This window comes from Vibrio mytili, assembly GCF_000830505.1.
In the GTDB taxonomy this organism is placed as follows: Bacteria; Pseudomonadota; Gammaproteobacteria; order Enterobacterales; family Vibrionaceae; genus Vibrio; species Vibrio mytili.
The window spans coordinates 1-57671 of sequence record NZ_JXOK01000010.1 but is presented as its reverse complement, the minus strand read 5'-3'; the positions used below and the strand labels follow the sequence as shown (position 1 = coordinate 57671).

Sequence of the window (57671 nt, the reverse complement as noted above, 5' to 3'; positions counted from 1 at the left end):
TCTCTGCGCCTTGTGCTTGCAAAGTTGCGACATCTCGATAGATTGTTCTAACGCTCACATCTAGCCTATTAGCTAGCTCCTCAGCTGAAACTGGATATCTATAGCGTCGAAGTAGTTGGAGTAAATCTAGTAGGCGTTGGCTTCGGGACATAACAAAATCCATAAAATAACGAATACATATAATGCACTAAGAATCAATCCGCCGGTCTGTTCAATAATACTTTGTGTGAGCGACCCATTGATTTGAGTCATTCACTTACTTGAATCTCGAAACATACAATGGGGTATTTTCGAATTACAAACCACCAGTTAAATCCAAATAGTTGCCCGTTGAAAATGTCGATTTATCAGAAGCTAACCAATAAATTGCATCGGCGACCTCTTCAGGTGAGCTCCGCGCTGAAGTGGAATTTTGTTTTTTAGCCTCTCAATCCGGTCAGGTTCTCCACCGTCAGCATGCATATCTGTGTAAATTGGTTTCAGAAAGGAATCATCATGGGGCATTGTTTAGCTATAAATATAACTCATAAAAGAAAGGCTCCCAACGAACTACGTGAGGAGCCCTTACGCGTTATGCTATTGCCACTGTTAAACGTGGTACTGGCTTGTCATTGATTGGAAGATGAATCAACGCAGCAATAAACGCCAGGACAGCCGCTGACCACCAAATTGGATCATAAGACCCATAATAATCATAGATACGACCACCAATCCAGGCCCCCAAAAAGCTGCCGACTTGGTGAGTGAAAAACACCAAACCATATAGCGTCGACAGGTAACGAGCTCCAAAGATTTGACGGACTAAACCAGATGTCAGTGGCACCGTTCCTAACCAGCAAAAACCGATGGCAGCACCGAAGATAAGAGCAGTTTGCTCGGTAATAGGCAGTGCGAGAAAAGCGCCGATCACCACCGAGCGCATCACATACAACGCAAACATCATGTAACACTTGCTAAAGCGATCTGCCATTACACCCCAGAAATATGAGCCAAGGATGTTAAATATACCAACGTAAGCCAACGCCAGTGCCGCGGTTGATGCCGGTAGGTTTTTGTCCGCCAAATAACTAGGAAGATGAGTTGCGATAAACATCACATGAAAACCACATACAAAAAAACCAGCATGAATCAACCAGTACCCTTTGTGTGCAAACGCTTCTTTTAAAGCCTCTTTTAACGTTTGCTTGCCTTCATGAACATGATTGTTAGCTGTGCTTGAATTCCGCTTTGCCGTATTCATGAATAATGCAAACAACACCATAAAACTGCACAGTAGCGCAAAGATTTGCATTGAACTTTGCCAACCAGAAGCACTCAACAATGCTTGTGCACCCGGAATCATAGCAAACATGCCGAATGACCCCGCGGCCGTAGTCAAACCGAAAGCTTTAGCTGCATGTTGCGCTGGTACCACTTTCGCCACGGCACCCAGTACGATAACGTAGCTAGTAGCACTTAAGCCAAGACCAACCAGCACACCTAACGAAAGGTACACCATAGTCGACTCAGCGGTGATAGAAGTTAAGTACAGACCTAGGGCGTAAGAGATAGCCCCTAAAATAATGATACGTTTCGCCCCCCAACGGTCGGCAGCCATACCGACAAATGGCTGGAACGCTCCAAACAGTAAGTTTTGCAATGCGATAGCAAAGCTGAAGAACTCTCGTCCGGTTTGAAAGTAGTCGGATATTGGTGTCATGAAGATACCAAAGGATTGTCTGATCCCTAGACTGGTAATCAAAATACCAATACCTAGCCAAACAAGAAGTGGAAATCGAAAAATAATCATAAATCGCTCTTATTAATAAGTGTGGTGCTGAGAATGGCATTCCTTGCCACTCATGGATTCGAGACCACCACAGGTAGTAGACTTCACTGTCACTATTGCCAATAACCTTGAAGAGTTATAGGCAAAGATTAATAACAGTCACAAAATGTTATCCTCAGGTAACAAATTCATCCAGACTGTAAAGCGGATTATGTAGTGACACAAATGATTAAAAGTGAATTTATTTATGCAAGTTATGCATAAATATCTAAGCGTCGAGAAAGTAGCATCCGTAGGATAGATAGGATATAGAATTATGCTTCATTCCAACTTTTTGCGTGGTGAATTTACCCACCTCATATTCAGTTGTTATTCACTTTTTTCATCTAGCGTTCAAAACGATGCATTATTTAAACACCATCTTCGCCTAACAACTCCTACGCTTTTACCAAGTAATACAATAACCACCGCTCCAAGGAGAACCGGAGTAACCAAAAATCCCCAACTTTGCCCTGATAGCATGATTAGCAATGGATTTGCGCCTGCGGGTGGATGAGTCGTTTTAGTGACGAGCATCAGGCTAACGGCGATTCCTGTTGCTATGGCTAAATATATAGGCGTCACACCAATAAACTGAACAAAGAATACGCCAACGAAAGCCGTTAACAAGTGCCCCAGTATTACGTTTTTCGGCTGAGCTAGTGGACTATCCGGTACACCAAACACGAGCACTGTCGTGGCTCCAAACGGTGCCATCAATAGCGCTAAATCATAAAAAGTATGATCTAAGTAAGACAGTGTCCCAATAGCAATGCTTGCTCCAATCCCAGCAATAAGCGACAAAATAATATTGTTCATATTTACTCTTCTCTCCATAAAAGTAGACCACTCTGTCTACTTTGCAATGGTAGACAGAGTGGTCTACTTGTGTCAACATAATTTTATAGGAGAACGCATATGAGTAAAAAACGTCAGATTTTAATCGATACAGCGTTAGCGCTTTTTTATCAAAACGGAATTAATTCCATCGGTATTAATGAAATTCTGAAATCTTCGGGAGTAGCAAAAAGAACGTTGTATACGGACTTTGATAGTAAAGAGGCCTTGATCTTGGCGGCGTTACATCAACGTCATACGCATTTTATCGACTGGTTAGAAAGTAAGTTATTGGGCTCTGAGTCTGACAGCGACTTAATTAAAAATTTATTCAATGGGTTAGAGAGCTGGTTTAACAGTAAAGAAACGATGCTGGGCGATTTTAGAGGGTGTTTTTTCATCAACACATCTGCAGAGTTTAGTGATACCGATAGCGAAATTTCTCGTTTTTGTAACCAACATAAACAACACGTACGTCGAGTTATTCAAAAACACCTTTGTAGTAAAGACCCTTTATTATTGGAGTCGATATGTGTGCTAAAGGAAGGCGCTATTACAACGGCCTATATGACTGGGGACAGCCATACTGTAGTAACGCATTGTCTTGAAATACTAAAAGTGCTTCAGGAAGGTATGCGGCAGCGTAAAGGCAAATGAAGCGCCGATAATGCTTATACTCAAGTGACATCAAGATGTAAGATTCAGAGCTTCATCAACGAGTTCAGTTCGCGCTAAATAACGGTAGGAATGGTGATTCCCTTGCAACATTATTTAGTACAGAAATGGGCTCGATGAAGAGCTCCCAAAGGGCGAGCTCCTTACTTCGCAGTTCAATTAGGCGCTCTTATGCTGTGCTACTGCTTTCTACGTACGTAGAATGACTATGTATTCAAATCAGTGCCTTGCCTAAGAGCGAATAAAATCTCGCTGAACACGCATTTTGAAGTTACTGAATATCTCTACCTAAACGACTGGTTGTTTTTAAATGATGCTTAGACCGGCGATGCAACTAACGGCGAAAATTACGATTGCGTGAAGAACGTTCTTTATGCGCAGAGGCGGCTTTGGCTTGTGACTTCAAGATGGAGTCAACCGTCAGTTCCAGTGGCTCTTTTGGTTTTAAACCATGAGGAAACGTACGAGCACGAGGTGGTAAGTCATACTCTTCGCTAGAGGCGCGTGGCATACGCTTAAAACGATATAAGTAAAAGTTCTCCAGTTTTTCTCTCGCCCAATCGGTTTTCTTCAAATACTTCACACTACTCGCAATTGATGGATTGGTATGAAAGCAGTTAAAACGCATTGCGGTATCTAAAATGTCCCATCCATAAAAATCAACCAGCTCTTGCAGCATAGTTTCTAGCCCAAGCCCGTGTAATGGATTATTTTTTTGTAATTCTATTCTTTCTTCATCAGTCATCATAACGAGTTCCTAATAAGCTAACTAACCGAGTGCTTGGGTTGTAGGGATTCTGATCTTAACCCAGTATTACTTTATACCGAAAATCAACAGGGTGCGGATTCTAACAGAAGTAAGTTTGTTTCCCTAATTTGAAATAGTGTAGCTGAAATCGGAACTATAATTTCGCCATTTGTCTTCCTTACACTATTGCTCTCAACGCTCTCAACGCTCTCAACGCTGTTTAGCATGACTAAAACCATAGTAGAACAAAGTCTTATACGTAGCGCGGGGTTGTAAAATTGATTCCGGTTCGTTACGGTCACTTTACTGTAGTCAGAAATAAGGTGACCCACGAATGGATACTGTAGACAATGAGTTAGACGTCGATATAGGAAAAAAGCACATCGTTGTGCAACGTCGCTATGAAGCGTTAGGCGCATTCAATGATTTATTGATCGCTATTTGGTTTTTGATCGGCAGTTTTTTCTTTTTAAATGATTCGTTAATAGAGAGTGGGACTTGGTTATTTATTGTTGGGAGTGCGCAACTCATTATTAAACCACTACTCAAGCTCTCCAGTCTCATCCATGTTGGAAGACTTATCGCGCATCCAGACAAATAAGGGGGCGCACTATTTTGAGTTCTGAGGTAAAGATGATCCCAGTCGACACGTCCTTTGTTTCGGGCGTCGCAATATCTGAAATCTATGGTGAAAAAAAGATTCTGCTAATGAAGCGCGTGAAAGGTGGTTATTGGTGCCATGTAGCAGGCTCAATAGAGCAAGGTGAAACAGGGGTCGAAGCGATTGTTCGAGAGTTTTACGAAGAAACTCAAATTCAGGTCACCAACCTATACAATGCGCAATTTATCGATCAGTTCTTCGAGCCTCACGTGAATGTCATAGAGCTTATTCCTGTTTTTGTCGTGATGTGCCCTCCAAACCAAAAAGTGGTTCTGAACGAGGAGCATACCGACTATAAGTGGTGCTCTCTTGAAGAAGCTCTAGAACTTGCGCCTTTTCCCAATCAACATGCAGTATTTAAGCATGTGTGGTCATACTTTGTTGAAAGAGCAATACATCCCCTCTATCGAGTTAGTATTGACCAGCTTAATTCGTCTGCCTTTGGCGCAGAGTAACATCTCTTAGATAACAAACCACACCATCCCACACAAAATGGGAATACTCAATGACGAAGGAGAAATGGTGGAAGTTTGGTAATAACCGCTATTTCTGTGTATGCCCTATTCGGTTTATATTTCAAACATTAGTTTTGCAAACTTCAGATGGCCAAACGCCTTAACCTGCGACTACCCATTATGAGAAGACAAATTGACAACTGACTGCAATTATATGAAAGTAGCTGTATGAAATTTAATCCGATGCCACTTAACCAACGAATTATCATCATTCCTTAGGAATGGTGGGATGTGTTGTGCTTTGGATAAATCAACCCCACCCTAGAAGGTGGGTTTTCTTTTTCTGCCTTTTGGGAATTAGACTCTTGGAGGGATTTAAATGAAAAAGGTAGCAGTTTTTGGAAAACCGGGTAGCGGAAAATCGACAGTAAGCAAAGCACTAGCGTCAACTATGGGTTTACCGCTTCATCAACTAGATTCCATCGTTTACAAACCCAACGGTGAACTTGTAGATCGAGAAGAGTTTGATTTTGCCCACAACGAAATCATTCGATCAGATGCTTGGATCATCGATGGTTTTGGTCCCATAAGTTCCTTTTATGAACGTCTGGCGGCCGCAGATACGCTCGTTTACATAGACCTACCATACTCGGTAAGTTATTGGTTTGTAACTAAGCGCTTTCTTAAAGGGCTCTTTATAAAGCCAGAGGGTTGGCCTGATGGAAGCTCAGTATTCAAAGGGACACTTAATAGTTATAAGACCCTTAAGTTGTGCCCTAGGTTCTGGAACGATGACTTCACATCTCAACTTATCGAATACTCTAGTAGTAAAAATGTCTACATAATCAAAACCGTGTCTGAATTGAATGATTTTACTCTCACGCAGTGAATAATGCGTATTCAAAGCATTCTAAAGGCACTTAGAAAACATAACGTTTTTGATATGTGTCAGGTTAAATAACGACGATTGAAAGGTTTGTTGTAAGTGACGTGCGAAAAATCGGTCATTTGAATGAGATAAGGGTAGAGAGTACGACACCATTCTTTACGGTAAATAGAACGACTCTCCCCCGTCCTTCAATAATATATGTCGATGTTTTGGTCATTGGGGTAAGCGTTGAGCTCCCCAATGAACGACATTTTCAATATCTGGTAACAAAATACCTTTTTGCTCCATAGAAAAGATGAGCTTCGAAAAACGATCGCGTTGAATGCTATCGACCGACTCTAACCACTTATCAATGCTATTTTTTACACTATCAACATCATGACCAGTACACTCAATCCCAATTTGGTCAAGATCAGTGATTAAATCATCCATATCGACTAGATCTACATGCATCATAACTCTATTCTCCTACCTAAATAAGGGGGGATTCCCTCCCCCCAACAAAACAATATGGCTGTGATCCTAGATTCCGTCACAGCGCATATTCGCTCATAACGTATTGTGCTCAAGAAGCATTGCATTTAAAAAACATTGTTTTCAAGAAAATTGTGTTCGCAACTTACTCATTTTGAAAACGTTGCAATTACGCTTTTCTGTAAAGGTGGCTTTCTGATTTAAGCCCCTTATATAAGCTCCAGCACATTAATACCAATACAAGAGTAAACGGTAAACCGGTCGTAATCGCACCCGCTTGCAATGCCGTTAATGCCTCTGAGCCACCGCCAAGTAACAGTGCGATGGCAATCAGACCTTCAACCACAGCCCAAAATACGCGCTGACCCACTGGCACATCTTCTTTACCACCCGCTGTGATACTATCGATTACTAGAGAACCAGAGTCCGATGATGTAACAAAGAAGACCAGCACAAGCAAGATACCAACAACCGACAACAGTGTTGAGAACGGCAAGTTATCAAACATTTGGAACATCGCTAGGGATACATCACTGATACCGTTTGCAAGCTCACCTACACCACTTGTCGTTTGTTCCAGTGCCGTACCACCCATAACACTTAACCACACCATAGTGACGAGTGTTGGGATGAGCAAAACAGCAGTCACAAATTCACGAACGGTACGCCCTTTTGACACTCTGGCGATAAACATACCAACAAATGGTGACCAAGATACCCACCAAGCCCAGTAGAACACTGTCCAGCCATGGAACCAATCAGAATCTTCTCGACCGATCCAATTTGATAACGGAATAAAGTTACCGACATAGCCCGAAGCAATATCGCCAAAGGTATTGGCGATCGATAACGTTGGACCAACAACCACAAGCAATGCAACTAAGCCAGCTGCAATCAGCATATTAATGTTACTCAGTATTTTCACACCACCATCAAGGCCACGTGCAACTGATACCACGGCGATACCAGTTACAGCAACGACAAACGCAATTTGGGTAGAAATACCGCTAGAGACACCAAATAAATGGCTAAGACCAGCTGCGGCTTGTTGAGCACCAAACCCTAAAGAGGTGGCAAGACCAAAAATGGTGGCGAGAACCGCAAGAATATCGATGAAATTACCAATCGTACCCCAACAGCGTTCACCCAAAAGAGGGAAAAAGGCGGAGCGAATGGTCAATGGTAATCCCTTGTTATGGGCAAAGAAGGCCAACGCTAGTCCAACAACGGCATAGATGGCCCAAGGATGGAGACCCCAGTGATAGATCGTCGCACTTAGCGCCATTTTTCTCGCTTCTTCGGTGCTTGCTTCCACATTAAGAGGCGTGCCATACCAGTCGGTATAATAAGCAACAGGTTCCGCAACACTCCAGAACATGAGCCCGATGCCCATACCTGCTGCAAACAGCATACTAAACCATGAAAGTCGAGAAAACTCTGGTGCAGCACCTACACCACCTAAACGTATTTTACCCAGTGGTGAGACCAGTAAAAACAAACAGAAAACGACAAAGATGTTACAGCCAACGATGAAGAACCAGTCAAAGTTGGTGATAGACCAAGTTCTTGCCGCCATCAACGCATCTTTTGACCCTGCAGGAAACAAAAGAGTCAAAATGATGAATAATAAAATTAACGTAGCACTGATACCAAACACAGGGTTGTGTATGTCCATCCCCCACAGTTTGACATTGTCTTGCCCTGCACAATAATCTGTTTCATATTTTACATCATTGACGGGTTTATATTTTCGTCGACTACTGACTATGCTTTTCATACGATCCCTCTTTAAAAATTAGTACCAATTCCAGGCATTCAACTATCAGGAATACGCAGAAAAAACGGCTTCTGGCGAGAAGAAATGTTCCATAACTGATCGATTTAGTTAGAAACATCCACACCCTGCTTGATGCTATTTTTTACCAGCAAAAACGATGAAGTCATGGCTGGAATTGGTAGAACATATACCCACACAACTTGAATATGCAGCGTGTTACTACGACTGCACACCTGGTCTGTTTTGGTTAACCAACTGCCTCAAGTAAACCAGGCATGCTGAGCCAATTTGGGTATAATCCGTTTCAGTAAATCCTTTCTCTGAACCGTTTTGTCATCAGTTACTTTGTCTAGACATCAACCATTACCTTAAAATGTGAGTGTCAAAGGCTACCTTGGTAACTAATGTGGTCATAAACCTATTACCTCAATTACTTCTGTATTACTCCTTCCTCTAGAAGCAAATCAAAGACCAACTGCGCCATTTCACTTACTGGCTGATCCTTAAGCACTTTGCCGCCTGTCGATTCAGCTTTCGCGGTCGCAGCTTTAAAGCGATCGGCTGCACTTTTTGCTTTGACTACTTTTAATCGTTTTGCTTTAGGTTTAGCAATGCTGACTTCCCAAGTCATTCGGTCTTGGTCAAGTTGCTTGCCATCAACCTCTTCAGTAACAAAATCACAGCGACGTGCTCGACCGAATGCACTCTGTCTTGGCTCTTGCGCAGCAAGGTCCACACTGGCAATAAACGGAAGAGATACATTCAGGGCTCTACGCTGCCCTCTTGGTAACGCTTGTAAAACTCGCGCGGTTCCATTTTCCACTGAAAGAATCTCTGCGATGCCCATCACTACGGGACACCCCAACTCTTGAGCGAGAAAGAAAGGCAATGTGCCCGAGGATTCACCGTTTTCACTGCGCATCCCCGTCAGCACGATATCTGGCATCTCATTACGAAAGTAAGATGACAAGGTATGAATCGCATCATCTTGTTCGTCCTGGGACAACACTCGGATTTGCGAAAGCCCCATGCCGCTGTAGTAGGCCAGTGCAGGTTCCTGTGGATTACCAGCATGCAACACTTCCAGTTCACAGCTTTCTAAGTTCATTGCCAACTCAACCGCACGAGCGTCAGTCGCCGAGCGACGAGCACGTCCCGTATCTGGGTGAGCACCGATGGAAACTAAAGTACTGACACGTAGCGTGTCACTTTGATTATGCTGCATCCTTCAGCTCCTTTGATTGGTGGTGTTGAATCAAAGAAATCAATTCCTTTAACAACTCATTACTGTCCGCAATAACACTCAAATCAGCACGTTTGACCATGTCACAACCTGCGTCCGTATTGACGGCAATGACTTTGTCACACCCGCCAATACCCTGTAAGTGCTGAATCGCACCTGAGATACCAACTGCGATATAGACTCGAGCCGTCACCCAGCTGCCGGTTGCACCAACCTGTCGGTGTCGAGGCATAAAGCCATCATCAACTGCGACACGGCTTGCACCCTCCGTCGCCCCCAAGATATTGGCTGCCGCATGGAACTGATCCCAGTCATGAATACCGTTACCAGCCGACAAAATAAACTCGGCTTCAGTCAGCGGTATTGCCTGAGGGTCGACGGCAACTGGGCCCAGGTCTTGAATGCGAGAGTCTGTGTTCACATCCCCCGCAAATTCTACGCTCAAGGCTTCATGCTTCGTCTCATCTATCGGCAGTGCACATTCTTCCGCGAGCAACAGCACTCGTGGTGTTGCACGTTTGATATCTTGGCGACCACCTGAAGCGCGGCACACAGCCTGCTCGCTATTAACTTGCCAAGCTTGAGTTGCCGGACGCTCTTTAATCGCTGCTGAGAGTCTGACGCCAATCTCGAAACCGCCTTGTATGCTATCTGGGAATAGCCAATGCTTCGGTTTGTAGTTAGCTTCGATACTGGCAAGAACCTCGACACGCTGCTCAGGACTGTAATGATCAAACACTTCGTCTGGAACAGCGAGTAAACGGTCGACACCCGCAAGACCAAACTGCTCTTCTTTATGCGTTCCAAAGACAACGGCCATGACCGCGCCTTCCTGATCCGACTGTTTAACCAATTGATGCGCTTGTCCTAAGACATCTTTATCATGACTGCTTAAACGGCCACCCGGCATATCCGGTACCACAACGATGTAAAAGTCTGGTGACTCCACTTTGTGCAGTGGCAGTTCAACGCTCGCTTGACTGTTCTGACGTGCGCCCATCATTGATGTCGCTGCGTTACTATTTAATCGGTCAATGCGTTTAATACCATTTGGTCCGATGAACCCGACTCGATGCGGATAACGCCTAGTTAACCCGCTCGGGCCAATTTCTTCAATCGGCTGTACCATCAAGCTTTCATGCTGAGGGTGCAGGCGATTACGTCTAATCCATTCGACACGAGGGTCACGGCGTAAAATAAAATCTCCCATGCTTTTCTCCTACACACCGACGGTTTCAGACTCAGGTGTCCATACGTCCACCTTCTCGTCGCTAACCTCAACCAACATATCAGCGACAAGCTCTGCAATGTCTTTCACTTCTGGTCTTGGTTCTACAACACCTTCCAGCATCGCAGTACATTGCTGACAACCTACCGCCACTAAATCGGCACCTGTTTCTCGAATGTCATCCATACGCATGTCTGCAATACGACGTTCGCCTGGGATATCGGTAATCGGTGCAGCACCACCACCACCACAACAGCGTGAACGGAAACCAGAGCGCTCCATTTCAGCGATCTCAATGCCAAGGTGTTTAAGAACAGAACGAGGCGATTCATATTCACCGTTGTAGCGTCCTAGGTAACATGGATCGTGGTATGTGACTTTGCCAACTGCCAATTCTTTTAGCGCGATCAACCCTTTTTCTACCAATTGATTGATAAAGGTTGTGTGGTGCCAAACTTGGTAGTTAGGTTTTTCATTCTCAGGGTAGAAGTCCGGGTACTCGTTCTTCAAACAGTGGAATGCGTGAGGGTCGGTGGTCACGATGCAATCAAAGTCGTACTTCATCAACGTTTGGATATTACGCTTCGCTAAACGTTGGTACGTTACGTCGTCACCTAATCGGCGGGCAACATCACCACAATCCAGCTCTTCGTCTCCCAAAATAGCCACGTCGACTTTGGCCGCTTTCAGAATTTTCACCATCGACTTAAGAATGCGTTGGCTACGCATATCAAAAGCACCATCAGAAACCCAGAACAATACGTCGGCACGTTTGACTTCAGACATCAGTTTGAGATCCTGGTCAGCAGCCCAGTTAGAACGCTTGTTCGGGTTATGGCCATTCGGGTTGTCAGTGAAGATGATATTCTCTAAAACTTCCGCGCCTTTATTTGGTGTTTCACCCTTTTCAAGCGTCAAGAAGCGGCGCATATCGACAATCGCATCCACATGCTCGATCATCATCGGACACTCTTCAACACAAGCTCGACAAGTTGTACAAGACCAGAGTGTTTCTGAGTTCAACACTCCACCCACAATAGGTTTGTGCGGGTCGCCTTTTGCACATCCGGTTTCTTTACCCGGGTAAGGGCTACCCGCGTATTTTTTGTCCGTTGTACCCGCAAGACCTACCACCATATCCTGGATAAGTTTTTTCGGGTTCAACGGCTGACCTGCTGCGAACGCAGGACAAACGGCTTCACAGCGACCACACTGAACACAGGCGTCAAAACCTAACAGCTGATTCCATTTAAAGTCACTTGGGTTTTCTACACCCAGTTTTTGTGCATTAAGGTCAATGGGTTTTAACCCTGTGGAACGGCCACCGCCAAAACGTTCTGGACGACGGTGAAATGCTAGATGTAATGCGCCCGCAAACGCGTGCTTCATTGGTCCGCCCCAGCCCATACCGAGGAACATCTCACCGACACCCCAAACAATGGCGGCAAGCAGAACAACAGCAGCGACCACGTTAAACACGTCACCAACGAGTTGCGTTGCAGGCAATGTCACAAGAAAGAAACTGACCGAGAACATGATTAAGCTTTTCGGCAGTCTCATCCAAGGGCCTTTTGACAGGCGCGATGGCGGATTAAGACGACGCTTTACGACAAATAAAGTACCGCAAAACATTAAGCCCAGTGAACCCAGCAAGACCCAAGACAAAATCTGTGGTTGTAGGTTAAACACGTGAACCGCGAAAATAAGGACAACAGACAATACGAAACCACCCGCTGTCGCCACGTGCGTGTTAGACATAACTTTGTCGCGAGCAACCACGTGGTGCAAGTCCACGAGGTAACGACGCGGCATCGCAGCTAACCCTGAAAAGAGGGCAACACTTTCGGCTTGCCCTCTCCGCCACATCATAATGCGGCGGAGCATCCCTATAACAGCCAGAGCTCCGGCTGTTATAAGTAGGATAGGAAGTAATGACTCTAGGAACATACGCCCCCCTTAAAGATCTTTACATAGACGTAGTGCGTCGTAGAGTGCAGCATGAGTATTACGTTGTGAAACACAGTCACCCAAGCGCCATAGGATCATGCCGTCATTGTCTTGAGACAAGACGGGTTGCGCCTGTGATGCAAACAACGTTTCAACGTCGATTTGACCTTTGTTGACTGACTCTGCTTTCAGCTCATAGTAAAGCGCTTCGTTTGGACGAATACCGTTCTCTACGACCACTTGGTCTACAACGCGCTCTTCTTTCGCACCCGTATATTCGTTCTCTAGTAGAGCGATCAGGTTGTCACCTTCACGGTACACTTTTAGCAATGCCAAATCAGATGTCATGATGACGTCTTTCTCATACAAACTACGGTAGTAAGTCGGGAAAGTTGTACCGCCGATACCAACACCCGGTTTGATGTCATCTGTAACAAGTTCAACTTGAGAACCTTTTGACGTTAAGTAGTCGGCTGCTGACATGCCCGAGAATTCACAGATGGTGTCGTAAACCAGAACATTCTTACCTGGTTCAACCGTACCATTCAGGATATCCCAAGAAGAGACGACTAATCCCTCTTCTGCACCCCAGTCTGGGTTCTGTTCAATGAATGGAGTACCACCAGTCGCAAGGATACAAACTTCTGGTTTCAGCTCACGGATCATATCTGCGTTAGCAGCAGTATCCAGAATAACCTCGACACCTAAACGATCGAGTTCCATCGCTAGCCAGCGAGTAATACCCGCCATCTGGTCACGTTGAGGAGCTTTTGCTGCGATGGTGATTTGTCCACCGAGTTCGCTTCCTTTCTCAATCAATGTGACTTTGTGACCACGTTCAGCTGCAACACGAGCGGCCTCCATACCACCAGGGCCACCACCAACCACAACAACGTTACGGATAGGTCCTGCTGTTTTTTCGATCAGGTGAGGCATACCCATGTGCTCACGGGATGTCGCCGCATTTTGGATACACAATACATCTAGACCCATGTACTGACGGTCGATACAGTAGTTCGCGCCAACACATTGGCGAATTTGGTCGGTTTGGCCCAGTTTGATTTTGGTGATCAAATGCGGATCCGCAATGTGTGCGCGAGTCATACCAACAAAATCAACGTAACCTGCTTCAAGGATTCGCTTAGCTTGGTTTGGATCTTTGATGTTTTGCGCGTGGATAACCGGTACCGAAACCACTTCTTTAATACCAGCAGCCAAGTGAAGGAATGGCTCGGGCGGGTAGCTCATATTAGGGATAACGTTCGCGAGTGTATTGTGCGTATCACAGCCAGAACCAACAACGCCGAAGTAATCGACCATCTTAGTTGCATCGTAGTACGCCGCGATTTCTTTCATATCATCATGGTTCAAGCCATCAGGATGGAACTCGTCACCAGTAATACGCATACCTACAACAAAGTCAGGTCCTACCGCCTCACGAACGGCTTTCAAAACTTCCATACCAAAGCGCATGCGGTTTTCAAAACTTCCGCCCCACTTGTCCGTACGCTTGTTAACACGAGGAGACCAGAATTGGTCAATCATATGCTGGTGAACCGCTGATAGTTCAACGCCATCCAAGCCGCCTTCTTTCGCACGAACAGCTGCTTTTGCGAAGTCATCAATAATGCGCAAGATTTCTTCTTCTTCAATGGTCTTACATGTTGCGCGGTGAACAGGTTCACGTATACCAGACGGGGACATTAGGTTTGGCCAGTGTTCACCATCCCAACGAGAACGACGTCCCATGTGAGTAATTTGGATCATGATTTTGCCGCCATGCTTATGCACAGCATCGGCTAGATTTTGAAAATGAGGAATGATGCGATCTGTTGAAAGGTTAACTGAACTCCACCAACTTTGCGGGCTATCAATCGATACCACGCTAGAGCCACCACAGATACATAGACCGCAGCCACCTTTCGCCTTTTCTTCATAATACTTCACGTAGCGATCGGTCGTCATACCACCATCGGTGGCGTAAACTTCAGCGTGCGCGGTACTGACCACTCGGTTACGAATGGTCGTTTTGTTGATTTTTAATGGTTGGAATAGAATATCGAACTGAGACATGATTTACCCCTGTACCAGCCTTACTTGTGAATAAATAAGGCTGCCTTCCTTGACTGACTTACGAATTGATTGACGTTGGTGCTTAATCGATTGGTGTGACTTCAAACACGCCGTAATCGCACCCTTCCTCAGCACCGCTTTGCGTTTGCACTGCTTTGGTTTTAACTGACAGTCCAAGACTTTCAGCAATTTGGTCGATTGCGCCAGCGAACCAGCCAGTAAACATGTAATCGACTTTGCGGTTCACTTTTCCGTACTGGTAAACAAAACAAGAGTTTTCCAGACGTACTCGAGCTTCACCTTTTTCAATATCTAGGTGCTCAGTGACAAAGAAACCCCAGCCGCGCTGAGATAAGCGCTTCATGTAATGTTCAAAGACAGCATCACCACTAAGACCGTGTTCTTCTGCTTCCTTTTCACACCAGTAGTAAGCTGATTTGTAGCCCGCTTTGTACAGAATGTCTGCGTAACGTTCAGCACCGATCTCTTCTTCAATTCCCATGTGGTTATTAACGAAGAAGTGACGCGGAACATACAACATTGGTAAGGCATCCGTTGTCCATACCCCTGTTTCGTCATCAACCAAGATTGGCATTTCAGGTGCGTGTGTACTCATATCGTATTCTTCCTTTTATACAATTAACTTTTTATATCGTTATATTTATATTGAAGCGTTCTTTATATTGAACAGCTGTTATTCGCCCCAGACTTCACCGAGTACGCGAAGCCAGTTTTCACCCATAATTTTTCGAACTTGAGTCTCACTAAAGCCATGTCTTAATAACGCTTCTGTCAAGTTAGGGAAATCGCCTAGTTTACGGATACCTTCAGGGTTAATGATTTCACCAAAGTTAGTCAGGCGGCGTGCGTAACCTTTATCATGCGTTAACCACTCAAAGAACGGCTGGCCATGACCCTGAGTGAAATCAGTACCGATACCAATTTGATCTTCTCCAACGAGATCGAAGATGTAGGCAATCGCTTCTACGTAATCGTCAATGGTTGAATGGATGCCGTTTTTCAGGAATGGTGCAAACATGGTTACGCCAACAAAGCCGCCATGGTCTGCAATAAATTTAATGTCTTCATCTGATTTGTTGCGAGGGTGATCTTTCAAGCCACTTGGTAAGCAGTGTGAGTAACAAACTGGTTTTTCAGAAGCTAGGATGACTTCTTTAGACGTTTTTGCGCCAACATGGGATAAGTCACACATGATGCCGACTTTATTCATTTCGGCAACGATTTCATGACCAAAGCCAGACAAACCGCCATCGCGCTCGTAACAGCCAGTACCAACCAAGTTCTGTGTGTTGTAACACATTTGAACAACACCAACGCCAAGGTCTTTGAACACTTGAACATAGCCAAGTTGATCTTCAAATGCATGGGCGTTTTGGAAACCCATCATGATGCCAGTTTTACCCTGCTGTTTCGCTTTACGGATATCATCTGTAGTGCGAACCTTCATCACCAGGTCGTTGTTTTGTTCTAAAAGGTTGTTCATCTCAACGATGTTATTCACCGTATTCTGAAAGCCTTCCCAAACCGAAACCGTACAGTTTGCAGCAGTAATGCCACCTTTGCGCATATCTTCAAACAGTTCACGATCCCACTTAGCGATAACCAAGCCGTCAATCACGATTGAATCATCATGCAAGTCCGTTGCGTTCATTTTGATACCTATTCTTCCCTTTCCTCGTTAGCCTCCAGAATAAGTATTAAGGTCGATCAAAAGTGTTCTAAAAACGGCATTCCAAATCCCTTTTACGTAACTATTCGCGACAAAATAAACAAACGATAAGCGATAAAATAAACATACAAAAACGCACCCTACTGAGGGTGGCGTCGTCTTTGCTCACGCGGACTTATATTGAAACCGAGCCATAGGTCGCTCATGCTGAGCCTCAAATAACACCTTCGCAGATCGAAGCGGTGTATCAAATTGCATCAAATCAACCACACTGTCTAATTCCATCGATGGTGGAGTCACATTTACATTCGTCACGGTAGCGGAATGCGTACCCAATCGTTCCGCCTTTGGAGAAATACCGATGTGTACACGGTAACATTTACTAAAGTGAGGTGAAGAGACAAAGCCACATGCTGTCGCTATTTCAATGATAGACATCGATGTTTGTCTCAACAATTGTCTCGCACGATTCAGTCTCAACTTGAGGTAGTATTTCGATGGTGAACAATGTAAGTATTTTTGGAACAGGCGTTCTAATTGGCGACGCGATAGTCCAACGTATAGCGCCAATTCATCCAACTCTATGGTTTCTTCAATATTCGCTTCCATCAAAATAATCGCCTCAACCAATTTAGGCTGAGCAGTACCAATGGTGTGTTTGAGTGGAATGCGTTGAGTATCATTTTCACCGCGAATATTGTCGCAAATGAACATTTCAGAAATACTTGAACTCAGCTCACGGCCGTAATCTTTTTGGATCATCGTAATCATCATGTCCATCGGAACAGATCCACCGCTGCAAGTCATGCGATCACGGTCGATGACAAACAAGTGGTTGAGACAGTTTACTCGAGGATGGCGTTCTTGAAGCGTCGCCAAACACTCCCAGTGCACACAGCACTGGTAACCATTTAGCAACCCAGCTTCAGCCAGTACATAAGCGCCCGTACACACACCACCTAAGCGAATGTGTTTACGTGCTAAAGACTGCAACCAGGAAATTTGTCTGCGCGTGTAACTGCGAGTAATGTTTACCCCACCGACCACAATAAGTGTGTCGAGTTGTGGCGCATCCGCCATTGAGCAATCTGGTTTAACGGTAATTCCGTCGCTTGCCGTTACATCTTCTCCGTCTTCTGAAATGATGTACCAATCGTACAGCTCTTTTCCGGTAAGTTGATTTGCCATACGCATCGGATCAACAGCCGATGAGAGCGCAAGCATTGTAAAATTATCGAGCAGCAAAAAGCCAATTCGGCTTACTTCCTTGTTCGACGAACCGCCGAACTTATTCATTGAAACTGACATAGCGAACTCCAGAGTAATAAGGAGATTTATTTTTATCGGAAGCACTAGCTGTTTTTATGTTTTTGGCTAGCACACCGCGTTGAGCATTTGTATAAGAGCAATAACCATGCCTCAAGGTATTTATAGCTATTTTGTTTCAAATTTGTTGAATTATTCTCAATAATGATACTTTTATCACACTGAATTAATTAGTAATTATCGACCTTATGTTAAATTTTCATCTTTATAATCAGGAGTTTCATTGTTTAAACTCATTGAAATAAAAACTAAAAATGCACCAAAACAAGGCAGCACGTGACCCAACGATGAGCTTTACACTATGTAACAATTGCACGATTTATTGTGGCACAAATCACTAAAAATTCGTGACTAGAAGATCTTTAGTAGTTATTTCATCATCTGGTATTTTTCACTACCCAATATTTGCTCAAGCTCAGCGTCTAACTCATAGGCGATATATCGAAATATTGGACGAAGTTTGCACCATATGGATCCAATATCGATGTCTAGCTCACCATTCTGGCCACAACGAACGCTTTAAGCCCGCTTACAATGCAACGACAATCTGACACCTTCCGCTCTGATACATTGGAAAAGAAGCTTTAAACTTAGCTTGGTGGCCTTTGCAGATAACTGGCACGATTCTGGCTATAATTAATCTGCTTTTAATGGTTTTCGGTTGTTACATATGCTCATATATCGTGTATGGGTATACACTCTATTGACAAGGGCTTACTCGGATAAGTCAAAAACCATGGGTATCAAACATATTCAATGGAGTGACTTATGAACAACGACTCGATCGGTGATGTAACGCATCCCGACAAACAGACCTTGCCAAACACCTCAACAGGTGATGCAGTTATACGTGCAAGCCTGCTGCACTTTTTTGACGATCCTGCGAAGCTTTCCGATCCATCCGACGCATACCAATACTTTGCTGATGGTTTGCTCGTTGTCAAAGATGGATTAGTCAAATCAATCAGTGAGTACAACGAGACTGACGCACATCAATATTCAGACATCATCGACTATCGAGGTAAACTTATTGTGCCGGGTTTTATAGATACTCATATCCATTATCCTCAAACTCAAATGATCGCGTCATATGGGGAGCAACTACTGGAATGGCTAGAAACCTACACTTTTCCGACTGAAAAACAGTTTGAAGACGAAACTCACGCTCAGTTTATCTCCCAATTCTTTATCAATGAGTTATTGAAGAACGGAACCACCAGCGCGATGGTCTTTGGCACCGTCCATCCACAATCCGTAGGCGCGTTGTTTAAAGAGGCATTAAAGAAAAATATGCGTCTCATAGCCGGTAAAGTGTTGATGGATCGTAATGCGCCCGATGATTTATGTGACACGCCAGAATCAGGGTATTGCGAGAGTAAAGCATTGATAGAAAAATGGCATAATCAAGCAAGATTACAATACGCCATTACGCCTCGATTCGCACCCACATCCTCACCAGAGCAATTAGCCGCAGCAGGTAAACTCAAAGCGGAATACCCTGATGTGTATGTGCACACACATTTGTCTGAAAATAAAAATGAAATCGAGTACGTTGCGGCGCTTTATCCTGAACGCAAAGATTACTTTGACGTGTATGAGCATTATGGATTAACGGGTGAGCGCTCTGTCTTCGCACATGGCGTTCATCTCAGCGATCGCGAATGGCATGCCGTCGAACGCACAAATTCCGCCCTTTCATTCTGCCCTACCTCCAACCTATTTCTTGGTAGTGGGTTATTCAACCTTAATGAAGCAGAGAAGCGAGATATACGCGTCGGTCTGGGAACGGATGTCGGAGCTGGCACCAGCTTTTCTCAACTGCAGACTCTCAATGAAGCCTATAAAGTGATGCAGTTGCAAGGTAAAAAGCTCTCGGTCTTTAAAGGGTTGTATCTCGCAACACTGGGTGGCGCGAGCGCACTCAGCATTGATGATAAAGTCGGTAACTTTGAAGCAGGGAAAGAAGCCGATTTTGTCGTTTTAGATTGGGCTGTATCGGATTTGCAAGTATTGCGTCAACAGTATTCACAAAACTTAGAAGACCAGCTTTTCGCACTTATGATGCTGGGTGATGAGCGAAATGTGCACGCAACCTACGTAGCAGGTAAGCTCGCCTACTCTTCATAAACATCATCTCGATGGATTGCAGAGAGCAAAAAAAAACGGTCACTGCGCAAAACAGTGACCATTTAATGGTTAACCTTTCATTCGAACTCTACACCGCTAACTCTCTTGCCGTTTTGATGTAAATCTCGCGTAAGTTTAGTGCTATTGGGCCAGGAGCCCCTTCTCCAATAGGCTTATCATCAATTCTGACCACTGGCCAGACAAACGTAGTGGCAGAGCTAATAAATGCCTCTTTCGCTTGATAAGCTTCATTAATGGTGAAGTAACGCTCTTCGATAGACAAATTCAACTCTTCGGCTAGTTTCATCAAGGATGCACGCGTAATGCCGTGCAAAATATCGTTGCTCAGAGGACGGGTCACTAACACATCATCTTGAGTCACAATATAAGCATTACTAGAGCCACCTTCCGTCACGTAGCCATCTTCAATTAGCCAAACATCCTCGGCACCCGCAGCGTGTGCAGCATGTTTCGCCATGCACGCAGGCAGCAAACTGGTGGTCTTAATATCACGTCTGCCCCAGCGAATGTCTTCAAACGAAATGACTTTGATGCCCGTTTGAGTTTTAGGACTGTTGATCAGATTGCGAGACTGAGTAAATAGAACCAAGGTAGGCTCAATCGCTTCACTGTATGAAAAATCTCGGTCACCTTCGTCACCGCGCGTTAACTGAAGATAAATACCGCCTTCTACTAAGCCATTTCTCGCAATCAGTTCTCGCTGAATATGAATAAGCTCTTCAGAAGTGACTGGCATCTTTATTCCAAGTTCCTTAGAAGAACGCTCTAAACGAGCGAGGTGACCTTCAAGGTCGATTTGTTTGCCATCTAATACCGCAGTGACTTCATACACTGCATCGGCGAAAAGAAACCCTCTATCGAATACTGAAACTTTCGCTTCACTTTCAACAATATAGTCTCCATTGAGATATACGATACGTTCCATTGTCGTTCCCCTATCCCCACAATTCACTGCGGAAAGGCAGCATAGAATTGTTGTCAAATTCAAAGCCGTGCTCAATGTCTTCACTCAGCAATAGCGGGCCATCTAAATCCACAACCTCGGCCCCTTGAGCCACAACAAATGCGGGAGCCATGCTCAATGACGATGCCACCATACAGCCGACCATAACACGTAACCCCGCCGCTTCGGCCTTCGCTTTAAGCGCCAAAGCTTCTGTCAAACCACCGGTTTTATCGAGCTTGATGTTAATCATGTCGTATCGACCAATAACATGTTTAAGGCTTGCTTGATCATGGCACGATTCATCGGCACAAATGGTAATTGGCCGTTCTAATCCATCAAGTACATGGTGTTCATCTGCATGGAAAGGCTGTTCAATCATAGAGACGTTTAGCGTCAAAAGCTCTGGAATTAACCGCTGATAAGTCTCGACCGTCCACGCCTCATTGGCATCCAGAATAATCTCTGAATTGGGAGCGCCACGACGCACTGCCTGTACTCGCGCCAAATCTTCCGGACCACCTAACTTCAACTTAAGCAGTGGTCGATGCGAGTGTTTTATGGCGGCTTTTTCCATGCTTTCTGGCGTGTCTAGGGAAAGCGTATACGCCGTCGTTAAGGTTTGGGGGTCCAAACCGGTTTTGTTCCAGATGGATTCACCACTTAGTTTGCAATCTAGGTCCCATAGAGCACAATCCACCGCATTCCGTGCCGCACCAGAAGGGAGTAAAGACTGTAAAGCCTCCCGGCTTATACCCACTTCGATTGCTGTCACTACACCTTGAATCTGTTCTAAAACACTATTTATTGATTCACCATATCGACCATAGGGAACGCACTCACCTCGTCCTTTAACGCCATGATGCTCAATTTCCACGATAATCGTCTCAGCGTGAGTTTTACTGCCTCGGGAAATCGTAAAACTTCCGCGAATAGGCCAACTTTTGGTATAGAGATTAACCTTCATTATATCTCCGTTAATTTATCGACAATACGCGCCACACCTTGACGGAAAGGATCGACCACAGGTAAACCGAGCTCTGACTCGACTTTATCCATGTATTCCATCGCTTCATTTTCGCCTAAGCCAGATGTATTTATAGATACCCCAACAAACTGAACGCTCGGGTTGGTGAGCTTAGCTGTTGCAATATTGGCGTCGATACATGTTTTAAGATCGGGCAATGGATAGCTTGGTAAGCCGCGCATATGAGTACGGGTTGGCTCGTGACATAAAACTAGCGCATCGGCTTGGGCGCCATGAATCAAACCCGTGGTAACACCCGCAAACGAGGCGTGAAAAAGAGAACCTTGGCCTTCAACTACATCCCAATGCTGCGGATCGTTTTCTGGTGTAATGGTTTCGATTGCCCCAGCAATAAAGTCAGCTACAACACAGTCCGCGCTAACCCCCGTCCCAGTAATTAAAATTCCGGTCTGGCCCGTTGCACGAAAATCGACGTCCATCCCGCGCGCTTTCATTTCTTTTTCTATCGCAAGAGACGTATACATTTTACCCACAGAACAGTCCGTTCCAACGGTCAGTAATCGTTTACCAGAACGTTTGACACCGTTAGCGACAGGATAAACCTGTGTTGGATATCGCACATCAAAAAGTCGACGACCGTGTTGGTTCGCGCACTCTACCAGTTCAGGGATGTCATTCAGCTTATTATGTAACCCAGCGGCGATATCCATTCCTAATTCTAGTGCTTCAATAAGCACGGAAACCCACTTCTCAGAAATAACACCACCTCGGTTAGCAACACCGATAACTAACGTTTTAGCACCTGCTTCGACCGCTTGTGCGACATTCAAATCATCAAGGCCCACATCGGCATTACAACCTTCAAGGCGCAATTGACCAACGCAGTATTCGGGACGCCATGCCTGTATACCTTGCGCAACTTTTGCTGCTAAAGCGTCTGCGGCATCCCCTAAAAATAATAAATATGGCTGTCTCAGTTCCATCTTGCTTTTACTCCTTAAATGTATATCCAGCTATTAATATTAGCGTCACATTAAATTACAGTGCAAAATTCGTGACAACTTGTTAGCACTTTATGGAAAGAATAATCAAAATTACTTTATATTTGCGAAATTTGAGCCCATCAGGCTTTAAAATCAACTAAAAAACTCGACAGATCAGCCATAAGACAAAAAAGTCAAATAGTCCAATAAATACAGGGATTACAATATTTATAACAAATCTAAAATAGGACATTCGATAGATTGTGTTACCGTATCGGTAATTACAAACCTTAACAAAAACACGCTCACGCCGACAGATTGGTCATTTGCTTCAAAAAAAACCATCTATATAGTGATTATCACCATTTACACTTCAACCAAATTTATTAGCCAGTTTTCGTCTCACTTTGATCAAAAAGTGATTTCAACGACCTTTATTGCACAACTTTAAATCAAAACACCCCATTTTAGTGCAAAATATTAACGAAAATCTAATGCCTGTGAAGAAAAACAGGTAACAACGCCCAAGTTCAAAAAAAACAAAGAAGATTAAAATTCTATAAAAAGAAAAATATTTAGAATATAAATTCGCAAAAATAAGAAAGTATTCCTGACCAAACCTACGAAATCCAAAACAAAAGATTAAACCATATTTGGAAGTAATTCATCGCAAAATATCCAGTGCCGTTATTAAATTCCATATGGTATATATATTGCTGAAGGGAATAAGCACACATATATCTGGAAAACTAAATATGGAAAATTTGCAACAGTTTACGAGTCAATCTCCGCTTTGTGAGCACTCTAGAAAGGATTCTATGATCACGGCAGAAGCAGTGATTAATTTAAATGCTCTAAGCAAGAATTACGATGTACTTAAAAGCAAGTCTAATGATAAATCCGTAATTGCTGTTATAAAGGGGGATGCTTACGGCCACAATGCCGTTAAAACAGCGCAGTCACTCCCTCAAGCGGATATGTTTGCGGTTGCTCGAATCGACGAAGCACTTGAACTGAAAAACGTAGGCATCCAACAACCCATTTTGCTGCTTGAAGGCTGCTTTTGTAAGTCGGACCTTGAACTAGCTGCTCGTGAAGGCTTCCATACTGTCATTCATTGTGAAGAACAACTTGACGATCTCAAGCACGCAGAGATTAGCAAAGGGATTGCCGTTTGGTTAAAGATCGATACCGGTATGCACCGAATCGGCATTCAGCCAGAAGAGCTTCAAAACTATGTGGCGAAGCTAGACGCAACAGGAAAAATATTAGGGCCAGTGGGTTTTATGAGCCACTTTAGTAATGCGGATGATCTTTCATCTAATTCAACCCCTAAACAGATAGATCTATTTCTTACCCAAACCGAGAAATACTCTGGTCCCAAAACGTTGGCAAATTCAGCAGGTCTTTTGTATTGGCCAGACTCGCACTTGGATTATGTAAGGACAGGCATCTCACTCTACGGCATCTGCCCTAACGAAAATGAGACAGGCCAACAACACGGTTTGCAGCCTGCCATGACGCTGAAATCAAAACTAATAGCGGTTCGTAAACATAAGGCAAACCAACCCGTCGGATATAGTGAAGCATGGACGTCACAGCGAGATACTTATATCGGTGTTATCGCGATGGGCTATGGTGACGGTTTCCCCAGAAGTGCCCCCGAGGGAACGCCTGTTTATATTAATGGGAGAACGGTTCCGATTGCTGGTCGGGTTTCTATGGATATGATTACCGTAGACTTAGGTCCGGAGGCTCAGGATAAAGTCGGTGATGCTGTCGAGTTTTGGGGTGAAAACTTGCCCATTGAGCGGGTTGCCAGGCACATAAACACCATCCCTTACGAGCTCATCATTAAACTCACTAAACGTGTCTTCAAAACCTATCTGCCTACAATTTGATGCGCTGAGATAGATAGTACATGCCCGAATAGCCACTCTAACGCCTGTCTTTCTTTATGCACTATGGGTGATTGGTGCCAAATCGCCCATAGTGAAATTCTGTTTCTTATCTTTATCTAACCAGCATAAAAAACCATAATAATCACAACAAAACGAGATAGACACCTATCTAGATATAATTAAATAGAGAAAGAAAGGTTTTACTATGAAAAAGTTAGCTTTATTGACTGCAAGCATCATTATGACTTCGTCTGCATTTGCTTCAAACATCACACTTACAGAGCAAAAAAATGTGGACTTAGGTACATTCCAGAGTAAAGAGCAAGCGTTAGATGCGGGCTTTAATCTATCAGAATCACTACAAAATATGTCGAGTTCAGAGCTAAGAGCCAAGCTGGGCCTATTTACCTATACGAATGTTCATGATGTCAATATTGACGATAGCAACGTTGTGATTGAAGAAGTTGCTTATGCTCGTGACGATATTCAATATCGAGCAATTCTGAATGTCGATTACCACTTTGATGCAATGAGATCTAACGACTAAGATATCTGCATTTTAAGGAATAAATCTGGGGGGAATGGATCGCCCCTATACCCACCGCTTAAAAAATACTCATCAACATTTTATGTCGTATAGCTTTCCCAAATAGCTGGACTGCCAATAGTTTGCTCTACAGTTTCAATAAACAACTTGACTAATGGTGGGGGATTGCGATGTGGATAGAGCGCATATAGACCACCGGAGTAAGCAATTTTGTAATCAGGCAATAACCTGATTAAGCCCATTTCATCAATACTTTTGGTGAGCATAAGTTGACCGACAATAGCATAGCCCAACCCAGATTGCGCTCCATGCATTAATAGTTCAACTTCGTTAACGTGATAACGTCCTTTCGCTGTAATCGTAACGGTCTCTTCATCCCTATCCTCATTATCATGAATCGGTGATAGCCGGACTTTGTTCATTTGATAAGAACTATTCGAATAAATCACCGCTGGTAATGCAGCGAGATCTTCAGGCGTTTCTGGATAACCGTAATTAGCAACAAACTCTTTTGATGCGAGTAGTAGTAACTGATGATTTGCAAGTTTTTTTGCGACTAAATTAGAATCCTTCGGACTGCCAATCCTAAATGCAACGTCATAGCGCTCACCAATCAAATCGACGTTTCGGCCTTCCAGAACTATTTCTACCGTAACTTGCGGGTATTTTTTAAGAAAATTAACAGCACAATCTTTAAGATACCTTCTTCCAAAAAGTGTTGTGCAGGAGATTTTAAGGTTACCTCGGGGCGTATCGCTGAAAGTATCAGCCAACTGACGAGTTTTGTCTAACGCATCTCTTACGTGCTGAGCTTGCTTGACGATCTCCTCTCCCGCAGGCGTCAGTGATAAGGAACGAGTTGAGCGATTCAATAATCTAACACCCAACGATTCTTCAAGCTTTCTAATCTGCTTAGAAAGTACAGAGCGGTCAATACCACGCTTATCCGCTGCTTGAGCAAAAGAGCCCTGTTGTGAAACTTCTAGCAACAACTCGAGTCTACTCGCAAGATCCATTGGTTACCTAAGTAAGTGCTTCTATTAGACGGGTAAATATACTCAAATGGCGAATTGAAGCAAGCATTTTGCGGCTATACCCAAATGACCAGTATTACGTGGCCATTTGGGTACTTTATTCCAATTAAGACTTGAACTCACCATGCGGATCAATAACAAATTTCTTCGCTGCACCACCATCAAAGTCGGCATAACCTTGCGGCGCTTGATCAAGCGAAATCATTTGAACATTAACCGCATCTGCAATTTTCACTTTATCAAACAAGATGGATTGCATCAGTCCGCGGTGGTACTTCATCACTGGACACTGGCCCGTGTGGAAGGAGTGCGATTTAGCCCAGCCAAGACCAAAGCGCATGCTCAGAGCACCGACTTTCGCTGCTTCATCTTCTGCACCTGGATCGTCGGTTACATAAAGGCCAGGGATACCGATAGAACCACCAGCACGTGTTACTTGCATCGCCGAGTTTAGTACGGTTGCTGGTGCCTCTTTCGTGTGTCCGCCACACCCACAGCCGTGCGCTTCAAAACCAACACAATCAACAAAACAATCGACTTCTCGCTCATTTAGAATCGCTTCAATCTTGTCTTCCATGCTGCCGTCTTCACGTAGGTCAATCGTTTCACAACCAAAACTACGTGCTTGCTCTAACCGATCTGGAATCATATCACCAACGATGACACACGCTGCGCCTAGAAGCTGTGCCGATACTGCTGCAGCCAAACCAACGGGACCAGCTCCCGCAATGTATACTGTTGAACCCGGGCCAACGCCTGCGGTAACACAACCGTGAAATCCAGTTGGGAAGATATCTGACAACAAAGTCAAATCTTGTATTTTCTCTCTCGCTTGATCTGGGTCTGGGAATTTAAGAAGGTTAAAGTCTGCGTATGGCACCATCACGTACTCAGACTGGCCACCGACCCACCCGCCCATGTCAACATAGCCGTATGCGGCACCTGGACGTGCTGGGTTTACATTCAAGCAAATTCCCGTCATACCAGATTTACAGTTACGACAACGACCACAAGCAATGTTAAATGGCACCGAAACAATATCGCCGACATCAACAAATTCAACGTCACGACCTTTTTCTAAGATAATGCCCGTAATTTCGTGGCCGAGTACGAGACCTTCTTCTGCCGTCGTACGCCCACGAACCATATGCTGATCACTACCACAGATGTTTGTGGTGAGTACTTTCAGAATAACACCGTGCTCACACTTACGGTTGCCCAACGCCAGTTCCGGATAAGGGATAGACTCGACAGCAACTTTGCCCGGGCCTTTGTAAACAACGGCGCGGTTCGATTTTTCGTAGGACATAACGTCTCCTTGTTGAGGCTTATTATAGTTTTGGTGGTTCCATGACCAATCAAATCAACAATGGTAGTTTAATGTGGTAAAAAGTCTCATCCTCAGCTAAATAAAGAATATCTTTTTTAACAACAACTTAAACCAAACCAACAGCGACTAACTGGTGTGTTTTTGTATGGCTTTCCTGTCGGAGAATAACGCTCAAGTAATGCACACATATGCAGCATTGCGCCACATACTTGTGCATTTGCGACAAAACGAAGATCAATAACGTGATGCTGAGACTAAGCTCACAAAGAGGAAAGAAAGGAAGCGGAATCTTATAACTAGGTCTAACTAGACGCACAAAAATAGTGCACAGGCATGCCAAAGAAGGCAGAGGAACTTTGATAATAAACCCATCCGTTCATAAAAAATCCCTCGATTTCAACGTCGAGGGATTGTTCAAAACATTGGAACTGGCTATTTGTCTTAGCGAGACACGGCTCTTGGCTATAAACCAGACGTCATGTGCAAACTATAAAATAATCCACGACCAATTAACTCCGAAGCGATAATCAGTACCAATGCGACGGTTAAGTTAATCGGATTGACAGCGGTTTTGTTGATCATTGGAAGCACCCAAATGAGCAGCCCCGCCAACAGCAACAACACTTGAACACTGAGATAACTTCCAAGGCCATCAACCAAATCAGAGGCTTTAACGATCGAGCTTTGAATATCACCAACAAGGTTCATTTTACCCACTGTCACCGCCAGACTGATTGCAACGGCGACAACTGCGAACATGATGATGTTACGATCTACCGCGAAACGGCTGTCATTTGCAGCAACAATAACCAACTGTGATAACAATAAGCCACACACAGCCATTGTCATAACAAAGCTTAACGGCGTGTAAATATTGAACCACGTAGGGACAGTATTAATCATGTAGACGTTAACCATCGCATACATAAAGATACACCCCAGAACCATCGCCACAACCATCAATGCTTTTTGGATAGCAGTTCCGCCCACTTTCAATACAGAAAGCAGCCACTGTAAGCCACCAACCGCAAAGAAAGCAGCCCCAAAGAACACTTCATTGGATAGCCACGCCGAACCCAGTTGATTAAACGAGTTAAATGCACGTAAAGGAGAACCCAGATGCGTGATAGAAAACAGAAAGCCAATACCCATGATTGCCCATAATGCAAACATCGGCACTTTATAGCTGTTAATTTTCTTGTCATCGAACCCGAGTGCCAAAGACCGCGCACTCACGAGCAGATATGCACCAACAGCCGTTTGCGCCAGTACAGTGAAGAAGATTAAGGAATACTCATGAAAAATCATCTTACACCTCCTGAGGGTTCGCCAAGTAACCACTGGTATCACCCGTTGGTTTGGCATTTTTGTTCAATTTAATCACGATATTTGGGAACGTAAGATGTGATGATGGCAACGGTGCAACGTCTGCTGTCGAACCATATTTCTCACGTAGAACGTGGATTTCACCAAATTCCAATGCACGTAACGGGCAAGATTCCACACACATCGGCTGTTTACCTTCAGCCACGCGTTGATAACAACCGTCGCATTTTGTCATGTGCCCTTTTTCCTTATCGAACTGAGGCGCACCATAAGGACACGCGTTAGCGCAGTGCTGACAACCGATACAAACGTCTTCCGCAACCACAACAAGACCGTCTTCTTTGCGTTTATGCATCGCACCCGACGGGCATACTTTGACACACGCAGGATCAGCGCAGTGATTACACGCTATGGATAAATAATAAGAGAACACATCATTTTGAATCCATGTGTCGCCATCTTGCACAAAACCACCGCCTGCGTATTCATACACACGGCGATAGTTTCGCTTCACATCCAAGTCCCGATAATCTTTACAAGCAAGCTGGCAAGTCTTACAACCTGTGCATTTACTTGAATCGATGTAAAAGCCATATTGTTTCATTCCAACCTACCTTATGCCTTATTTGCCAGTTTAATTTCCACCAAGTTGGTGTGTTGAGGGTTGCCTTTCGCTAGTGGGCTCGGACGCTGCGTGGTTAATACATTGATAGACCCTGCATGATCGATTTTCTGACCATCTGGGGAATACCATGCTCCCTCTCCTAATGCGACAACATGCGGTAATATACGTGGCGTGACTTTGGCAGGAATATGCACTTCCCCACGATCGTTGAAGATGCTCACCATATCGCCATTTTTAATGCCTCGGGCTTGCGCATCAATCGGGTTAATCCAGACTTCCTGACGTGCCGCAGCTTTAAGCAAAGCAACGTTGCCGTAGGTTGAGTGACAACGTGCTTTGAAGTGGAAGCCCGTCAGTTGTAATGGATACTTGTCGGTCAATGGGTCATTGTGTCCTTCAAACGAATCAACATAGACTGGTAATGGGTGAATCACTTCATCTTCTTTAAGTGTCCACTCTTGCGCCCGTCTAGCCAGTTCTTCTGAGTAGATTTCTATCTTGCCGCTTGGTGTTGTCAGCGGGTTAGCTTCTGGGTCTTTGCGGAAATCTTCGTAAGCAACATAATCACGTTGATACTGACGCTTATAGATCCCTAACTCTTTCATTTTTTCAAAGGTTGGTAGTGACGGATCGAGCTTGCGGGTCTCCGCATACAAGTGTTCTATCCACTCATGTTGCGTGCGGCCCTCAGTAAAGGCTTCACCCACGCCCATTCGTTTGGCGATTTGCGAACACATTTCATAAATGCTTTTCGCTTCGAACTGTGGCTCGATAGCTTGTTGTGCATAGATAAAGTAAGGCGCATTAGATGCTTTACCGTCCATTGCCCAATCTTCTTGCTCAGACGTCGTCAAATCAGGCAAGATGATGTCTGCGTATTTCGCTGATGAGGTCATGTGGTTGTCGATCACCACAATCATTTCACACGCTTTATCGTCTTGTAAGATTTCGTGCGTGCGGTTGATCTGCGCATGTTGGTTAATCAGACAGTTACCTGCGTAGTTCCAAATCATTTTGATTGGATTCGCCAAACGTTCGGCACCGCGAACACCATCAGTTTTATCCGTCATTTCGTGATGGCGATAGATCGCATCTGTCCACAAGAACATCGAAATCGAGGTTTTAACTGGGTTAGGCACGGTGGGAAAGCGCACGAACGGAATATTGATATCACTTTCACGCGCACCAGTCGAACCACCAGACACGCCGACGGAACCTGTGAGCAGTGACAACATTGCGATTGCACGTGACGCTAATTCACCGTTTGCCGTACGCTGCAATCCCCAGCCTTGGTGAATGGCACACGGTTTGTTCGCGCCCATTTCTCGGCCAAGCTTGATGATCGTGTCGACTGGAATACCAGTGATCTTTGATGCCCATGCAGGAGTTTTCTCTACGCCATCTTCGCCAAGTCCTAAGATGTAAGACTTATAGTCACTGTTTTTAGGTGCTGAAGCAGGCAGTGTTTTTTCATCGTACCCAACACAATATTTGTCTAAGAAAGCTTGGTCTACATAATCCTCTGTGATTAACACATGTGCCAAACCCGCGACCAACGCAGCGTCGGTAGATGGACGAATAGGAATCCATTGATCTTCACGTCCACCCGCGGTGTCGGTGTAACGAGGATCAATAATGATAGTGCGAACATTGGATTTATTTTTGCTTTCGACATAATGGTGAATCAAACCACCACCCGACATCCGCGTTTCCGCTGGGTTATTACCAAACTGGATATTCAGCTTCGCGTTTGCTAGATCGGAGAAGGAGTTATTCAGCGCCCAACCACCATACGTGTGGCTTAAGCCTTCGGCGATTTGTGCGGTTGAATAGTCTCCATAGTGATTTAAGTAGCCACCGCATAAATTCATCATACGGGCAATCAATGTGGACGCAGGCGGCCAAGACTTAGTCACTGTACCACCCAGCGTCCCTGTACCGTAGTTTAGGTAGATCGAATCATTACCATAGTCTTTAATAAGACGCTGCATCGTGGTTGCGATTTCATCGTACGCTTCATCCCAGCTAATGCGCTTGAACTTGCCTTCACCGCGTTTACCTACTCGCTTCATTGGGTATTTTAGTCGATCAGGATTATAGACTCGGCGACGCATTGAACGCCCACGCAGACAGGCTCTTACTTGTGGACTGTCACCAAAGACATCGTCACCAGTATTATCGGTTTCCACGTATTTGATTTCGCCATTTTGTACATGCATCCGCAGTGGGCAGCGAGATCCACAGTTTACGGTACATGCACTCCAAATCACTTTTTCTTCACTTTGAGTAGGTTCAGCAGCACTGACCGAATTGGACTTGAATGGTAAGCTAATGCCGCTGGCTAACGCTGCTACGCTCGCCACCGAGGAACTCGCTTTGATGAAACCACGACGAGTCAGGTTCAATAGCTCCGATTGTTGTTTGCTCTTTGTCATAATTGTATGCCTTAACATTGCTTGCACATAACACTTTAGGGTTAAAACTCCAATTTGAAAATCGCGACTCAATTCACTATTGATTCCAATCAAATCAACACCAAATTTAGTTGTAATTCGGCAATTTTTAGATGCATTTTGTGTCGTGTATGAAACAATCATTTTATTATTCGACAATGCTAATTTATTGAAATGATAATGATTATCCATACGTTAAAATTATTAGGCACACTGTTTTACGAAAAACGAAGCAAAACAGAATCGATTGAAATTGTGAGCGCATTGACCGAAGAAAACGTCCTTCGCCCGCTCACACTTGACGCTCTAGTTTCTTTAGCGCCTGAGCAACTTGAGCACGACTTTAGCGTGCTATTCGAAGGGATCGGAACCATGCCAGTCCCACCTTGGGGATCGGTCTACTTAGACAAAGAGCAGGTGCTATTTGGGGAATCTAATGTTCAATATCGACTCTTTCTTCAGGCACATGGTTTATGTTTAGACTCAGGTCAAAGAGAGCCAGAAGATCAGTTTGGGCTCATGCTATTAGCCTGTGCTTATTTGTTGGAACAGGGCAACAAAGACGCCGCTTTTGAATTGATTGGTGAGCATTTGATGCCTTGGGCCAATGCCTATCTTGAACAGTTACAGCAGCAGGCACCGAATACGTTTTATCAACATCTCGCAAACGACGCGTCAACTTGGCTACAAAACGTGGTTAAACAAAACGGCATTAACGTCACAGAGAAAAAACTCTATACCCAGCGATAAATGACAAGATGAATGAACAGATAGACAGCAGTCGACGCGGTTTTTTGGGTCGATTTAGACAACCAGTCAAAGATCTGCAACAGCAGGAAGTGACGCCTCGCTCAGTCGCACGTCCACCTCGTGCGGTCGACGAGGTGCTGTTTATTCGCCTTTGTGATGGCTGTGGAGAATGTGTCAAAGCTTGCTCGAATAGCGTGATTGAGCTGTCTGATCATCTAGCTCAACTCAATCTGGATTATAATGAGTGCAGTTTATGTGGCGAATGTATTGATGCTTGTCCCACCGATGCACTTAACGCATGCGTAGAATTGGATATTAATTTGCGTCCGCACTTTGCACAAGACTGTAACAATTACCTTCAAATGGAATGCCAGCAATGCGCGGCGTCCTGTCCTCAATCGGCCATTACGATTCAAACCGACGAACTTCCAGAAATTAACAATGAATTATGCAATGGTTGCGGGCAGTGCCGTCCCCAATGTTATGTCAGCGCTATCACTATGCAGTTGTATAACAAACAAAACTAATCTGACGACTTTCTTAACAATAACTCTATCGTCCAAGTAGCCAGTCAAGTATCGACGACACCATTAATCTTTTCAATAAGACTAGCGAATATTGCTCGCCCTACCGGAGTGAGTTCATCAGGAAAATCATAATCCGGGTTGTGTAACTGCGGGCTATTCTGACCCGAGCCGAGAACAAACATCGCGCCTTGCTTCGCCACAGCGGTAAACTGCCCAAAATCTTCTGACCAACGCATCGGCTCATCGAGTATCGTGCAAGGCGTGTTAGTATCCTGGCAGGCTTGTACAACCAGTTCACAGCCTAACTCTGAATTCACACTAGCTTGGAAAACATCCTGCCACTCAAGATCCCAACTCAAACCATGACGTTCTGCGCTTTCTTTCGCTAAAGCGGTTGCAGCTTCAACCAAGGTTTCCATTGCACCGTTACTTTCGCTTCGCAGTGTTGCCATCACCACCGCCTCTCCAGGTGCGGTACCAAACGCCACTTCACCCAATTTGGCATGAATGACGGTGACCCAGCACCGCTCATCGAGAGTGCCCGGCAACACATTCAATTCCTTAATAATATCGCACATTGCTATAGCAGGGCTGATGCCGTTTTCTGGATGTGCAGCGTGGGAGGTTTTGCCCATCAAACGAATGACCAGTCCACGAGAAGCGCAATTGAAAGGGCCTGCTTTAACGGCTACATGCCCCAAGGGCAAACTAGGGTAATTGTGCAGAGCAAAAGCGAAATCAGGCATAAGTTCAGAGAACTCGGGGGCATTCACCATATTAATTGCCCCTTCACCAGTCTCTTCAGCAGGCTGAAAAGCAAGTACAACCCGCCCTTTTTCTGGTCGCTGCGTACTCAGAAACTCCCCCAACGATGATACAATCGCCATATGTCCATCGTGCCCACATTTATGTGATACTCCTTGGTGGACAGAGCGATGAGCGAAAGTATTTGTTTCTTCGATGGGTAAAGCATCAAGCTCACATCGAATTAATGTGGTCGGGCCCGGACTCATGCCTTGATAAACGAATGCAATACCATGCCCACCGAGCCCAGTCATCACCCTATCTGGAGAGAATTGAGAAAATTGCTCAACGATACGTTGCGCGGTTGCACACTCTTGATTAGACAACTCAGGAAATTGATGCAGCGTTTGACGAAAATCATTCCAGCATATATTAGCCATAAACTAGGGCCCTCTGTACTCATTTCGGATCTGGAACTCGGGTGACATCACCGTTATCCAACTGAATGTATGTTCAAGGACTATCATACTACCTGTCTTTAGAAGTTGAAATCCAGTGTCGACTAGCGATGTTCTAGTTTCTACATATTACAGCGATTTGGGTATATACTACCCAGTATACAGCCGTAATGGTTAATCAACTTTACTCTATGCTTATCAATACCTTCTTTTTATACGCGCATTCCTTTGTTAAGCGATTGACGCTATGTGCTTTTATACTCGGCCCCGTATTCACGACGATAGCCGTAGCAGAAGAGTCAAGCCACAAAGAGCGAATCTGTGCGATTTATCCTCACTTAAAAGACTCATATTGGTTATCCGTTAACTATGGAATGGTGACGGAAGCAAAAAAGCACAATGTTAGCTTGAGAGTCTTAGAATCTGGTGGTTACCCAAACAAAGCTCGACAAGAAAAGCAGCTCGCAACCTGTGTTGAGTGGGGAGCAGATGCTATTATTCTCGGTACGGTCGATCCTGACGCTTATCAGCATAACTTGGATCATTGGGTAGGTGAGACGCCCGTTTTTGCGCTAGTAAACCAACTCAACCTAGACGAAAAGCAAGCGCATCTGCTCAAAGGAACGGTAGGCGTTGATTGGTATTGGATGGGGTTTGAAGCTGGTAAGTATTTGGCTAATAAACACCCAAAAGGTTCAGGAGAAACCAATGTCGCTTTACTCCTCGGCCCTCGAACTCGCGGTGGAACTAAGCCGGTTGCAGCCGGCCTTTATGCCGCACTAAAGGGCAGCGACGTTCATATCGTTGAGTCCTACTGGGCAGACAATGATAAAGAGTTACAACGTAATCTAGTCCAACGCGTCATTGATTCAGGCAATGCTCAATATATTGTAGGCAGCGCTGTTGCTATAGAAGCCGCTATCAGCGAGGTTCGTCATGCGAACAAGAGCAATCAGCTTGGACTGGTGTCCGTTTACCTGAGTCATGGTGTTTACCGTGGATTATTGCGAAAAAAAGTGCTTTTCGCTGCGACAGACAAGATGGTTCTACAAGGTCGCCTCGTAGTAACTCAGGCGATGCATTATTTGCGCAGCCAACCCTATGATAAAAAAGCGGTCCCCAAGATTTCTCCGCTAACACCAAATACTCTTCACACCGACACGATTGAAGAATCGTTATCTCCATCCGCATATCGACCAACTTTCAGCGTAAATCCTGTTGATTGATGAAGAAAAAAAGTGTTTGATAACTTCAGATAAAAACGAATAACTGGAAATAACTTGATGCAAAAAACAACTCGTACCATGCCTGCAAATAAACACATCGCGTTAGTCGCCCACGACAACTATAAACCGGAGCTACTTCGTTGGGTGAAAGAGAACAAAGAAAAGCTTCAGGGGCATTTTTTGTACGCGACAGGGACAACTGGTCACATGCTAAGCAAAGAGACAGGCTTGGCGATAAAAAGCATGATCAGTGGCCCAATGGGCGGCGACCAACAACTTGGCGCTCTGATCTCTGAAGGAAAAATTGACGTGCTTATCTTTTTCTGGGATCCACTCAATGCCGTTCCTCATGATCCAGACGTAAAAGCCCTACTTCGTATTGCGAGCGTATGGAATATTCCAGTCGCGACTAACCGCGCAACCGCCAAGTTCTTGTTTAACTCACCATTGATCCAACAAGAAGTCGATATTGAAGTGCCGGATTACGAAGCCTACTTAGCGGAAAGAACATAGAACAGTAAAGGTTTAGGATCCTAGGTTTTAGGGTCCTAAAAACTTTTTAGTCGACGGAATCCAAAACAACAAGCGTCAAACTTTTCAGTCAAACACTATCATTTCCCCCCCTAACGTCTTAGTTTTAGAAGCTCGGGGAGCTTCTATACTTCTTACTGATGACGGAGCTGAATTTCGTTCAGTTCAATGAAGATGCCCTCTTGCGCCATACTCTCTCGTATATTGACTTTATAAGGAAGATGGTCAACTCCGTATAAGCTCAATAGGTATTGTCCTTCAGGAACCATATCAAGCTCAAACTGACCAAAATCATCAGTATAGAAAGGGTAAGCTTCATTACTTGATGGGGAAGATAGCTCGCCGACGACATCAATTAATGGTTGTGACTTATCGTTGACTAACAGCCCTGTCACGAAGAAGCCAGACAATTTATCAAGAACAATCTCTGAACCTTGTCGTAGACCAGAAGATGCTGAATACCTCTGCGCTTTGAGCTCTTCATTGAAGTCTAGGTTCTCTGAATTGACTTTTATTAAACGTTGCGAATTGTTGTACACAGGAACAAGTATCGTGCTTGAAGAAGCTTCTTCCTTGGGAACGATTTTGACTCTGTTGTATTTGTCTCTTGTCAACGCATAGTTTTCAAATTCTTCTGATAAACTGACCAATGCAAAACCACTGTTGACAGGAGATGTGACGGTAACATTGCTTCCAGCCCAAGCGATGCCTGTTTCTACACCAACCTCCATTGTTCTGAGCGGGTCACCTGAGGTTTCCCTACTGGATGTCAATCTAACAGTCGAGTTAGCTCTAGGATGTCGATTTCGATACGACAGGGAAGCACTATCGTATTCTTTATCAACAAAGTTGACTGAAGCGCGCCAATAGTTGTCGATATCATAACGACTTGCCGAAAGTGAAGATTCTATTTCGTCTTCTTCTGTGTTGTAGCGTGTCGTATAGTCGACGCTATAGTCGCTGGAGCCAAGCGGCATCGAAAATGAAAGATAGGCGCTATACTGATTGGGTTCATCATCCGAGTCTTCCCAACGAAGGTTGAGACTTGCACGCAACGAACTGAATAAACGGTAACTGGAATTTATCGATGCATAAGTGCGCTGGTGTGCGTTTCCTCGCCAACGAATCCCCGAGCTAAATGATAAATACCCAAAATCCGATGGCGTGTAAATGGCTGTTGAAAACCCGAGGTTTTGGTCCGTCGTGGCTCCTCCATTTGACCAATAATATTGGTTATAACTATGAGAAAGGTTTATGTCTTTCAAAAATCCAAATAAAACGTCGGGATAGTAAAGGGAAGTCAGAGCTTTATACGAGTCGGAGTTCATATTTTGGGTTGTACTGAGATCCAAAGTGACAAAACTGTTACCTAGTGCCACGTTTTGTAGCAAACCAAACTGTTGCTCTTCTTCTAACCACTCTCCCCAAAGAGATGCGGTCCAATATTGATTTAGTCCATACGCAACCATTCCTTGTGCTGCGGGCTGCTCTTTATAAATTTCTTTAGCTCCATCAACATATTCTTGTTCTACCCCTGCTACAACTTGGGCTTCAACGTCGCCTGAATAAAGCAGTTCTGGTCGGTTTACCACATTAAGATATCGCTCAGTCGAAATACCATTTTGGTCGACAAACTCGACCTTAATTTCATTGGTTCCACTATCAACGGGTAAATCACGAAGGTTATATTGGCCGGGTGCAAGCCGTAATGTACGGTATTCTTCGCCGTTAATACTCACCCTAACCAAAGACGGAGTTTCAAGAGAAATCGGTACGCTATTTCCACGCCTAGAACCGTTAAGATAGCTGGGCTGACGTGAATAGGCGAGACCAAATATATCACCCGAACCGAGACTAACGATTTCGCTTTGGCTAATGTAATCACCAAGCTGAAATAAGCTATTTTTATCTTCTGTCTGGTACATAATGCGCGTCGCGTCGCGCTGGAATCCCGGGGTACTACCTTGGCTACTATAGAAATAACTGTGGCCATCCTCAAAGACCACGCTACCAAATGTCATAGCGGTTCTGAGCGCAATACTGTCGGTAAATTCATCCAGTTTATTGATATTTTGCGTATGTGTTGCGTAAACATTCATGACACCACTAAAAAAGCTCGGTTGTACTTGCGTATAGCCATCAGGTGGTTGGGATGAATACTGGGGTGTAAAGTGAATATCTTGTGCTTTAGTGGCATCAAGCGGAATATCTAAGGTCACCACAAGATTGTCTAAATCGTAATGGCTTTTCCACCCCACTTGCTCAATGAGATCTGACGTAACCTTATTATTTTCAAAGTAAGGTACGATAAAATCATGAACCGTTTTCTCCAAGATGGGATGCGTTTTTTCTAATAGGTCATTGCCATCTAACGCCCAATAGTTTTCGTCCTCAACCGATACAAACCCTTTGACATTGAGCGTTTTCCCCAAAATGGAAACATCCGTTGGTATTGGAAATTCATCTGCAATAGCAAATGGAATGCAAAGCAGCCCGCTAACCAAGGCAATGAGAAAGCTGCGAACCATCATTTCGCTCCTCAATGTTACTTATCAATAATACTGATACTATTGAGCGCTCCACTTTCAAGCTTTTTGTTGATCGGCAGATAAACATGGGTGTTGGCTAGAACGTTCACGGCGGGCATGCTAACGGTATTACTGTCTGAGCCCCCGAGTGCGAGTTTCCAGTCATTTAAAATATGATGTTTAGTGCCTGTGTTTTGCAGATAGAGCAGCCACTGACCGTTCTTCTTCACGACTTCGGTTTCTAGCTTGGAGGATATGTTTTTTGGCTGAATATACAGTGAAGTGAAAAATTCAAAACGCACGTTGAGGTTATTACTTTGCTCTTGGCTCACGTCTTTGTCGTCTTGAATAAAATTAACCCGATAAGGTTTTTCAGAGGAGATATCTCGCTTGCCTAAGTACATCACCTTGATTCTTTTTTTCTTACCTGCTTCAACGATAACTTTAGAAGGAAAAGCACGTAAGTCTTTAGTGTCGAGCAATACTTCTTCACCACTAGGCAGCAATTGTCGTTCAAATACTTGAATATCATAGGCTGCCCGTACATCGGTCCTATTCTCAATCGTATAGCTGACGACTTTTGTCTTGACGCTGGTTTCTACTTGTGTTGGAGAGACGACAAAGTTAGCGAACACTATATTGGAAAAGGTCAATAACATTATTGAATAAAAGCGAGTGAGCATAATTAACTCCCTTTAGTTAAAAGTATAAGTCCTTTTTAAAAATAAAGGGGAAGACTGACCTTCCCCCCAGATGACTATTGAATTACATTGTAGTCACACGATAAGTGACTTTTTCTGAATAGTGTCCAGCGATACCACCTTGAGAGTCATCAAATCCATTCATTTTCAACTGAAAATTTACGGTATCATTAGTCGCAGAATTTGAACCAACAAGAAATTCACTAGTCTCATATTTATAATCACCACCTGTGCCTGGAAGAGCTCTAGATCCAATATCGTCCAGATTAGTACTACCAAAAGTTAGATTATAATCAATATGATAAACATCATTAGTAGTGTTAACTAGTGCTCCATTTTCGAGTTTAGCAAGTATTTTAAATCCACCAGGAGAGTTACATTCCGCATAACCTGTTAGTAATTGTACTTTACCACCATTTAGATCATTAATTTCACCGTCAACGACGTTATTACCAAGGTCTGTCGCACCAACACCTGCTTCTTCTCCTCCAGCACCAAATACGACACCGATATTACATTTTTCTTCCACAACGCTGAATACATCTACCGTAGCGGTCGGGTCTGCCGCCATCGCTGATGAAGAAAAGATGAGAGACATACCAATGCCTAGCGATAATTTAGAAAGTTTCATATTGTTTCCCTTATCAATCTGAATTGTAAAATATAACGCTCAAGTACGGCATTCACTTGAATCAAGACAACTATATATGACATAGGCCTGACAATAGGGAGTAAACTAGGTAGTAGTGATAAAACTACTTAAGTATTATTTAGATGAATTTCATTATTTTTGTTTTATTTTATAAATAAATTCAAAACCTTACACAAAAAATTACTAAATAATTTTAGATAGAAAGTCATTTCACATTGGAGATGAGAAGAGATTAAATATGACATTTATCACATTTCAGGCCTTTGATTTGTGAGTTTCTACCAAAATATAGAAGTTGGTCTAGTATGAAAGTTAAGTTTTAAAATGGAATTTGAAAAACCCATGATGCATCGATTCAAAATATTCTTTGTTTCTGATTCAAATCACAAGGAATTAGCGAATAATATAGAAACCAAGACGTCTCACAATATTAATGTAACTAAAGATCTTGATGTGTTCTTTTATAACAAAACATCTGAACATATTTTGATATTTGCCAATTACAGATATTTGGAAGAAGATTTTGATCAACTTCTTTCTGTTAATTATGATAGAGTGCATTTGGTGCTTTTTAACGTTCCTGAAGAGTTTTCTGAAGGTTCTCCTTTTATTTTTAGCAAAGTGGAAGGTATTCTTTATGAAGGTTCGAGTGATTTGAGCTTTATTCGTTGTATAGAAGAACTGTCTAATGGTGGCATGTGGTTGCCAAGAAAGATAGCTCATCAAATACTCATTCACTATCGCTGTAATAAAAATTTAAGTAGCAACTGTCATTTGTCTGAATTATCAACCAGAGAACGCCAGGTTATATTTCTAGTCACAAATGGAAATTCAAACAAAGAAGTCTCAGAGAAATTATTTCTTGCTAACTCAACCGTAAAAAAACACCTATCAAATATATATAGGAAACTCAATGTAAACAGTAGGGAAGAATTAATCACCTATATTGAGAATAGAGAAGGTGTTTAATTTTCTGGACTCTATGCGCCTGTAACCTAGGATCTTTTCCCTCTAGGCCCTTCTCTGTATTCTGTATTCTGTATTCTGTATTCTGTATTCTGTATTCTGTATTCTGTATTCTGTAAGCGAAGCGCTCCATAATCCAAAACACAAATACAAACCTAACGTTAAACGCACAAGTATCAGCAAACTCCTCTAGGACCTAGGATCCTATAACCTAGGACCTTTTTTCTCCTAGGACCTTTGTTCCCCTACCGCGACGTAACAATGGGATAATCCCCATCCACCAGCTCTTGTACAAACGCGGAGCCCGCCCCAGTGTGAGTCACCCACACTTTTTCTTTAGCTCGCGTAATGGCGACATAGAACAAACGACGTTCCTCAGCGTGTGGGTATTCATCTTTCGACTCCGTTAGCGCGCCATCGATGTGAACTTGTTTCTTCTTCGCAGGGAACTGCCCTTCATCCACTGACAGAATAATCACAAAGTCTGCCTCACGACCTTTACTCGCATGGCAAGTCATGAATCGAATATCCAGATTAGGGAAGCGTCGCACCCAATCGTCGTATAGATCCGGTTTATGGTAATGATTACGTCCCAGCAACAACACTGACTTGGTTTTCTTCGCTTGTTGATTAAGCTGATCGAGAATTTTTTCGACCTGATTGCTTGGCGCAGTATGTACACTCTTCTGCTTACGCTGTTTGTGGCTATTCAGGGTCTTCGCTATCTGAGCAGGGTTCTGCTGTACGAACGTATTGGCGACATCACCAATCTGATTGTTAAAACGGTAGGTCGTATCAAGATGATGCACCGTCGAGTGTGCAAAACGCTGCTTAAAGCCCGTAGTTAAATCCACGTCAGCCCCTGCAAACTGATAAATCGCTTGCCAATCATCGCCCACAGCAAACAGGGTTGCGCCTTTTTGCTTCTGCGTAGAAGCAGACAGAGCTTCAACCAACGCTAATCGGTCTGGAGAGATATCTTGGTATTCATCCACCATGATAAATCGCCAAGGCGAGATAAACTTACCTTTGACCACATATTCTGTGGCGCGGCTGATCATGGTTGGAAAATCAACGTGATTGCTCTCTTTGAGCATTTTTTGCCACGCAGTAAAACATGGCCAACAAAGTGCTAACTCACTATTCAAACGCGTATAGTCTGGATGATCGACCAGCTTTTCTTGTACCTGTTTTTTGGTTAAACCTATCGCTGCGAGCTGTGATAGTTGTGAATCTAACCACGCAATCAGTTTTGGGTTTTCAGAATGGCTACCGAGTTCGTCGTCGCCTTTCAAATAAGCAATTGGCCATTTATCTAGGTGTTTTTGCCAACGTTTGAAGTTAGTTGGTGTCATCCAGTGTTTTTTCAGCCAATCAATACACCACGCCGAACGTTGATTATCATCCAGCGCCAATGGCGTAATTTCAACTGGTTGTGATTCAACTTGATTTAATATGTACAAACCAAGCTGATGGAAGGTATTTATTCGCGTACCATCCGCTGCCATCCCTACCTTGTTGATTAAACGCTCTTTCATTTCTGCAGCCGCATCACGCCCAAACGCTAGCATCAATAACTCTTCGGCCTGAGCTTGGTGACTTTGTAATAAATACGCCACGCGCGCAGTGAGAACGCTAGTTTTACCCGATCCCGCGCCAGCCAAAACCAAGTTGTGATCATCGTTAAGTAGAACCGCGTACTGTTGAGAAACGTTGAGTGGAGACGATTCAATTTGATTGAAGAGCACCTCCCAATTCGGGCGCTCATTTTCTAACCATTCCTGATTACGTACATCCAACGCCTGCGAGGTATCCACCAGCCAAGGTTCAATTTCTGCCATACGATTCGGCATGCGCATTTTAGCTTCTTCTAAACTGGTTTTTATCTCAACTAATTCGTCGTTAACCCGCTCGACCCAAGACAAAACCTGAGAATGCGAAAGGTAGGTCGGCACATGTTTTAGTTGATGAAGGTCCGCTTCCCACTTCGGTAAATACTCCGCCAATTTTCGGCACTGATTGTTGTGCCACTCTTGATATTGACGTACCGCCTCAACAGCAAAGTTTCGACACTGAGGCCAAGGTAAACCTTGAACTAGCCAACTTTGCTGTTTACCTTCTTGTTCGTGAGCGAAAAATTGCAGTGCGCTCCAAACCAGTCCGCGTTTCACCTTCACGTTTCCATTCCACACCGTAAATGGTATGTGCTCTTCACTACCAATAGAGCTTAATAAAACACTGTTCTCTTTTATCTCGACATGATGGTATTCATTTTGAATAAAAAATTGTGCTTTGCTGGTGGCAGTGAGCTGCATGAAACGTGTGCCTTTTTGATTGGAAGTTATCGGTTTATATCATTTTGAGGCGTTAAATTGTAGCGATGGAATGTCCCAAAATCTGCATCGGTATACATTCTTTTTAAAAATTCACATTACTGCTGATTTTGTGAACAGAATAATCCCCTGGGACTATAAGGATTTGGTTCAACGTCAATAGCTTGCTAATATTCGTCTGTTTTCATTAAAAATACACGCCATCCGGACTCGCGTGAAAAACGAAAGGCTTAACGTGCAAGCAGCTTCCAAATTTAGGCTCTATTGGGCTAATAAAACCGTCAATTACAGCATTCTCATACTGATAACACTTCTTGGGGTTGTGATTCCTGCGTGGTATTACGGGCAGAATACGCTTATCACTCCCCTAATCCTTGGAGTTATTGCTGCCGCTCTGGCAGAAAGTGATGACAGCTTCACCGGACGGCTCAAAGCACTGGTTCTCACGTTTCTCTGTTTCGCACTCGCGGCATTTTCTATAGAGATACTGTTCAATACCCCTTGGCTGTTTGCTGCTGGGCTTTTTATTTCGACTTTCGGGTTTATCATGCTTGGAGCAATAGGCCCTAAATACGCCAGTATTGCGTTTGGCTCCCTACTGATTGCTATTTACACCATGCTCGGCGCGCACGAAAGCACTAATATTTGGTTCCAACCGGTCTTGTTGTTAACCGGAGCGGCATGGTATTACTTGATGTCGATGATTTGGCAAATGTTTTGGCCTTTACAACCAGTCCAACAAAGCTTAGCAACGGTATTCTTTCAGCTCGCTAATTATTTGGATGCAAAAGCGAAGCTGTTTCACCCCGTGACAAACTTAACACCACAACCGATGCGCATAGAAGCTGCGAAACTGAATGCTGCGACTGTCACTGCGCTTAATGCATGTAAAGCCACGCTGGTGAACCGTTCCAAACGAGGTCACGTTGATGGCCCGAGTGATCGGTTTCTCAATATTTACTTTATTGCGCAGGACATTCATGAGCGAGTCAGCTCCAGTCATTACCGCTATCAAGATTTATCCTCCGAATTTGAACGGTCAGACGTTCTATTTCGTTTTAAAGATCTTCTCGAATCACAGGCCAAAGCCTGCCGAGATATCGCTCAAGCGATTCAACTTGGTACCGAATACTCACACACCTCAGAGTCGATTTTAGCCTTGGCGGAGCTGCAAAACTCCCTCGCCTATCTAGAAGAACAAAACCAAGGGCACTGGAAGCGTCTGCTCATGCAGCTGACCTATTTATTCAATAACTTAGCGACCGTTGAAAAACAGCTCAATAATATCAACAATCCAGATGCTGAAGGCCTAGAGGAAGATGTGTTGGCGGACAACAACCCACACACATTAAAGGCGATGTGGCAAAGTATCTCAGCTAATCTACATAAGGACTCAATGCTGTTTCGACACGCGCTGCGTATGTCGATCACATTAACATTAGGCTACGGGATCATTCAGTTTTTCAACATTGACCGTGGCTACTGGATTTTATTAACGACGCTGTTTGTTTGTCAGCCAAATTACAGTGCAACACGTCAAAAACTGACGTTGAGAGTCATTGGTACGATTGTCGGTTTACTTGTTGGGGTACCGCTGCTGACTTTCTTCCCTTCTCAAGAGAGCCAACTGGTGTTTATCGTGATTTCTGGTGTGATGTTTTTTGCCTTTAGGATGAACAATTACGCTTATGCAACTGGATTTATCACCCTATTGGTGCTGTTCTTATTCAATCAACTTGGAGAAGCTACGCCGTGGTACTTCCACGCTTGGCTGATACCCTTATTGGTTGTGTATTAGCCGTGGCAGCCGTGACACTTATTTTACCAGACTGGCAATCGAGAAGACTTCATAAAGTGATGTCCGACGCGATTGATGCCAACAAGCAGTATCTTGCTCAGATCATTGCTCAATATCGAGTTGGGAAAAAGGATGACCTAAGTTATCGAGTTGCTCGTCGTCAGGCCCACAATAGTGACGCTAGCCTTTCGGCCGCCATCAGTACAATGCTTGTCGAGCCGGGCAAATACCGAGCCGCAATAGATGAAAGCTTCCGTTTTTTAACGCTCAACCATGCCATGTTGAATTACATCTCGGCACTTGGTGCGCACCGTACCCGCCTAGACGATGAGTCAACTCATAAACTGATTTTGGACTCACACCGTTGTATCCACCAACATTTAGACGTACTGCATCAACAATTACATCAACATAGTGAAACCTGTGATTTATCAAGCATAGACGACGCGGGATTGGAACAACGCTTAAATGAATGGCGGGAGGAAGACGATAGTTCTGCCAGAATGGTATTACAGCAACTTCACCTTATTTATCGGATGCTGCCAGAGCTTCATTCGTTGGCGAACAAGTTTGCCTCTAGGGTTAAATAAAACATAGGAGAAAACTCACAAGCTATTTAACATAAGCTGACAAAGCTCGGACATTAAAAAACCGTCTAATTACTATCCTATTTCTATAAGATTAGTTGCGTAACATGTGACAAGTTGCGACAGCTTCAATTGGCTTAAAACTGGGAATAGATATGATGACAACTCAGCAATTTAATGACCTAAAGAGCAAACTGAGCGATCTAACAACCAACCAGCTCAAATCTCTGCAAGGGGCGATCAATTCTACGTTGAACGAAAAGCAAGAACCCGTTCTGTCTGCAGAAGAGCGCGACATGCTGGCTCAGCTGTTTGTCTAATGTTTACCTAACGGCCTAAATTACGTTTAGCTGACCGTCTTTTTCTTTACTCAAGTCTTTTATCAAGCACTTGCATGTTTTATATTCACTTCCTATGCTAACAAGTAGGTTCGAACGGAGTGAATGACATGCCAGTATCAGGGCTACAATCTGGACATCAACTGATTCAATTGTCGCAGCAAATGGCAGATAAAGCATCAGAACAGATTAATCATAACGCCAGTAAACCCTCACAAGATCTCGCTTTCAATAAAGTTGAGTCAATGCCCGAGCAAGACTCAGGCCTTTCATCGTCTGGCATTCAACCCGCTTACAATTCTCATTCTTCACTCACAGAACCGCTACTCAACCTCACCCAAGCGGCCAGTTATAACCGTATTGGTGCTTCTGTTGTTGATAAAAACAACGAGGTCATTGGCACTCTGCTCGATATTCATGTTTAACATTTTTATATTTGAATATCTTGTCTACATTTAAACAGCGAATCAAACCTAGTATTTATGAAAAACCAGATTAGCAATGATGCCAATCTGGTTCTTTAAAGGTCAGTCCTTGCCGATCTCAGTATTATCCGTGGTCAATGACCCCATGATTTAACAACGACTCCACAATCGCATCAGAGCTTAATCCAACAAGCGCACCATTATCGAATGGGGCTGCCTCACCTAAGTGCTCGAGCACGATCGTTTGATGAACGTTTGAGTCAGTAGTTATGTTGATTGACACATTTTCCGTATTAGCGTCGTAATTTGCCTGAATGTGATCCAACAAATCATCCATAGGCGCATTGGGGTCATTTAAATCCGCGATGACATCCTTTAAATCGATGGTGTCATGCGTAACGGTAAAGTCAGTAATCGTATCGGTTGCCCCCTCATCTACCGTATCTTCCGTCCATTTAAAGACATCATGTCCATCCCCGCCAGTAAGAATGTCGGAGCCTAGACCGCCATCAAGGAGGTCGTCACCACTCCCACCAAACAAGGTGTCATCACCATCTCCACCAAACAAGGTATCATCACCATTGCCACCAAACAGAGTGTCATTACCACTGCCGCCAAGAATAGTATCGTCGCCATCACCTCCGGTCATCGAAATACCCAAATGACCGGCAATCAGTAAACTGTCTTGCGTTTCACCAGAGATGTCTATGTCTTGGCTATTGGATGTCACGGTTAAACTAATATCGATAGGAGCGGAATAAGCCTCGTCTCCGTTCGACTCAGTAGAGACAGCGGTTAAGGTAATGTCATGCTGACCTTGACGCGCATTATCGATGTACAGCGTATCAATTTCATCTGCTGGCACTGTCCAAGTCGTACCATCAAAACTGATATTTGATGAGGACGAGTCACTTTTAACTGATGCCCCATTAGGTACGCCCGTTAACTCTAGAGCCAGAACTTCATTTACATCAGTCAATGCCGCAACAATGCCAACCAGAGCGATTCCCTGACGGCTTGCGGTTTTCGCCGCAGTAATTCGCTGAACGTGATTAAAGTCAGGATCAAGCGATAGTGTCGGCGCATCGGCTACAGGCGTGACATTAATATCAAATTGTTCTGTCGTTTGCAGAGATGTCCCTGAGTTGTTGTAGTAAACGCCATTATCATCAGCCGTCACTGTCAAGGTGATTTCTGGGCTATTCACATCACTAGCATCAACAAAAATGCCGACTTTCGGATCATTCGAAGTCAGAACTGCATTGAGATCTGATAATGTTCCCATCAACTCTAAATTGCCTGCGATACCCGTACCTTGTGACACTTGAACACTAGGGGGTATGACAGCGAAAAGATCTCCATCTGTGACGCTCAGCGATATCGTCATGGTTTCATCTGCGTGGACACCTGAGAAATCCACATCAGTAATTTCGATACCTGAGATCTTTTGATCCGATGACTCCGCAATCGTACTTGTGACCATTGAGCCATCAATCTCTGGCGCATCGTTGATGGCGTTAACTGTCATTACGGCAGATCCAACCACAGATTGTGGATCAGAGACACCATTAGTCGTTCCATCATCGGTAATGTCGTAATTAAAGCTTACATCCCCGTTGAAATCAGGGGCGGGTTCAAAGGTCCACTCCGTTGAGCTCACTTGAGTCAGTGTGCCAGAAGTAGAATCGACTAACGCGACATTATCGACGATCAAGTTGTTCGACTCAGGATCACTTGCGTTGCTTAGCAGATCGGTAACCGTAATGGTTACCGCACCACCATCTTCATCAATACTATTTAGCGTTACCTCAGATGTCACCGGTGCATCATTAACCTCAGAGACTTCAAAGGTTGCCGACCCTGATACCGTTTGAGGATCAGAAACACCGTTCGTTGCGCCGTCATCGGTAATGTCGTAAGTCAGATCCACCTTGCCGTTGTAACCCGCCGCAGGCGTAAATGACCAAGTACCGGACGCGTTATCGAAATCTAATATACCGCTGCTAGAGTCGACCAACTGAACATTACTCACCGTCAACGTGTCGTTCTCAATATCAGAGGCATTCGCCAATAAATCGGCTTGCGTAATTTCAACCGCCGCACTGTCTTCTGCGATATCAGAGAGCGTCACTTCAGACGTTGTTGGTGCATCATTCACTTCCGTTACATTGAACGAAGCACTACCATTGACAGATTTCGGATCGGATACTCCATTCGTCGTACCGTCATCGGTAATAGTGTACGTGATTTCAACTGGGCCATTGTAATCGAGTGCTGGGGTAAATTCCCACTCTCCCGTGCCACTGTTGAAAGTAATGCTGCCCGAATTCGGATCTGTTAACTGAACATTGCTAACCGTGAGATTATCGTTCTCTACGTCTGTCGCATTCGCAATAAGATCCGCTTCAGAGATGGAGAACACACCACTGTCTTCTTCAATATTCGGTAGCGTCACTGGCGTAGTTTCTGGGGTATCGTTCACCGCTGTCACTTCAATATTGAAGCTGCTGCTGTTGGTATTTAGGGTGTCATCAACTCCACCAATCACGATACCTTCGTTGCCTTGGTCATCCACAGTCACATCGACTTGAACATTACCAAAGAAGTTAAGATCTGGATTGAACTCAACCAAACCGTCTGAAATGGCATTGTTAAGATCAGCAACGGTTCCTTTCAGTTCAACAGAGTCTGTACCATCACCGGTCACTGTTAAGTTGTAGTTGGTCACGAGCGTCGTGTTAAGTTCCAAGGTACCACTGTCGACGTTAATATTAAGCAAGTACTCAGCGTTCGGATCATCCAGCACAGCGTCAACGTCCGTAATGCTGAAGCCATCAAGCATCAATGGTGTATCTTCTGGTGTTTCTACATCAACGGTGTTGACAAACTCTGGACGGTCGTTAACGGCTTCAACATCAACGTTTACGTCAAACTCCTCTGCGGAACCTAAACTTTGGCTACCATCGAGCCCCGTATCAACAGCTTGAACTTTGAAATGCAGTAACTCATCCCATGAGTTATCGTTGCGGTCACCAGAATTAAAGACGACTTGATCCAAATCTTGAGCATTGACCTCCAATACGAAAACGCCATTGCCTTGATCAATAAATGCCGTTCCATCCGTCAGTGACAAACTCGCACCATCTGGCACATTTGAAATCTCGACTCTTAGCGTCTCTGGATTGTTTTCGTGATACGTTGCACCATCCCCGATAGACTCTTTGTTATCAACCACCAACGCATTGACGTTGATCACAATGTCTTCGCCCTCATTACCTGCGGCTGAAGTGTCGGGATTTATATCAACGTCATCGCCAATAGGGTTCACAACAAGCGTAAAGTTATTGGTTCGCTCGGTTGGAACTTGTAACAATTCTTCTTGGATAAAGACTGTAATACCAATCTCCGCATCACCACTGAAATTTTTCGGTGGATTGATTTGGATGTCACTCAGATCAATGGATGTCTGAGTGAGGTCTTTTAGTTGAATACTCCATTCGCCCCCACCGTTGTTCTTAACAACATAATCAGAGGAATTAGATTGAACAACAAAGTCATCAGGAATCCCTGTTAACTTGAGTGAAACGAAACTCTCAGAGCCGTCATTGTCGTTTAGACTGATCGATACCCCAGCGCCCGATTGATTTAACGAAATTGAGGTATCTTCGTCACCAATCACTGTAATTGGCTGCGTAGGATCGGCACCTGTAATCGTAATATCGTCCACCACAGGCGTAACTTCAAATGTCACGTCATCAGTGAAGGTTCTTATGTCGATATTATCGCCAGGATTGTTCAAAGTAGACTGATCAAACAAAGCCGCGTCCGTGATCTCTCCTTCGATGTTAATCTTAACGGTATTTTGCCCACCACCTACGGGATAATTTTCTTTTGGCTTAAACAGAACATTATCAAGCGCACCCGCTAAAATCTCAGCTTCATTAAACTCAATACTTGTCCCTAAACTCTGTCCATTGGCGTCAACAAACTCACCCAATGTTGTATCATCGAGCTCTAACTTGATATTCGTTAGCGTTTCCTTACCACCTTGGATATTGTTATAACGGTCGGCAAAATCAACATTAAGATTAAGCTGGATTAAACCATCTTCATAACCAACACCATCCGCAGTTGGTACATCGTTATTTAGGTCATTAACAGGTTGTTTGTTCGCATCTAAACCGAGAGTACCTGTGATATCCACTGTCACATTTGGTGTGACATCACTATCTAGTGGTTGATCGCCCGTCGAGCTCGGAACATCTGCAATCGGTAAAACCTGGACAGGAATGCGCACGTTGCTTTCTTTTTCGTCGCCAGAGTCTGTGTCTTTGGTGACAAACTTTATAGGCAACTCGAAATCACCAGCGTAATCTTCTGCCAAGTGCATTGTTAAACCGTCCAAACCTGTGATATTACCACTCGCGTCGATATCTGCTTGGAAAACGTATTTACCATTGACAAAATCGATGTGGGTGCCTGTTATCACCAAACCTGGAGGAATACCGGGGGCGGATGGATCAATGACAACCGTCAAAACATCTTCCACACCATCGGCATTAATCGCATCAACTTTCGACGTCAACTGAGTGCCAAGGTCGACAGCATTGTCTTCCGATGCTTCTATTTGAACGTCATCAGCCACCTGAATTTCAGCAGCAATACTCATTTGTGGGGTGAGAACCGTCGGAAACTCAAGTGTTACGTCAGTTTGTCTCACCACTGTTGCATCTTTTTCAACGGCATCCTCACCTAAATCGTTTACCTCAGCATAAATGGTTAAACCAATTTGAGATAAACCGCCGTTGTCACCATCATCGCTGTCATCGTTTGGTGTTAAATCAAGACCAGAAGGCGCTTTAATCGAGAAGTTTTCTTCATCAATTACTGTCCAGCGACCCCCGCCTTCGTTCAATGCGCCTATGATGACCAATTGATTGAGGATCTCAGGATCAACATTGTCAAACTGAATAACAAGCTGAGTCACGACCTCATCTGAAGACGCATCAAACTCTTGATATTTAATGATATTAGCGCCAGACTCGCCACCCGCTGAAGTATTGATGGTAAAATCAATGTTACCTTGAGCGTCTGACTTAACGATATCAGTTGCAACACCTGTGCTTCCCGTAACAAGCAGACGTGTCTGGTCGTCTAGCGCTCCAGTGGTATCTTCTGGCTCTACGATTGGGTTAACTTGGACATGCACCATGCCATTGATGACTTTTTCTGCAATGCCCTGTCCAGGGTTAGAAACGTTGACGTACTCATGGTCAATCTCTTTCACCGTAACCGTGGTATGCAAATCAAAGTCGGTACTGGAGTCTTTCTCTAGCTGTACTTGGACATAGCCGCTTTGAGAGATTCGAGCAGAGAAGTCTTGCTCCGACTCGTTCGCTAGTGGCGAGAACGTTAACGTTCCGGAAACTAATGTTTGTGCGACGCCATCGACATAAACCGTACTACCAGGAGGGAAGCCTGATATCGTCACATCACTAAAGAATTCATCGGTATCTGGGGCTTGAACGAGCGTTGGCTTCCAGTCAATATTGAAACGTGTATCTTCATCACCTTGTGATTGAACCGTGTAGCTATCTTGCGCATCAATCACAGGAGCGACAATGATTCGAATCTCACCCGACGACGTACGACTGTGACCATCATTCTCCGTCACAATTGTCGTAGCTGTAATATGAATGTTTTCTGTCGAAGAAGCTTCCGGTTTAATAACTATTCCAGAATTAATATTCGCCGTGGTGATGTTGGCTTCATAGATTGGCTGATTTTGCGCGTCATAACCTACAAATGTCAGATCGACGGATGCACCATCGCTATCGAACACCTCGACACCTGCAGGTATATTCGACAGCAGAACGGTAACCGACTCTGAATGATCATTTGGGTTATCCGGTAACTCACCAGAAATTACACTAAACGCAAGGTCGACCTGACCATTTTCATCGATATGGGTCTCAATACCTCTGACATTTCCGTCATTAAACTCGTGCCAAATTCCTGACTTATCGTTGAGTTCAATAAATGGTATGTCTGCGACACCTTTCACACCGACGATGACCGTTTTGCTGCCCAATGACAGAACATCTTCTGCTGTCCCGGTAGACAACGATGCCGTGTCTTTCACGATACCTTCAACATTGAAAGTAAAGTCATCATTACTATGCAACGGAGGAAGGACTTCTACATTAGCTAACTCTGATTCTGGCACTTCGTAATAGAGCACCGTGCCGCTTGCATCTGTCACTTCCGAGATTTGGCTTGGGTTTGCTGAATCAAGCCACACTAACGTAACACCATCAATTGAGAAGTCAGAAATACGCACAAACAGTGCTTCAGAACCATCTAAATCCGCAGACGGTTTCATGGTGATCACTTCACTTAACTGAAGTGGATCATGATCAGCGATAGGGTCGATGGTATCTTGAGTTCGAGCGTTATCTTCAAAGACATTGATTCGGTTAACGGTAAAACTACCAGGGTCCGCATCAGGCTTTACATCAATCACAATTTCTTCGGTTACAGAGCGAGCCGTTTCTTTACCTACTAGAGGGTTATTCTGTTCAGTCGTAATAGCCGTGACATCAATCTTGATTTCGCCCGAGAAATTATCGATTGGGTCAATTTGAACTTCATCAATTCGGCTTGCATCCACCAGATAAACACCACCAGATTTTGGTATCGCACTACCATCTGAATAGACTAACTCTGCGTTACCTTCTCCTTGTGTAAAGACGAGCTCGTACACTATGCCCTCAGGATTACTAATATCCTGAGTTTCAGCCGTGATATTAAGTGCGACATTGCTTCCATCCTCATCAACGGAGTAGTTGAATTCACTGCTAGCATTCCACGTTGCGATATCTGCAACAGCATCAACTTCAATATCTAAACGACCATTAATCTTATGGTCTGGCGTACCATTGTTAAGAATTTCTATACGGATACGAGGATAGATACCAGAGGCATCCGTTGATGAATGACGGTCTGGAACAAAGTACAAGTTATCTAACGTAACAAATTCGCCATTGAATGACTGATCGACATTTGATGCGTCGAGAACAACCGTATCTCCTACTGGCGTCAATTCAATGTAGTTACCGCTGCCATCTTTGTAGTAGAAGGTGCCATTGTGCGTACTCGCATCTCGAATGGTGATATCGCCTAAACTCTCGTTACGGTCGATATCATTCAGATTAATAACCAAGTCGACTTTCGCTGGCGTCACATCCAAAGTCGATAAGTTATCTTGAGGATTTGCTGAATCAATGCCTGAGACTACACCACCGCGACCTTGGTCCTCAAACGCAAGTACAGTCGATGTTTTAATTTGTGCATTTTTATCGGTTATTGAAATATCAACAACCGCAGTGCTGGTATCTAGATCGCCATCGGTTGCAGTAACCTGTATCGTAAAATCGATCGAATCTGAATTAGCGTGGTCTAGGTTATCATTTGGATTAAAGCTTACCTTACCGTCAGGATTTACTACCAAGCGACCAATTTCAGTATCAGTGCCATTCAATTCTTTGTAGACACTTACGGTTTGCTTAACACCGTTAAGGTCAATGTCACTAACATCGCTTCCATTGACTTTAAAGTAGATCCCTGAGTTATCGGCACTGAACGAAGTTAGCTCACTACCGTCAGCACCATAATTCAAATCTCCTTCGACAGGATCAGTAAACAACTGAACGCTTTTACTCCCCTGACCCTCGACACGCGTTATTGAAGCATCATGCAGAGTTGGTATGTCATCGACGATCGTCACGGGTAAATTAATACCTGCTGTATCGCCATCGACATCAGTCGCGAAGACTGGAAGATCGAGTATCAGTTTATCTTCACCTTGCGCAGAGTGGTCTAAAACGCCTTCCAGAGTAAACTTGTAAGAACCATCGGCGTTTAATACTAAAGTAAAGACTGGGGTACCATCGGGTGTTTGGCCCTGATACGTATAGTTATTGTTGCTTGCACCAGTTTGTATCAGAGTGACCGCTTCGCCCCCTGAGGTGATGCCAGTGATTGGATTACTACTTAAATCGAGTTGATAAGAAACAACGGTATCGGCCCCTTCCACGGTATCAAAATGACCCGTTGCTTCTAAGCTATCTTTTGCGAGTTCTGAGCCAGATAACAGGTCATCTTCATCAAGCGACAATGGTATAGCGGAAATGATTTCCGGTATATCATCCACAATAGTGATTGGGAGATTCAATGAGGAAGACGTATCACCGTCATAATCAGTAACGGAAATTGGAATATCAAGGATCAGGTTATTTTCACCCTGAATCGCGTCATGGTCGATTGGTCCCAACAACTCAAATTGGTAACTGTCGTTGTTAGCATCGAGAGACAGCGTAAAGATCTTGGTTGAGGTACCAGTAATCACCGCTTCATAGCTGGTTATACCGCCCGCTGAACTCACTAAGTTAAGTTCAACATTTTGCCCGTTAGACGTTAAACCAGAAACCACTGAATTCAAATCTGAGACTTGATAGTTGGCTATCTCATCTGCTCCGTCTACTACCTCAAATCCACCAGTTAACACGGTTGAATCGCCACTGGCTGTGTCAGAACCGCCAGTAAGATCATCTTCATCGACCGTTTGTTGGCTAGAGTCGGTAACTTTCACAATCGCAGGAACATCGTCCACAACCGTAATGGGCAATGTGATGTTGTTTGACACGTCACCGTCAAAATCGGTCGCATTGACCGGGAAATTGATGACTAACGAGTTTTCATCATTACCTGCTGGATGATCGAGTGCGCCCAACAGTTCAAATTCATAGCTATCTGTCGAACCATTCAACGTCAGTTTAAAGACGGTATCCGTTGTACCTTGAACGTAAGCGCGGTATTCAATCACGCCATTTGAATTTGAGAACTCAACCAATTCAAGAGTTTTTCCACCTGAAGTGAGCCCAGAGACTGGCGACGTTAAGCTATCCAACTGGAAGCTAACAATGGAGTCTGCACCATCGGTAACATCAAAGTAGCCATCAATAATATTAGATTCTGGCGTGTCATCCGAACCTAGGCTTGGAATATCATCCTCATCCACAGATAAGGTGATATCTGGTCGAATAGGATCAATGTTTGGTTTGTCATCAACAATGGTCACTGGCAACGTTGCAGTGATGGTATCGTTATCGCCATCCGTGATCGTAACAGGTAGATTCAATAAGATTTCATCAGAATTAACTGCGTGATCCAGTTGACCGGATAGCTCAAAGTCGTACTTACCGTCTTGATGAAGTGTCAGAGTAAAGACTGTTACGCCACCCGGGGTTTGTCCCACATAGACCAATGCATCTGTAGTCGAAGCACTAACGTCTTGAGAAAGCGTGACCTCTTCCCCGCCCGATTTCACATTCGGGATAGGTTCGAGCTCAGATCCAATTTGAAAGAGTCAATACCATCTGCACTGGTGACTTCAAACTCACCAGAGACAGTCAATGGTTCTTTACTGTCATCGGAACCAAGCGGTAAGTCATCCTCAGCAACTTGTAGGTTATCGACGTGCGTAACAAGGGGAATGTCGTCAACAACTTTGATCTCTAAGTCAAAGGCAGAAGAAATATCACCATCGTTATCCGTCGTCGTCACAGGAAGGTTAATCACAACCTCGTTTTGCTGATTACCATCTGGATGGTCGAGTGGCTTCTGTAAGTCGAATTTGTATGTGTTGTTCGTTACATCCAACGTCAGTTCGAACACTACTTCGGCAGGATTACCCGCCACACCTTGGTATACATTCACATCGGTGGTGCTAGAAGCCAGTACCAGCGTGATCGCTTCGCCATCCGACGTCAATGAAGCAACAGGAGTTGTCAGGTCACTAAGTTGGATAGAGGCTACTTGATCAGCACCTTCGGTGATATCGAAGATACCTGATATGACGGTGTCTTCAGGGCTTGCAGCATCTGTACCTGTAGGTAAATCATTTTCATCAACGGCTTGCTCGCTGCCTAGGACAACACCGTTGATGGTTGGTACATCATCAATAACCGTAATTGGCAAGGAGATGATATTTGACACGTCACCGTCAAAGTCGGTGGCATTGACTGGTAAATGGATATCCAGATCATTCTGTCCATCTCCATCAGCGTGATCTAATGGAGCAAGCAGGTCGAACTTGTAACTGTCATCAGTGGCATCAAGAGTCACACGGAATACTGGTGTCGTCGAGCCATCAATACGCGCTTCGTAAACTGAAACGCCACCTGTGTTTGATACTTCAACCATAACCAGTGATTGACCACCAGAGGTCAGGCCTTGTACTGGTGTCGTTAAGTCAGAAACACCGTATTCCACAATGCCATCAGAGCCATCAGTCGCGATGAAGTTACCCTCAATACTGTTCGATTGTGCACCGTCAGAGCCTATGGTTAGAATATCGTCCTCGTCAACCGGTTGCACAATTGTCGCTTCGATGCCACCGAGTGTCGGTTTGTCATCAACAATCTTGACAGGTATCGTCTCAGCTGAGGTGTCACCATCAAGGTCTCTCGCGATAATTGGGAAATTTAGCGTTAGTTCATCGCTACCTACCGCATGGTCGATTGGACCTTCAAGAGTAAAGTTATAGCTACCATCGGTATTCACCTTCAGCGTAAAGACCGACTCAGTGCCTGCTGTTGCTTGGTAAGTGAAACTACCATCGCCGTTTACTGTCTCAGCCAGCGTTACGGCCACACCGTGAGATGTTAAGCCGTCGACTGGTGTCGCAGCGCTATCAAGTTGATAACTCACTACACGGTCAGAGCCTTGTGTGGTGGTGAAACTACCATCGATTGAAATTGGATCATTTTGATCCGAACCAATCGTGGCTAAATCATCTTCATCAACGGTAATAGCATTTACATCAGTAATGGTTGGCTTATCATCCACGATGGTAATTGGGATCGTTTCTATGGTGGTGTCACCATCAAAATCTCTTGCGATGATTGGGAAGCTCAGCGTCAGCTCATCACTATTTGTC

General features: G+C 44.2%; 41 protein-coding genes and 3 pseudogenes (1 of these 44 running past the window's edge). 15 read left to right on the top strand and 29 right to left on the bottom strand.

Annotated features, from left to right (window positions below; translation table 11 throughout):
- The 4 genes and pseudogenes from SU60_RS04650 to SU60_RS04640 form a co-directional block, all read right to left on the bottom strand.
- A pseudogene (locus tag SU60_RS04650) lies at nucleotides 1-151 on the bottom strand (helix-turn-helix transcriptional regulator) (it extends 550 nt beyond the left edge of the window).
- Nucleotides 152-295: 144 nt separating this feature from the next.
- A pseudogene (locus tag SU60_RS21230) lies at nucleotides 296-474 on the bottom strand (SDR family oxidoreductase); the annotation flags it as partial.
- A gap of 97 nt (nucleotides 475-571) precedes the next feature.
- Nucleotides 572-1789, bottom strand: coding sequence for an MFS transporter (locus SU60_RS04645; RefSeq protein WP_041154547.1), 1218 nt, complete (start codon nucleotides 1787-1789; stop codon nucleotides 572-574).
- A 372-nt stretch (nucleotides 1790-2161) separates the two neighbouring features.
- Entirely contained in the window at nucleotides 2162-2626 is a 465-nt protein-coding gene (locus SU60_RS04640) for an HPP family protein (RefSeq protein ID WP_041154546.1), read from the bottom strand.
- 99 nt (nucleotides 2627-2725) lie between these two features.
- Between SU60_RS04640 and SU60_RS04635 the strand changes: the two genes are divergently transcribed.
- Nucleotides 2726-3301 carry a TetR/AcrR family transcriptional regulator gene (locus SU60_RS04635; RefSeq protein ID WP_041154545.1) on the top strand — a complete coding sequence of 192 codons (576 nt, stop codon included), beginning with the start codon at nucleotides 2726-2728 and terminating at the stop codon, nucleotides 3299-3301.
- Between the two features lie 352 nt (nucleotides 3302-3653).
- On the opposite strand, the gene SU60_RS04630 is transcribed toward SU60_RS04635, so the two are convergent.
- Nucleotides 3654-4067, bottom strand: a complete 414-nt coding sequence (locus SU60_RS04630) for a VF530 family protein (RefSeq protein ID WP_041154544.1) — start codon at nucleotides 4065-4067, stop codon at nucleotides 3654-3656.
- A gap of 334 nt (nucleotides 4068-4401) precedes the next feature.
- Between SU60_RS04630 and SU60_RS04625 the strand changes: the two genes are divergently transcribed.
- The 3 genes from SU60_RS04625 (at nucleotide 4402) to SU60_RS04615 (ending at nucleotide 6072) form a co-directional block, all read left to right on the top strand.
- A complete protein-coding gene (locus SU60_RS04625; protein ID WP_041154543.1) occupies nucleotides 4402-4668 on the top strand; it encodes a YrhK family protein in 267 nt (88 codons plus the stop codon).
- Between the two features lie 32 nt (nucleotides 4669-4700).
- The gene (locus SU60_RS04620) at nucleotides 4701-5183 is read left to right on the top strand and encodes an NUDIX hydrolase (RefSeq protein ID WP_041154542.1); all 483 of its coding nucleotides are present in this window, start codon (nucleotides 4701-4703) and stop codon (nucleotides 5181-5183) included.
- A 379-nt stretch (nucleotides 5184-5562) separates the two neighbouring features.
- A complete protein-coding gene (locus tag SU60_RS04615; protein ID WP_041154541.1) occupies nucleotides 5563-6072 on the top strand; it encodes a P-loop NTPase family protein in 510 nt (169 codons plus the stop codon).
- 213 nt (nucleotides 6073-6285) lie between these two features.
- On the opposite strand, the gene SU60_RS04610 is transcribed toward SU60_RS04615, so the two are convergent.
- The 9 genes from SU60_RS04610 to gbdR all read right to left on the bottom strand — a co-directional run bounded on the left by SU60_RS04610 (nucleotide 6286) and on the right by gbdR (nucleotide 17812).
- A complete protein-coding gene (locus SU60_RS04610; protein ID WP_041154540.1) occupies nucleotides 6286-6528 on the bottom strand; it encodes a hypothetical protein in 243 nt (80 codons plus the stop codon).
- A 187-nt stretch (nucleotides 6529-6715) separates the two neighbouring features.
- Nucleotides 6716-8323: a BCCT family transporter gene (locus tag SU60_RS04605; RefSeq protein WP_041154539.1), complete on the bottom strand. Its 1608-nt coding sequence runs from the start codon at nucleotides 8321-8323 to the stop codon at nucleotides 6716-6718.
- A gap of 430 nt (nucleotides 8324-8753) precedes the next feature.
- Nucleotides 8754-9548, bottom strand: a complete 795-nt coding sequence (etfB, locus tag SU60_RS04600; protein WP_041154538.1) for an electron transfer flavoprotein subunit beta — start codon at nucleotides 9546-9548, stop codon at nucleotides 8754-8756.
- Entirely contained in the window at nucleotides 9538-10776 is a 1239-nt protein-coding gene (gene etfA / locus SU60_RS04595) for an electron transfer flavoprotein subunit alpha (protein ID WP_041154537.1), read from the bottom strand. Before etfA ends, etfB begins: the two co-directional genes overlap by 11 nt.
- 9 nt (nucleotides 10777-10785) lie before the next feature.
- On the bottom strand, nucleotides 10786-12741 hold the full coding sequence (locus SU60_RS04590) for a (Fe-S)-binding protein (RefSeq protein ID WP_052481485.1): 1956 nt from the start codon (nucleotides 12739-12741) through the stop codon (nucleotides 10786-10788).
- Nucleotides 12742-12750: 9 nt separating this feature from the next.
- The gene (dgcA, locus tag SU60_RS04585) at nucleotides 12751-14814 is read right to left on the bottom strand and encodes a dimethylglycine demethylation protein DgcA (protein WP_041154536.1); all 2064 of its coding nucleotides are present in this window, start codon (nucleotides 14812-14814) and stop codon (nucleotides 12751-12753) included.
- Nucleotides 14815-14896: 82 nt separating this feature from the next.
- Complete coding sequence (locus SU60_RS04580; RefSeq protein WP_041154535.1) at nucleotides 14897-15430, bottom strand: DUF5943 domain-containing protein; 534 nt, start codon at nucleotides 15428-15430, stop codon at nucleotides 14897-14899.
- Nucleotides 15431-15508: 78 nt separating this feature from the next.
- Entirely contained in the window at nucleotides 15509-16486 is a 978-nt protein-coding gene (locus SU60_RS04575; protein ID WP_041154534.1) for a dipeptidase, read from the bottom strand.
- 183 nt (nucleotides 16487-16669) lie between these two features.
- The gene (gene gbdR, locus SU60_RS04570; RefSeq protein WP_084735605.1) at nucleotides 16670-17812 is read right to left on the bottom strand and encodes a choline metabolism transcriptional regulator GbdR; all 1143 of its coding nucleotides are present in this window, start codon (nucleotides 17810-17812) and stop codon (nucleotides 16670-16672) included.
- 786 nt (nucleotides 17813-18598) lie between these two features.
- Here gbdR and guaD point away from each other — a divergent pair.
- Nucleotides 18599-19957 carry a guanine deaminase gene (gene guaD, locus SU60_RS04565; protein ID WP_041154533.1) on the top strand — a complete coding sequence of 453 codons (1359 nt, stop codon included), beginning with the start codon at nucleotides 18599-18601 and terminating at the stop codon, nucleotides 19955-19957.
- 88 nt (nucleotides 19958-20045) lie between these two features.
- Here the strand turns inward: guaD and SU60_RS04560 are convergent, their stop codons facing one another.
- From SU60_RS04560 to dgcN, 3 genes are read right to left on the bottom strand one after another with little or no spacing between them, the layout of a single operon-like run.
- On the bottom strand, nucleotides 20046-20903 hold the full coding sequence (locus tag SU60_RS04560) for a D-amino-acid transaminase (RefSeq protein ID WP_041154532.1): 858 nt from the start codon (nucleotides 20901-20903) through the stop codon (nucleotides 20046-20048).
- Between the two features lie 10 nt (nucleotides 20904-20913).
- Nucleotides 20914-21888, bottom strand: coding sequence for an N-acetyl-D-Glu racemase DgcA (gene dgcA / locus SU60_RS04555; RefSeq protein WP_209419667.1), 975 nt, complete (start codon nucleotides 21886-21888; stop codon nucleotides 20914-20916).
- Nucleotides 21888-22892, bottom strand: a complete 1005-nt coding sequence (gene dgcN / locus SU60_RS04550) for an N-acetyltransferase DgcN (RefSeq protein ID WP_041154530.1) — start codon at nucleotides 22890-22892, stop codon at nucleotides 21888-21890. The genes dgcA (SU60_RS04555) and dgcN overlap by 1 nt, the downstream gene beginning before the upstream one ends.
- Nucleotides 22893-23710: 818 nt before the next feature.
- Between dgcN and alr the strand changes: the two genes are divergently transcribed.
- Nucleotides 23711-24793, top strand: a complete 1083-nt coding sequence (gene alr, locus SU60_RS04545) for an alanine racemase (protein ID WP_041154529.1) — start codon at nucleotides 23711-23713, stop codon at nucleotides 24791-24793.
- A gap of 205 nt (nucleotides 24794-24998) precedes the next feature.
- Nucleotides 24999-25340, top strand: a complete 342-nt coding sequence (locus SU60_RS04540; protein ID WP_041154528.1) for a DUF3316 domain-containing protein — start codon at nucleotides 24999-25001, stop codon at nucleotides 25338-25340.
- 80 nt (nucleotides 25341-25420) lie between these two features.
- Here the strand turns inward: SU60_RS04540 and SU60_RS04535 are convergent, their stop codons facing one another.
- The 5 genes from SU60_RS04535 to SU60_RS04515 all read right to left on the bottom strand — a co-directional run bounded on the left by SU60_RS04535 (nucleotide 25421) and on the right by SU60_RS04515 (nucleotide 32090).
- Nucleotides 25421-26356 (bottom strand): LysR family transcriptional regulator, encoded by a 936-nt coding sequence (locus SU60_RS04535; RefSeq protein WP_041154527.1) that lies wholly within the window; start codon nucleotides 26354-26356, stop codon nucleotides 25421-25423.
- A 124-nt stretch (nucleotides 26357-26480) separates the two neighbouring features.
- A complete protein-coding gene (gene fdhA, locus SU60_RS04530; protein ID WP_041154526.1) occupies nucleotides 26481-27683 on the bottom strand; it encodes a formaldehyde dehydrogenase, glutathione-independent in 1203 nt (400 codons plus the stop codon).
- 483 nt (nucleotides 27684-28166) lie between these two features.
- Nucleotides 28167-29012: a dimethyl sulfoxide reductase anchor subunit family protein gene (locus SU60_RS04525; RefSeq protein WP_041154525.1), complete on the bottom strand. Its 846-nt coding sequence runs from the start codon at nucleotides 29010-29012 to the stop codon at nucleotides 28167-28169.
- A gap of 1 nt (nucleotide 29013) precedes the next feature.
- Nucleotides 29014-29634 (bottom strand): DMSO/selenate family reductase complex B subunit, encoded by a 621-nt coding sequence (locus SU60_RS04520; protein ID WP_041154524.1) that lies wholly within the window; start codon nucleotides 29632-29634, stop codon nucleotides 29014-29016.
- Nucleotides 29635-29645: 11 nt separating this feature from the next.
- A complete protein-coding gene (locus SU60_RS04515) occupies nucleotides 29646-32090 on the bottom strand; it encodes a DmsA/YnfE/YnfF family dimethyl sulfoxide reductase (RefSeq protein ID WP_041154523.1) in 2445 nt (814 codons plus the stop codon).
- A gap of 198 nt (nucleotides 32091-32288) precedes the next feature.
- On the opposite strand from SU60_RS04515, the gene SU60_RS04510 reads away from it, so the two are divergent.
- Together SU60_RS04510 and napF are read left to right on the top strand one after the other, a co-directional pair.
- Nucleotides 32289-32858, top strand: a complete 570-nt coding sequence (locus SU60_RS04510; RefSeq protein WP_041154522.1) for a molecular chaperone TorD family protein — start codon at nucleotides 32289-32291, stop codon at nucleotides 32856-32858.
- Nucleotides 32859-32866: 8 nt separating this feature from the next.
- Nucleotides 32867-33385, top strand: coding sequence for a ferredoxin-type protein NapF (napF, locus tag SU60_RS04505; RefSeq protein WP_041154521.1), 519 nt, complete (start codon nucleotides 32867-32869; stop codon nucleotides 33383-33385).
- A 44-nt stretch (nucleotides 33386-33429) separates the two neighbouring features.
- Here the strand turns inward: napF and SU60_RS04500 are convergent, their stop codons facing one another.
- Nucleotides 33430-34569 carry an amidohydrolase gene (locus SU60_RS04500; protein WP_041154520.1) on the bottom strand — a complete coding sequence of 380 codons (1140 nt, stop codon included), beginning with the start codon at nucleotides 34567-34569 and terminating at the stop codon, nucleotides 33430-33432.
- 209 nt (nucleotides 34570-34778) lie between these two features.
- Between SU60_RS04500 and torT the strand changes: the two genes are divergently transcribed.
- Both torT and SU60_RS04490 read left to right on the top strand, forming a co-directional pair.
- A complete protein-coding gene (gene torT, locus SU60_RS04495; protein ID WP_041154674.1) occupies nucleotides 34779-35813 on the top strand; it encodes a TMAO reductase system periplasmic protein TorT in 1035 nt (344 codons plus the stop codon).
- Nucleotides 35814-35870: 57 nt separating this feature from the next.
- Nucleotides 35871-36326, top strand: a complete 456-nt coding sequence (locus SU60_RS04490) for a methylglyoxal synthase (protein ID WP_041154519.1) — start codon at nucleotides 35871-35873, stop codon at nucleotides 36324-36326.
- 152 nt (nucleotides 36327-36478) lie between these two features.
- Here SU60_RS04490 and SU60_RS04485 read toward each other — a convergent pair whose 3' ends face one another.
- From SU60_RS04485 to SU60_RS04475, 3 genes are all read right to left on the bottom strand, one after another.
- Nucleotides 36479-38875: a fimbria/pilus outer membrane usher protein gene (locus SU60_RS04485; protein ID WP_128814609.1), complete on the bottom strand. Its 2397-nt coding sequence runs from the start codon at nucleotides 38873-38875 to the stop codon at nucleotides 36479-36481.
- Between the two features lie 14 nt (nucleotides 38876-38889).
- Complete coding sequence (locus SU60_RS04480; protein WP_041154517.1) at nucleotides 38890-39555, bottom strand: fimbrial biogenesis chaperone; 666 nt, start codon at nucleotides 39553-39555, stop codon at nucleotides 38890-38892.
- A gap of 82 nt (nucleotides 39556-39637) precedes the next feature.
- Nucleotides 39638-40204: a hypothetical protein gene (locus SU60_RS04475; RefSeq protein ID WP_041154516.1), complete on the bottom strand. Its 567-nt coding sequence runs from the start codon at nucleotides 40202-40204 to the stop codon at nucleotides 39638-39640.
- 345 nt (nucleotides 40205-40549) lie between these two features.
- Here SU60_RS04475 and SU60_RS04470 point away from each other — a divergent pair, with 345 nt between their 5' ends.
- Nucleotides 40550-41194 (top strand): helix-turn-helix transcriptional regulator, encoded by a 645-nt coding sequence (locus SU60_RS04470; protein WP_041154515.1) that lies wholly within the window; start codon nucleotides 40550-40552, stop codon nucleotides 41192-41194.
- A gap of 242 nt (nucleotides 41195-41436) precedes the next feature.
- Here the strand turns inward: SU60_RS04470 and helD are convergent, their stop codons facing one another.
- Nucleotides 41437-43506, bottom strand: coding sequence for a DNA helicase IV (gene helD / locus SU60_RS04465; RefSeq protein ID WP_041154514.1), 2070 nt, complete (start codon nucleotides 43504-43506; stop codon nucleotides 41437-41439).
- Nucleotides 43507-43759: 253 nt separating this feature from the next.
- On the opposite strand from helD, the pseudogene yccS reads away from it, so the two are divergent.
- From yccS to SU60_RS04455, 3 genes and pseudogenes are all read left to right on the top strand, one after another.
- A pseudogene (gene yccS / locus SU60_RS04460) lies at nucleotides 43760-45912 on the top strand (YccS family putative transporter).
- A gap of 152 nt (nucleotides 45913-46064) precedes the next feature.
- Entirely contained in the window at nucleotides 46065-46229 is a 165-nt protein-coding gene (locus SU60_RS21925) for a hypothetical protein (RefSeq protein WP_164833029.1), read from the top strand.
- Nucleotides 46230-46357: 128 nt separating this feature from the next.
- Nucleotides 46358-46672: a hypothetical protein gene (locus SU60_RS04455; protein ID WP_041154513.1), complete on the top strand. Its 315-nt coding sequence runs from the start codon at nucleotides 46358-46360 to the stop codon at nucleotides 46670-46672.
- Between the two features lie 124 nt (nucleotides 46673-46796).
- On the opposite strand, the gene SU60_RS04450 is transcribed toward SU60_RS04455, so the two are convergent.
- Nucleotides 46797-56060 carry a T1SS-143 repeat domain-containing protein gene (locus tag SU60_RS04450; protein WP_425337369.1) on the bottom strand — a complete coding sequence of 3088 codons (9264 nt, stop codon included), beginning with the start codon at nucleotides 56058-56060 and terminating at the stop codon, nucleotides 46797-46799.
- Nucleotides 56057-57671, bottom strand: a 1615-nt coding sequence (locus SU60_RS22850; RefSeq protein ID WP_425337368.1) for a T1SS-143 repeat domain-containing protein, incomplete at its 5' end; no start/stop codon positions are given. The genes SU60_RS22850 and SU60_RS04450, both read right to left, overlap by 4 nt.

What these genes read in the sequence shown, in the direction of transcription:
- fdhA (WP_041154526.1), bottom strand. Translation starts at nt 27,683, where the DNA reads ATGTCCTACGAAAAATCGAACCGCGCCGTTGTTTACAAAGGCCCGGGC.
- SU60_RS04645 (WP_041154547.1), bottom strand. Translation starts at nt 1,789, where the DNA reads ATGATTATTTTTCGATTTCCACTTCTTGTTTGGCTAGGTATTGGTATT.
- SU60_RS04630 (WP_041154544.1), bottom strand. Translation starts at nt 4,067, where the DNA reads ATGATGACTGATGAAGAAAGAATAGAATTACAAAAAAATAATCCATTA.
- etfB (WP_041154538.1), bottom strand. Translation starts at nt 9,548, where the DNA reads ATGCAGCATAATCAAAGTGACACGCTACGTGTCAGTACTTTAGTTTCC.
- SU60_RS04610 (WP_041154540.1), bottom strand. Translation starts at nt 6,528, where the DNA reads ATGATGCATGTAGATCTAGTCGATATGGATGATTTAATCACTGATCTT.
- dgcA (WP_041154536.1), bottom strand. Translation starts at nt 14,814, where the DNA reads ATGTCTCAGTTCGATATTCTATTCCAACCATTAAAAATCAACAAAACG.
- SU60_RS04500 (WP_041154520.1), bottom strand. Translation starts at nt 34,569, where the DNA reads ATGGCTAATATATGCTGGAATGATTTTCGTCAAACGCTGCATCAATTT.
- SU60_RS04515 (WP_041154523.1), bottom strand. Translation starts at nt 32,090, where the DNA reads ATGACAAAGAGCAAACAACAATCGGAGCTATTGAACCTGACTCGTCGT.
- SU60_RS04560 (WP_041154532.1), bottom strand. Translation starts at nt 20,903, where the DNA reads ATGGAACGTATCGTATATCTCAATGGAGACTATATTGTTGAAAGTGAA.
- SU60_RS04475 (WP_041154516.1), bottom strand. Translation starts at nt 40,204, where the DNA reads ATGAAACTTTCTAAATTATCGCTAGGCATTGGTATGTCTCTCATCTTT.
- gbdR (WP_084735605.1), bottom strand. Translation starts at nt 17,812, where the DNA reads ATGTCAGTTTCAATGAATAAGTTCGGCGGTTCGTCGAACAAGGAAGTA.
- SU60_RS04615 (WP_041154541.1), top strand. Translation starts at nt 5,563, where the DNA reads ATGAAAAAGGTAGCAGTTTTTGGAAAACCGGGTAGCGGAAAATCGACA.
- SU60_RS04605 (WP_041154539.1), bottom strand. Translation starts at nt 8,323, where the DNA reads ATGAAAAGCATAGTCAGTAGTCGACGAAAATATAAACCCGTCAATGAT.
- SU60_RS04480 (WP_041154517.1), bottom strand. Translation starts at nt 39,555, where the DNA reads ATGCTCACTCGCTTTTATTCAATAATGTTATTGACCTTTTCCAATATA.
- SU60_RS04540 (WP_041154528.1), top strand. Translation starts at nt 24,999, where the DNA reads ATGAAAAAGTTAGCTTTATTGACTGCAAGCATCATTATGACTTCGTCT.
- SU60_RS04490 (WP_041154519.1), top strand. Translation starts at nt 35,871, where the DNA reads ATGCAAAAAACAACTCGTACCATGCCTGCAAATAAACACATCGCGTTA.
- SU60_RS04590 (WP_052481485.1), bottom strand. Translation starts at nt 12,741, where the DNA reads ATGTTCCTAGAGTCATTACTTCCTATCCTACTTATAACAGCCGGAGCT.
- guaD (WP_041154533.1), top strand. Translation starts at nt 18,599, where the DNA reads ATGAACAACGACTCGATCGGTGATGTAACGCATCCCGACAAACAGACC.
- SU60_RS04510 (WP_041154522.1), top strand. Translation starts at nt 32,289, where the DNA reads ATGATTATCCATACGTTAAAATTATTAGGCACACTGTTTTACGAAAAA.
- SU60_RS04625 (WP_041154543.1), top strand. Translation starts at nt 4,402, where the DNA reads ATGGATACTGTAGACAATGAGTTAGACGTCGATATAGGAAAAAAGCAC.
- SU60_RS04525 (WP_041154525.1), bottom strand. Translation starts at nt 29,012, where the DNA reads ATGATTTTTCATGAGTATTCCTTAATCTTCTTCACTGTACTGGCGCAA.
- torT (WP_041154674.1), top strand. Translation starts at nt 34,779, where the DNA reads ATGCTTATCAATACCTTCTTTTTATACGCGCATTCCTTTGTTAAGCGA.
- SU60_RS04520 (WP_041154524.1), bottom strand. Translation starts at nt 29,634, where the DNA reads ATGAAACAATATGGCTTTTACATCGATTCAAGTAAATGCACAGGTTGT.
- SU60_RS04640 (WP_041154546.1), bottom strand. Translation starts at nt 2,626, where the DNA reads ATGAACAATATTATTTTGTCGCTTATTGCTGGGATTGGAGCAAGCATT.
- dgcA (WP_209419667.1), bottom strand. Translation starts at nt 21,888, where the DNA reads ATGAAGGTTAATCTCTATACCAAAAGTTGGCCTATTCGCGGAAGTTTT.
- SU60_RS04535 (WP_041154527.1), bottom strand. Translation starts at nt 26,356, where the DNA reads ATGGATCTTGCGAGTAGACTCGAGTTGTTGCTAGAAGTTTCACAACAG.
- alr (WP_041154529.1), top strand. Translation starts at nt 23,711, where the DNA reads ATGATCACGGCAGAAGCAGTGATTAATTTAAATGCTCTAAGCAAGAAT.
- SU60_RS04620 (WP_041154542.1), top strand. Translation starts at nt 4,701, where the DNA reads ATGATCCCAGTCGACACGTCCTTTGTTTCGGGCGTCGCAATATCTGAA.
- SU60_RS04635 (WP_041154545.1), top strand. Translation starts at nt 2,726, where the DNA reads ATGAGTAAAAAACGTCAGATTTTAATCGATACAGCGTTAGCGCTTTTT.
- SU60_RS04575 (WP_041154534.1), bottom strand. Translation starts at nt 16,486, where the DNA reads ATGAACGCAACGGACTTGCATGATGATTCAATCGTGATTGACGGCTTG.
- dgcN (WP_041154530.1), bottom strand. Translation starts at nt 22,892, where the DNA reads ATGGAACTGAGACAGCCATATTTATTATTTTTAGGGGATGCCGCAGAC.
- helD (WP_041154514.1), bottom strand. Translation starts at nt 43,506, where the DNA reads ATGCAGCTCACTGCCACCAGCAAAGCACAATTTTTTATTCAAAATGAA.
- SU60_RS04455 (WP_041154513.1), top strand. Translation starts at nt 46,358, where the DNA reads ATGCCAGTATCAGGGCTACAATCTGGACATCAACTGATTCAATTGTCG.
- napF (WP_041154521.1), top strand. Translation starts at nt 32,867, where the DNA reads ATGAATGAACAGATAGACAGCAGTCGACGCGGTTTTTTGGGTCGATTT.
- SU60_RS04470 (WP_041154515.1), top strand. Translation starts at nt 40,550, where the DNA reads ATGGAATTTGAAAAACCCATGATGCATCGATTCAAAATATTCTTTGTT.
- SU60_RS04485 (WP_128814609.1), bottom strand. Translation starts at nt 38,875, where the DNA reads ATGATGGTTCGCAGCTTTCTCATTGCCTTGGTTAGCGGGCTGCTTTGC.
- etfA (WP_041154537.1), bottom strand. Translation starts at nt 10,776, where the DNA reads ATGGGAGATTTTATTTTACGCCGTGACCCTCGTGTCGAATGGATTAGA.
- SU60_RS21925 (WP_164833029.1), top strand. Translation starts at nt 46,065, where the DNA reads ATGATGACAACTCAGCAATTTAATGACCTAAAGAGCAAACTGAGCGAT.
- SU60_RS04580 (WP_041154535.1), bottom strand. Translation starts at nt 15,430, where the DNA reads ATGAGTACACACGCACCTGAAATGCCAATCTTGGTTGATGACGAAACA.